Annotated in this window: 52 protein-coding genes, 1 pseudogene and 1 riboswitch (2 of these 54 only partly in view); of the genes and pseudogenes, 30 read left to right on the forward strand and 23 right to left on the reverse strand. The window is 65.6% G+C overall.

Features of this window, described 5'->3' with window-relative positions; translation table 11 throughout:
* Window positions 1-1,013, reverse strand: partial view of an EAL domain-containing protein gene (locus A9J21_RS25150; protein ID WP_066740402.1) — the 5' portion only. It extends 820 nt beyond the left edge of the window; 1,013 of the gene's 1,833 nt are visible here — the first part of the coding sequence; it begins with the start codon at window positions 1,011-1,013; its stop codon lies off the left edge, out of view.
* A gap of 307 nt (window positions 1,014-1,320) precedes the next feature.
* On the opposite strand from A9J21_RS25150, the gene A9J21_RS25155 reads away from it, so the two are divergent.
* From A9J21_RS25155 to A9J21_RS25165, 3 genes are all read left to right on the forward strand, one after another.
* Complete coding sequence (locus tag A9J21_RS25155; RefSeq protein ID WP_066740537.1) at window positions 1,321-2,925, forward strand: methyl-accepting chemotaxis protein; 1,605 nt, start codon at window positions 1,321-1,323, stop codon at window positions 2,923-2,925.
* 206 nt (window positions 2,926-3,131) lie between these two features.
* Window positions 3,132-3,332, forward strand: coding sequence for a hypothetical protein (locus tag A9J21_RS25160; protein ID WP_066740404.1), 201 nt, complete (start codon window positions 3,132-3,134; stop codon window positions 3,330-3,332).
* Between the two features lie 433 nt (window positions 3,333-3,765).
* A complete protein-coding gene (locus A9J21_RS25165; protein WP_066740406.1) occupies window positions 3,766-4,416 on the forward strand; it encodes an HAD domain-containing protein in 651 nt (216 codons plus the stop codon).
* A gap of 119 nt (window positions 4,417-4,535) precedes the next feature.
* On the opposite strand, the gene A9J21_RS25170 is transcribed toward A9J21_RS25165, so the two are convergent.
* Window positions 4,536-5,081 (reverse strand): carboxymuconolactone decarboxylase family protein, encoded by a 546-nt coding sequence (locus A9J21_RS25170; protein ID WP_066740539.1) that lies wholly within the window; start codon window positions 5,079-5,081, stop codon window positions 4,536-4,538.
* Between A9J21_RS25170 and A9J21_RS25175 the strand changes: the two genes are divergently transcribed.
* On the forward strand, window positions 5,080-6,093 hold the full coding sequence (locus A9J21_RS25175) for an AraC family transcriptional regulator (RefSeq protein ID WP_231907037.1): 1,014 nt from the start codon (window positions 5,080-5,082) through the stop codon (window positions 6,091-6,093). The genes A9J21_RS25170 and A9J21_RS25175 overlap by 2 nt on opposite strands.
* Here A9J21_RS25175 and A9J21_RS25180 read toward each other — a convergent pair.
* The 4 genes from A9J21_RS25180 to A9J21_RS25195 form a co-directional block, all read right to left on the reverse strand.
* Window positions 6,090-8,189 (reverse strand): TonB-dependent siderophore receptor, encoded by a 2,100-nt coding sequence (locus A9J21_RS25180; protein ID WP_231907038.1) that lies wholly within the window; start codon window positions 8,187-8,189, stop codon window positions 6,090-6,092. The genes A9J21_RS25175 and A9J21_RS25180 overlap by 4 nt on opposite strands.
* Window positions 8,190-8,449: 260 nt before the next feature.
* Window positions 8,450-8,845 carry a DUF3325 domain-containing protein gene (locus tag A9J21_RS25185; protein WP_231907039.1) on the reverse strand — a complete coding sequence of 132 codons (396 nt, stop codon included), beginning with the start codon at window positions 8,843-8,845 and terminating at the stop codon, window positions 8,450-8,452.
* Window positions 8,842-10,488, reverse strand: coding sequence for a PepSY domain-containing protein (locus A9J21_RS25190; RefSeq protein ID WP_066740411.1), 1,647 nt, complete (start codon window positions 10,486-10,488; stop codon window positions 8,842-8,844). The genes A9J21_RS25185 and A9J21_RS25190 overlap by 4 nt, the downstream gene beginning before the upstream one ends.
* Entirely contained in the window at window positions 10,488-10,787 is a 300-nt protein-coding gene (locus A9J21_RS25195) for a DUF3649 domain-containing protein (protein ID WP_066740413.1), read from the reverse strand. Before A9J21_RS25195 ends, A9J21_RS25190 begins: the two co-directional genes overlap by 1 nt.
* A gap of 310 nt (window positions 10,788-11,097) precedes the next feature.
* Between A9J21_RS25195 and A9J21_RS25200 the strand changes: the two genes are divergently transcribed.
* Both A9J21_RS25200 and A9J21_RS25205 read left to right on the forward strand, forming a co-directional pair.
* Complete coding sequence (locus A9J21_RS25200; protein WP_082926597.1) at window positions 11,098-12,699, forward strand: class I adenylate-forming enzyme family protein; 1,602 nt, start codon at window positions 11,098-11,100, stop codon at window positions 12,697-12,699.
* Window positions 12,700-12,707: 8 nt separating this feature from the next.
* Window positions 12,708-13,547, forward strand: a complete 840-nt coding sequence (locus tag A9J21_RS25205) for an IclR family transcriptional regulator (RefSeq protein WP_156546148.1) — start codon at window positions 12,708-12,710, stop codon at window positions 13,545-13,547.
* A gap of 47 nt (window positions 13,548-13,594) precedes the next feature.
* Here the strand turns inward: A9J21_RS25205 and A9J21_RS25210 are convergent, their stop codons facing one another.
* On the reverse strand, window positions 13,595-14,089 hold the full coding sequence (locus A9J21_RS25210; RefSeq protein WP_066740417.1) for an MgtC/SapB family protein: 495 nt from the start codon (window positions 14,087-14,089) through the stop codon (window positions 13,595-13,597).
* Window positions 14,090-14,181: 92 nt separating this feature from the next.
* On the opposite strand from A9J21_RS25210, the gene A9J21_RS25215 reads away from it, so the two are divergent.
* The 3 genes from A9J21_RS25215 to A9J21_RS25225 all read left to right on the forward strand — a co-directional run bounded on the left by A9J21_RS25215 (window position 14,182) and on the right by A9J21_RS25225 (window position 15,424).
* Complete coding sequence (locus A9J21_RS25215; protein ID WP_066740419.1) at window positions 14,182-14,550, forward strand: 5-carboxymethyl-2-hydroxymuconate Delta-isomerase; 369 nt, start codon at window positions 14,182-14,184, stop codon at window positions 14,548-14,550.
* A 117-nt stretch (window positions 14,551-14,667) separates the two neighbouring features.
* Entirely contained in the window at window positions 14,668-14,907 is a 240-nt protein-coding gene (locus tag A9J21_RS25220; RefSeq protein WP_066740421.1) for a DUF2789 domain-containing protein, read from the forward strand.
* A gap of 151 nt (window positions 14,908-15,058) precedes the next feature.
* Complete coding sequence (locus tag A9J21_RS25225; protein WP_066740423.1) at window positions 15,059-15,424, forward strand: hypothetical protein; 366 nt, start codon at window positions 15,059-15,061, stop codon at window positions 15,422-15,424.
* A 136-nt stretch (window positions 15,425-15,560) separates the two neighbouring features.
* Here A9J21_RS25225 and garD read toward each other — a convergent pair whose 3' ends face one another.
* Entirely contained in the window at window positions 15,561-17,150 is a 1,590-nt protein-coding gene (gene garD, locus A9J21_RS25230) for a galactarate dehydratase (protein ID WP_066740425.1), read from the reverse strand.
* A 16-nt stretch (window positions 17,151-17,166) separates the two neighbouring features.
* The gene (locus tag A9J21_RS25235) at window positions 17,167-18,534 is read right to left on the reverse strand and encodes an MFS transporter (RefSeq protein ID WP_066740427.1); all 1,368 of its coding nucleotides are present in this window, start codon (window positions 18,532-18,534) and stop codon (window positions 17,167-17,169) included.
* Window positions 18,535-18,989: 455 nt separating this feature from the next.
* Here A9J21_RS25235 and kdgD point away from each other — a divergent pair, with 455 nt between their 5' ends.
* The 3 genes from kdgD (at window position 18,990) to A9J21_RS25250 (ending at window position 22,254) form a co-directional block, all read left to right on the forward strand.
* The gene (gene kdgD / locus A9J21_RS25240) at window positions 18,990-19,904 is read left to right on the forward strand and encodes a 5-dehydro-4-deoxyglucarate dehydratase (RefSeq protein WP_066740429.1); all 915 of its coding nucleotides are present in this window, start codon (window positions 18,990-18,992) and stop codon (window positions 19,902-19,904) included.
* Between the two features lie 149 nt (window positions 19,905-20,053).
* A complete protein-coding gene (locus A9J21_RS25245) occupies window positions 20,054-20,857 on the forward strand; it encodes an enoyl-CoA hydratase (RefSeq protein ID WP_066740431.1) in 804 nt (267 codons plus the stop codon).
* A gap of 404 nt (window positions 20,858-21,261) precedes the next feature.
* Complete coding sequence (locus A9J21_RS25250; protein WP_066740432.1) at window positions 21,262-22,254, forward strand: isopenicillin N synthase family oxygenase; 993 nt, start codon at window positions 21,262-21,264, stop codon at window positions 22,252-22,254.
* A gap of 127 nt (window positions 22,255-22,381) precedes the next feature.
* On the opposite strand, the gene A9J21_RS25255 is transcribed toward A9J21_RS25250, so the two are convergent.
* Both A9J21_RS25255 and A9J21_RS25260 read right to left on the reverse strand, forming a co-directional pair.
* Entirely contained in the window at window positions 22,382-22,843 is a 462-nt protein-coding gene (locus A9J21_RS25255; RefSeq protein ID WP_066740433.1) for an HU family DNA-binding protein, read from the reverse strand.
* 273 nt (window positions 22,844-23,116) lie between these two features.
* Entirely contained in the window at window positions 23,117-23,614 is a 498-nt protein-coding gene (locus tag A9J21_RS25260) for a DUF962 domain-containing protein (RefSeq protein WP_066740434.1), read from the reverse strand.
* Window positions 23,615-23,829: 215 nt separating this feature from the next.
* On the opposite strand from A9J21_RS25260, the gene A9J21_RS25265 reads away from it, so the two are divergent.
* The 3 genes from A9J21_RS25265 (at window position 23,830) to A9J21_RS25275 (ending at window position 27,501) form a co-directional block, all read left to right on the forward strand.
* On the forward strand, window positions 23,830-24,732 hold the full coding sequence (locus A9J21_RS25265) for an arylamine N-acetyltransferase (protein WP_066740436.1): 903 nt from the start codon (window positions 23,830-23,832) through the stop codon (window positions 24,730-24,732).
* 213 nt (window positions 24,733-24,945) lie between these two features.
* Window positions 24,946-25,710 carry an SDR family oxidoreductase gene (locus A9J21_RS25270; protein ID WP_066740437.1) on the forward strand — a complete coding sequence of 255 codons (765 nt, stop codon included), beginning with the start codon at window positions 24,946-24,948 and terminating at the stop codon, window positions 25,708-25,710.
* Between the two features lie 24 nt (window positions 25,711-25,734).
* Window positions 25,735-27,501 carry a class I adenylate-forming enzyme family protein gene (locus A9J21_RS25275; protein ID WP_066740439.1) on the forward strand — a complete coding sequence of 589 codons (1,767 nt, stop codon included), beginning with the start codon at window positions 25,735-25,737 and terminating at the stop codon, window positions 27,499-27,501.
* Window positions 27,502-27,541: 40 nt separating this feature from the next.
* Here A9J21_RS25275 and A9J21_RS25280 read toward each other — a convergent pair whose 3' ends face one another.
* From A9J21_RS25280 to A9J21_RS25290, 3 genes are all read right to left on the reverse strand, one after another.
* A complete protein-coding gene (locus A9J21_RS25280) occupies window positions 27,542-28,003 on the reverse strand; it encodes a CreA family protein (RefSeq protein WP_066740441.1) in 462 nt (153 codons plus the stop codon).
* 23 nt (window positions 28,004-28,026) lie between these two features.
* Window positions 28,027-28,515 carry an acyl-CoA thioesterase gene (locus A9J21_RS25285; protein WP_066740443.1) on the reverse strand — a complete coding sequence of 163 codons (489 nt, stop codon included), beginning with the start codon at window positions 28,513-28,515 and terminating at the stop codon, window positions 28,027-28,029.
* A 180-nt stretch (window positions 28,516-28,695) separates the two neighbouring features.
* Window positions 28,696-28,977 (reverse strand): HU family DNA-binding protein, encoded by a 282-nt coding sequence (locus A9J21_RS25290; protein WP_008651272.1) that lies wholly within the window; start codon window positions 28,975-28,977, stop codon window positions 28,696-28,698.
* 561 nt (window positions 28,978-29,538) lie between these two features.
* Between A9J21_RS25290 and A9J21_RS25295 the strand changes: the two genes are divergently transcribed.
* Together A9J21_RS25295 and A9J21_RS25300 are read left to right on the forward strand one after the other, a co-directional pair.
* Complete coding sequence (locus tag A9J21_RS25295; RefSeq protein ID WP_066740445.1) at window positions 29,539-30,741, forward strand: ammonium transporter; 1,203 nt, start codon at window positions 29,539-29,541, stop codon at window positions 30,739-30,741.
* Window positions 30,742-30,974: 233 nt separating this feature from the next.
* Window positions 30,975-31,835, forward strand: a complete 861-nt coding sequence (locus A9J21_RS25300) for a mechanosensitive ion channel family protein (protein WP_066740545.1) — start codon at window positions 30,975-30,977, stop codon at window positions 31,833-31,835.
* Window positions 31,836-31,853: 18 nt separating this feature from the next.
* Here A9J21_RS25300 and A9J21_RS25305 read toward each other — a convergent pair whose 3' ends face one another.
* Window positions 31,854-33,068 carry a Bcr/CflA family multidrug efflux MFS transporter gene (locus A9J21_RS25305; protein ID WP_066740447.1) on the reverse strand — a complete coding sequence of 405 codons (1,215 nt, stop codon included), beginning with the start codon at window positions 33,066-33,068 and terminating at the stop codon, window positions 31,854-31,856.
* A gap of 261 nt (window positions 33,069-33,329) precedes the next feature.
* On the opposite strand from A9J21_RS25305, the gene A9J21_RS25310 reads away from it, so the two are divergent.
* A complete protein-coding gene (locus tag A9J21_RS25310; RefSeq protein WP_066740449.1) occupies window positions 33,330-33,911 on the forward strand; it encodes a hypothetical protein in 582 nt (193 codons plus the stop codon).
* A 74-nt stretch (window positions 33,912-33,985) separates the two neighbouring features.
* On the opposite strand, the gene mdoH is transcribed toward A9J21_RS25310, so the two are convergent.
* Both mdoH and A9J21_RS25320 read right to left on the reverse strand, forming a co-directional pair.
* On the reverse strand, window positions 33,986-36,592 hold the full coding sequence (gene mdoH / locus A9J21_RS25315; RefSeq protein WP_082926598.1) for a glucans biosynthesis glucosyltransferase MdoH: 2,607 nt from the start codon (window positions 36,590-36,592) through the stop codon (window positions 33,986-33,988).
* Window positions 36,565-38,079 carry a glucan biosynthesis protein G gene (locus A9J21_RS25320; protein WP_156546154.1) on the reverse strand — a complete coding sequence of 505 codons (1,515 nt, stop codon included), beginning with the start codon at window positions 38,077-38,079 and terminating at the stop codon, window positions 36,565-36,567. The genes mdoH and A9J21_RS25320 overlap by 28 nt, the downstream gene beginning before the upstream one ends.
* A gap of 561 nt (window positions 38,080-38,640) precedes the next feature.
* Here A9J21_RS25320 and A9J21_RS25325 point away from each other — a divergent pair.
* Window positions 38,641-39,042 carry an RT0821/Lpp0805 family surface protein gene (locus A9J21_RS25325; protein WP_066740455.1) on the forward strand — a complete coding sequence of 134 codons (402 nt, stop codon included), beginning with the start codon at window positions 38,641-38,643 and terminating at the stop codon, window positions 39,040-39,042.
* Between the two features lie 46 nt (window positions 39,043-39,088).
* Here the strand turns inward: A9J21_RS25325 and A9J21_RS25330 are convergent, their stop codons facing one another.
* From A9J21_RS25330 to A9J21_RS25340, 3 genes are all read right to left on the reverse strand, one after another.
* Window positions 39,089-39,658, reverse strand: coding sequence for a surface-adhesin E family protein (locus tag A9J21_RS25330; protein WP_066740459.1), 570 nt, complete (start codon window positions 39,656-39,658; stop codon window positions 39,089-39,091).
* A gap of 172 nt (window positions 39,659-39,830) precedes the next feature.
* Window positions 39,831-40,517: a 3,4-dihydroxy-2-butanone-4-phosphate synthase gene (gene ribB, locus A9J21_RS25335; protein WP_066740463.1), complete on the reverse strand. Its 687-nt coding sequence runs from the start codon at window positions 40,515-40,517 to the stop codon at window positions 39,831-39,833.
* A gap of 128 nt (window positions 40,518-40,645) precedes the next feature.
* Window positions 40,646-40,808, reverse strand: a riboswitch (FMN riboswitch).
* Between the two features lie 108 nt (window positions 40,809-40,916).
* Complete coding sequence (locus tag A9J21_RS25340) at window positions 40,917-41,789, reverse strand: helix-turn-helix domain-containing protein (RefSeq protein WP_066740465.1); 873 nt, start codon at window positions 41,787-41,789, stop codon at window positions 40,917-40,919.
* A 191-nt stretch (window positions 41,790-41,980) separates the two neighbouring features.
* On the opposite strand from A9J21_RS25340, the gene A9J21_RS25345 reads away from it, so the two are divergent.
* The 5 genes from A9J21_RS25345 (at window position 41,981) to A9J21_RS25365 (ending at window position 46,073) form a co-directional block, all read left to right on the forward strand.
* Window positions 41,981-42,280, forward strand: a complete 300-nt coding sequence (locus A9J21_RS25345; protein ID WP_066740549.1) for a type II toxin-antitoxin system RelE/ParE family toxin — start codon at window positions 41,981-41,983, stop codon at window positions 42,278-42,280.
* Window positions 42,277-42,624, forward strand: coding sequence for a HigA family addiction module antitoxin (locus A9J21_RS25350; protein ID WP_066740466.1), 348 nt, complete (start codon window positions 42,277-42,279; stop codon window positions 42,622-42,624). The genes A9J21_RS25345 and A9J21_RS25350 overlap by 4 nt, the downstream gene beginning before the upstream one ends.
* Before the next feature lie 110 nt (window positions 42,625-42,734).
* Entirely contained in the window at window positions 42,735-44,048 is a 1,314-nt protein-coding gene (locus A9J21_RS25355) for a hemolysin family protein (RefSeq protein ID WP_066740468.1), read from the forward strand.
* A gap of 434 nt (window positions 44,049-44,482) precedes the next feature.
* Complete coding sequence (locus tag A9J21_RS25360; protein WP_066740469.1) at window positions 44,483-45,814, forward strand: GGDEF domain-containing protein; 1,332 nt, start codon at window positions 44,483-44,485, stop codon at window positions 45,812-45,814.
* Window positions 45,815-45,941: 127 nt separating this feature from the next.
* Window positions 45,942-46,073, forward strand: coding sequence for an entericidin A/B family lipoprotein (locus tag A9J21_RS25365; RefSeq protein ID WP_066740471.1), 132 nt, complete (start codon window positions 45,942-45,944; stop codon window positions 46,071-46,073).
* A gap of 126 nt (window positions 46,074-46,199) precedes the next feature.
* Here the strand turns inward: A9J21_RS25365 and A9J21_RS25370 are convergent, their stop codons facing one another.
* The 3 genes from A9J21_RS25370 to A9J21_RS25380 are packed head-to-tail and all read right to left on the reverse strand — an operon-like array spanning window position 46,200 to window position 49,121.
* On the reverse strand, window positions 46,200-46,841 hold the full coding sequence (locus A9J21_RS25370; RefSeq protein WP_066740473.1) for a bifunctional 4-hydroxy-2-oxoglutarate aldolase/2-dehydro-3-deoxy-phosphogluconate aldolase: 642 nt from the start codon (window positions 46,839-46,841) through the stop codon (window positions 46,200-46,202).
* 58 nt (window positions 46,842-46,899) lie between these two features.
* On the reverse strand, window positions 46,900-47,835 hold the full coding sequence (locus A9J21_RS25375) for a sugar kinase (protein WP_066740475.1): 936 nt from the start codon (window positions 47,833-47,835) through the stop codon (window positions 46,900-46,902).
* Between the two features lie 17 nt (window positions 47,836-47,852).
* A complete protein-coding gene (locus tag A9J21_RS25380) occupies window positions 47,853-49,121 on the reverse strand; it encodes an amino acid deaminase (RefSeq protein WP_066740477.1) in 1,269 nt (422 codons plus the stop codon).
* A 124-nt stretch (window positions 49,122-49,245) separates the two neighbouring features.
* Between A9J21_RS25380 and A9J21_RS25385 the strand changes: the two genes are divergently transcribed.
* The 6 genes and pseudogenes from A9J21_RS25385 to A9J21_RS25410 form a co-directional block, all read left to right on the forward strand.
* Entirely contained in the window at window positions 49,246-50,151 is a 906-nt protein-coding gene (locus A9J21_RS25385; RefSeq protein ID WP_066740479.1) for a MurR/RpiR family transcriptional regulator, read from the forward strand.
* A 2-nt stretch (window positions 50,152-50,153) separates the two neighbouring features.
* Window positions 50,154-51,623: an amidohydrolase family protein gene (locus A9J21_RS25390; RefSeq protein WP_066740481.1), complete on the forward strand. Its 1,470-nt coding sequence runs from the start codon at window positions 50,154-50,156 to the stop codon at window positions 51,621-51,623.
* A 44-nt stretch (window positions 51,624-51,667) separates the two neighbouring features.
* A complete protein-coding gene (locus A9J21_RS25395) occupies window positions 51,668-52,060 on the forward strand; it encodes a RidA family protein (protein ID WP_066740484.1) in 393 nt (130 codons plus the stop codon).
* A 157-nt stretch (window positions 52,061-52,217) separates the two neighbouring features.
* Window positions 52,218-53,573, forward strand: a complete 1,356-nt coding sequence (locus A9J21_RS25400; protein ID WP_066740486.1) for a GntP family permease — start codon at window positions 52,218-52,220, stop codon at window positions 53,571-53,573.
* A 145-nt stretch (window positions 53,574-53,718) separates the two neighbouring features.
* The gene (locus A9J21_RS25405) at window positions 53,719-54,900 is read left to right on the forward strand and encodes an ABC transporter substrate-binding protein (protein WP_066740488.1); all 1,182 of its coding nucleotides are present in this window, start codon (window positions 53,719-53,721) and stop codon (window positions 54,898-54,900) included.
* Window positions 54,901-55,063: 163 nt separating this feature from the next.
* Window positions 55,064-55,113 (forward strand): annotated as a pseudogene (locus A9J21_RS25410) (PQQ-dependent sugar dehydrogenase); its annotated part runs 370 nt beyond the window's last position; the annotation flags it as partial.

Here is a 55,113-nt window from a genome sequence, read left to right on the forward strand (position 1 = left end):
CGATCCAGCAGCGTCTGCCGGTTGATCAGGCCGATCGGCCGCCGTTTGCCGTCGACCACGGCCATCGCGTGCAGATCGCTCTGCTCGTGAAACCGCGCCAGCACGTCGTTGTTCGATGTCTCGGCATTGACGGCGGGCATCGGGCGCAGCAGCTTGCCCGCCGTCGTGCCCGACCAGCCCGTTCGCAGCGTTTCCGGAAATACGGCAATCTGCCGCGATGCCAGCAGTGAACGCACCTCTGGCGCGATCTCGCCGGGCGGGTTGGCGGCCGGCCGCCCCAGGAAGTAGCCCTGCCCCGCGGCCACGCCCAGATCCCTGACCAGCGCCAGTTCCTCGGCGGTCTCGATGCCCTCGGCAATCACCCGGCCACCCAACGCATGCATCAGGCCAAGAATCGCGCGCAGCACCTCCAGCCTGCGGGAACTGGCGTGGATGCCACGCACCAGCGACTTGTCGATCTTGATGAACTGCGGCGTCAGTTCGGCCAGGCGGTCCAGATTGGCATGGCCGGTACCAAAGTCGTCGAGCGCGTACTGTACGCCCAGTTCCGTGAGCACCCCCACCACATGCGCAAAGCTGGCGGCATCGCCCACCGCCGTCTGTTCCGTGACCTCGATGACCACGCGCGACGGCGCGATGCGGGCCCCGGGGCCCTGCGCGCCGTCCAGCCCCAGCAGCGCCGCCATGGCGCGGCCGCGATGATCAAGCAGATGGCGCAGCGTCAGCGGACTGAAGTTCAGGAACAGCTTGCCGGACAGGTCCAGGGCCGCCCAGGACGCCAGCGCGGTACGCGCCGCCGTCATTTCCAGCCCGATCGTGGTGCCCGTCTCCTGAGCCATGCGGAACAGCGCATCGGGGGATGCGTGCATCGAGCCGGCAGGCCCGCGAATCAGCGCTTCGTAGCCAAGGATCTCACCGCTTGCCAGCGTCACGATAGGCTGAAACACCGCGTGCAGCGGTGGGGGTCTTGCGGCCTCGCGGGCCGCAGCCAGATCGGGGGCAACGGTAAACATGAAACGGATTCGGACGTATGGCAGGCCACCTGCTTGTTGACGGCCGGCCACAAGCAAACTTGAGCACGACGTTGCAATTCAGGCACATATGCAGCGCGCGCCATTGCATGACAGTCATATGTCACCCGTATGACAAAGTCGCCACATGCGTTTTGTCACGCAGCCGTCACAAACTTGCCCGACGATCACGCCGCACCGCAACAAGACCGGCCCCGCGACGGATAGCAAGGTTGCCGACGCCGAGAGGCCGGAGTGCGGCAGTGCAAGGGTCATCGTATGGCGGGGCATCGCCCCGAAGGAGTTCGTAGTGTTGCAAGCCATCAAGCTGGGATTGCCGGGACGGCGCGGCCAATCCGCATGGCAAGGACTGGCGAAGTTGCCCCTGGTCGTGCGTCTGTCGGCGGCGTTCGTCCTGATCTACGCGTTCGGCGCAATTGTCGGGCTCACCGGGATCTTCAATCTCATCGACCTCAAGCGCGACACCGACAGGCTGTACCAGCGCGACATGCGCGGCGCCATTGCCGCCGAACGCGCGCAGGCGTCGCTGGCCATGCTGGGCCGCGCGCAACTGGCCCTCACGCTCGCCACCAGTTCCGCTGAACGGGACACGGCCGCCAACGACATCGCACAGGCTTCGCAACAGCTCGACGCAGCGGTCGATGGCGTCCGCCAGGCCGCCCCTGCGCAGGCCCGTGCATTGCTCGCCGAGCGTGCGGCAGCCGGCGATCTGATGACGAAGTATGTCGACCTGATTCGCAAGCAGCCGCTCGACTCGCTGCAGTTCGATGCGTCCGTTTCGATCGACGGTCACTTTCTCGGCGAACAGCTACAGAAGCTTGGCGCGCTGGTGGAGACCACGCGTACGATGCTGGCACAGCAGGCTGCCGACACGGTAGCGGGCGTAGCGTCGGCGCAGGTTGCCGCGCAAACGGTGATGAGCGCGATGCTGGTAGCCAGCCTGGCTGCGGCCGGATTGCTGGCCTGGATCGCCGCGCGCAGCCTGACGCGCGAACTCGGTGGCGAGCCGCGTGACGCGGCGGCCATCGCCACACGCATTGCTGGCGGCGACCTGACCGCGCGCATTGCCTTGCGCGAGCGCGATGAAGGCAGCCTGCTGTGCAGCCTGGCGGGCATGCGCGACCAGCTGGCCGGCGTGCTGGCGCGAATCCAGCAGTGCGCGCACGAGATTTCAACTGCCAGCGACGGCATTGCGCGCGGCAACCAGGAACTGGCGACCCGCACCGGCATGCAGGCCTCCGCGCTGGGCGAGGCCACGGCAAATGTCTCGCGGCTGACCACGCTGGTCCGGCAGGCCCACGCGCAGGCACAGGAATCGAGCGACATGGCGAGCCGCGCGCGCGAAGCCACCGGCGCCGGCATGGCTGCCGTGCGCGACATGAGCGGTGCGATGGCCAACGTCCACGCCCAATCGCGCAACATCTCGGAGATTGTCTCCGTCATCGAGAGCATCGCCTTCCAGACCAATATCCTTGCGCTCAATGCCGCCGTGGAAGCGGCCCGCGCTGGCGAAGCCGGTCGCGGCTTTGCCGTGGTGGCGCAGGAAGTGCGGGCCCTGGCCCAGCGCAGCGCCACGGCTGCCCGCGAGATCGGCGGCATCATCGGCGACGCCGCCAACGAGATGGCACGGGGCGCGGACCTGAGCGGCCGTGTTGAATCGGCCATGTCAGGTATTGACGCCGCAGTGCAGCACAGCCATACGCTGGCCGCCGAACTGCGCATGCTGGCCGACGAGCAGGCCAGCGGCATCCGCACCGTAGGCGACGCCCTGAGCCGCCTGGAACAGACCAGCGCCGACAACGCCAAGCTGGTCGATGTAGTCAGCGATCAGGCGGCGCGGCTCGACAGCCAGGCCGCCGCGCTGGAAACCGACGTCGCGCGCTTCCAGTTCTGAACCGCTACCGCACCGCCGCAAACATTGGTCTGTGAACCGCGAATCGGGCATCCGGCCTTCCGGATGCCCGCGCCCGCTTCAGCTTCGTTCCGCACCGCCGTAATTCAAGAAGATCCGATTCGCCGAAAAGCTTTTCGCCGCCAGTATCGCGATACGCCGGTAGGACATCGATCAACGCTGAGGCGGACAGAGAACGGAGAACACACATGCTACGCAAGGCAGTGCATGACGATGCGTCGTTCCACGAGGATTTCGAGGCAGCCGGACGCGACTGGGCGCCCCGGCTCAAGCCCTGTGGCACCTGCCACGCGTGCGAGAAGGAGGTCGGCCAGGCAGACCTGTTCTGCAGCATCACCTGCCAATACGCCTTCGAGCATTTCGAAATGCGTTTATTGCGCAAGGAATAACCACTGCAGACAATTGCAGACAACTGCGGCGACAACCGCACCGACATACGCACGGAAAAACACGAGGGTCCGGCAGGCTCCAAACGCCCTGCCGCCGATGATTCGGGCCCTGCGGCGGTTCCCGTCGCGGCCCTCGCCTGCTTTGTGTCAAAGCGACGAACATTTCCTTTCAAATTCCTGTCAACCACCCTCGCCTACCGCCCGTTGAGGCGTGCATTACGGCGATATCCGCAACGCGGAGCAGGCCGGAAATCAAGGCCTGGCGCGGCAGGTGTGTCCGCGAGAAACACTTGGACTTACGCAGTAACCGGCATTAACGAGTCACGCGTAAAAGTTACACAACTGTTGCACTTACGCACACTTTGTGTCGACTTTCCCACGCGAAAGCCGGATACGCTTGATTCATCCCATCACCGATTGACCACGAGAAATCATGACTGAACGCCTCATCATGCTGGACGTACCCGGCGTCCTGTATTCGGACCGCTCCGCTGCCCGCCTGGGCGGTACGCCAAACACGGGGACCCTGCGTGACGTCAGGTTTTTCGATCCCATCGCGCTGGGCTTCCTGCGCCGCCTGTTCGGTATCGCCGGCGCCCGCGTGGTGGTTTCCGATGCATGGCGCCGCGGCACGCCGGCAGCCATCTTCCAGCAGCTCGACCTGCAGGTGGAAGGCATGACGCCGCCCGTGGCGGGCGGCCACGGCGCGGAGATCGACGCCTGGTTCGGCCAGCACGCGGCCCCGGGCGCCTGGGTCATCCTGTCGACTGCCCCGGCATCGTCGTTCACGGAAGCGCAACGCGCTCGCCTGGTAAAGGTGGATCCGGCCGAAGGCCTGACCGTGGACAACTTCCGTCAGGCGCTGGATATCCTTGGCGTGGCCTGCCCGTCGACCGTGACGCCCGATTCGCGCGTGGAGCCGGGCCTGAAAGCCAAGCTGCGCCACCTGCAACGCCTGGCCCGTGACGAACCCGAGCGCTTCATGCCGGCACCGGCCGCTGCCGAAGCCCGCGAACAGGCGATGGCCGTTGCCGTCGCCAGCCTGACTGGCAAGCACCTGGAAACTGCCGCCATTCACGCCTGATCCACGAGTGATCCCGCGCATCGCCGTAAATATCGCGGCGTGATGCAATAAGGAAGGCCGCCAGTCATGGCGGCCTTTTTCATGCACCCTCCGTCACGGGCGCCACGAAGCGCGCCACGTCAGCGCGCGGTAAGCTTCACCGCCGGGAAATCCACGGGCACGGCAAATGCCACGTTGATGTAGTTGGTGAACAGGTTCAGCGCCACGTGGGCAACGATCTCGACGATTTCTCCATCGTTGAAGCCCGCTTCACGCAGACCTGCCACGTCGGCACCGGACACCTGGCCGCGCGCTTCCACCAGCTTCAGCGCAAACGCCAGCGCCGCCGCTGTTTTGGGATCGTCGGCGTGCCCCGACTGCGCGGCCGCCATCTCGGCAGCCGACGCGCCAGCCTTGCGGCCCAGCGCCGTATGCGCGGCCAGGCAATAGTCGCAGCGATTGCGGTCGGCCACCGCCACGGCGATCTGCTCGCCAAGCTTTGCCGGAATGACGCCAGCGCCAAGCGCGCCAAACGCGGCCCACATCGACTGCAGCGCCGCCGGCGAATTCGACACGGCGCGGAACATCTGGGGCACACCGCCAAAAGCGGCCTGGATCTGAGCCAGTGCGGCCTGGCTGCCAGTCGGGGCGGCCTGGGGTTCGGGTACGGAAATACGTGCGGTCATGATGGAATCTCCTGTCGACATGATCGAGAAAGTGATCGAAATCAGGACGTCGCCGTCCATGGGTTTCACTATGGTCGCGCAGGGCGTACGATGGGATACCATCCGTCCCGCAAACGTACCAATTCATCCCGCCTTGACCGCAGCCCATCCCCCGCTCACCGTTGATCGCCTGTCCGCATTGCTTGAGCGGTTCCGGATCCAGGCGCACCTGTTCCATACCGGCCCGCTATGCGGGGTTTCGCGTTTTGACGAGCCCCATCGCGGCTTCCTGCACGTGATGCGCGAAGGCAGCATGACGGTCACGCATCAGGCCAGGGGCCTGCCGCGCCGGCTGGAGATCAACGAGCCATCGCTGCTGTTCTATCCGCGTCCCGCGATCCACACCTTCCACAATCCGCCGGCGGAAGGATCGCAGTTTTCCTGCGCCACGCTGGAATTCGCCGGCGGCGCCAGGAATCCGCTGGCACGCGCCCTGCCTCCGTTGATCGTGCTGCCGCTGGCGGACGTGCCGGGGCTGGCGCCGGCGCTTGCGCTGCTGTTTGCCGAAACCGAGCGCGTGCGATGCGGTCAGCGCCTGCTGGCGGATCGGCTATTCGAAGTGGTGGTGATCCAGCTGTTGCGCTGGATGCTCGATCATCCCCGGGAGGTCGGGGTCCAGCCCGGACTTATCACGGGGCTATCCGATCCGCGGCTGGCGCGGGTGCTGGTGGCCCTGCACGAAGCACCGGGAGACAACTGGAATCTGGAAAGGATGGCGGCTTGCGCGGGCATGTCGCGCAGCGCCTTCGCGGCGGCGTTCCGCGATATTGTCGGCCAGCCCCCGGCCGACTACCTGACGGACTGGCGCATCAGCCTGGCCCAGGCGCGGTTGCGCGACGGCGCACAGCTCAAGCTGCTGGCCGACGAACTGGGCTATGCCAATCCGTCGGCCTTGTCGCGGGTGTTCCTGGCCAGGGTGGGCCAGTCTCCGCGCGACTGGTTGCGCGCGGAGAAGATGGCAGCAGCGAATTAATAGTCGACCGTCATCGATACCTTGAACGTACGCGGATTGCCGATATACAGCGTGCTGGCCGACGTCGACACGCCAGCCCAGTAATCCTTGTTCGCCACGTTCTCGACGGCGGCGCGCAGCGTGTAACGCATCTGCGACGCCTTGAAGGTATAGCGCGCCCCCAGGTCGAAGCGGTTCCACGACGGCAGGGCAATCGTGTTGGTGTTGTTCGCGTACTGGCGGCCGGTCTGGATGAAGCGGCCCGATACGGTGGCACCCGCCAGGAACGGCAGGTCGTACTCGCCGCTAAGCGTCATGGTGTAGTTCGGAATGCCAATGCCCTTCTTGCCTTCGGTCTGCGGGTTGCCGGTGTTCAGGTACTTCGAGTCGATATACGACACGCCGCCCAGCAGGCGCACGCCCCGCACCGGTTCGCCAAACACGCTGAACTCCACGCCACGGTTGCGCAGGTCCTGCAGGCCAAACACGTTGCCCTGCATGGTGGTGCCCTGCGGCTGCTCGATCTGGAAGAACGCCAGCGTCGTACCGAACGATCCCGCGTCGTATTTCACGCCGGCCTCGTGCTGCTTCGACTTGACCGGCGCGAAGACCTCGCCACGGTTGACCGCGGTGTTGCCCGCAGTCGGGCCCTGGGCCAGGCCTTCGATGAAGTTGTAGTAGACCGACACGTTCTGCAGCGGCTTGACCACCAGGCCGAACATCGGCGAAGTGGCCGAATCACTATAGGTCGATGTCTGGGCACCCGATGCCGTGGCGTAGCCGCGCACGTTGATCACCTGCTGGCGCACGCCGGCGGTCAGCAGCACGCGATCGTTCAGGAAGCCCAGCGTATCGGACACCGACACGCCATTGAGGTTGGTCCGCTGCGTCACGTACGGATCGGACATATTGCCCGTGGCCGGTGCCGAGGGATAGGCAACGATCGGCGCGTTATAGAGATTGGTTGCAAACGAGCCCGAGAATTCGAAAGCCGTGGCCCTCTTCTGCTCCAGCCCTGACCAGCTCAGGTTGACCGTATGCTTGACCGGGCCGGTCACGAACCGGCCGCGTACGCCGACCTCGCCCGAGAACGTATCCTGCTCGAACGGCACGGTCAGGCGCGTTGCCGTGCCAACGCCGTTGTTGCCGACGCTCGCCCCGCTATAGCTGCCGAACTCGTTGGTGTGATGGCCGCCGAAAGCGGCATAGGCCGTCCAGTCTTTCGTGATGTCGTACTCGGCGCGGATCGTGCCGTAGATGTCTTCCAGCGAAGAATTGGTCCATGGCTGCGCGAAGTTCGTGCTGGCGGACGGCACCGGCGGCAGCGCTGTGCCGCTCAGGGTGACCGTGCTGCGGCCCTGGTAGATGCGTTGCTTCTGGTAGCCGAAATCGGCGTTCACGCGCAGGTTGTCGCCCTGGTAGTCCAGGCCCAGCGTGAACAGGCGCTGCTGGCGGCTTTCGTTGTCGATGGCCGTATCGCCACCGCGCGCCATGGCGTTCACGCGCACGCCGAATTCCTTCTTGTCGCCGAAGCGGCGGCCCACGTCGATATGGCCGCCGGCCTGGCCGTCGCTGGTGTAGTCCAGCGTGCCCTGCGTGATCGGCGCGGCCGTGGCGTACTTGGGCACCAGGTTGATCGAGCCGCCCACGGCGGTGCCTGCGGCCGATACGCCGGTCAGGAAAGCGTTGGCGCCGCGGAACACTTCCACGCGTTCGAGCCCTTCGGTCGACGCCAGCTGGCGCGGCGCAATGCCGTAAAGGCCGTTGTAACCGAGGTCATCCGAGCTGAGCGTGAAGCCACGCACCACGAAGGTTTCGGAAAAGTTGCCGAAGCCCGAACTGACGCGAACAGCCGGATCGTCGGCCAGCACCTGTCCCACCGTGTGTGCCTGCTGGTTCTGGATCTGCTCGGCCGTGTACGACGTGACGCTGAACGGCACGTCCATGAAATCCTGGTTGCCCAGAATGCCGATGCGGCCACCGCGTGCCACCTGGCCGCCCGCATACGGCGCGGGCAGCTGGTCCGGCGAAGCCTCGCCCTTGACGGTCACCGTGGGCAGCGTCTGCTGCGCGGCGGCCGGTGCGGCTTCCTGCGCAAAGGCCAGGGATGGCAGCACCCCGGCGGCAGCCAGCGACGCGGCCAGGAAACTGAGTCGTACAGAACGGCACGAACGGGAAGAACGGGAAAAACGGGCAGCGCGTGCGGTCTGTGCAACGGCGCAAGGTACGGCATAAGACAAGATGACACTCCCTAAAATAAATCGATGACTCCTGCACCGCGTTTCCCACGCGGCGGACAGGCGTGACCCGTGTCCGTGAATGACGGCATCGCTCTGCCGGCGATGCTCATGGGTGTGGCTGGCGGCGCATTGGCGCCCTACGACGGCATGAGCCAGGGCGAAGCCACGGTCGCCGCCATGCCCACGGCGATGGACATCCGCGCCAGCCGCGGCGTGGCATGCGGCGCCCAGGAAAACGCGCCGACCACGGCCAGCGCGCCAAGGGTCAGCAAGCCGGCCCAGTAGACAATGCCAAAGGCCCAGCCTTCGGCCAGTACGCACGCGGCCAGGGCCAGCACCAGGGCAATCGAGCCCTGCCAGCGCAGCCGCGCGACCACGGCCGGTGCCGGTACGCTGCCGCGCCCGAACATGTCGGCGTGGTGGCGATCCATGGCCTGCGCAAGCCACATGAATCCGCCAATTGCGAATCCCAGGCCCGCCACGCAGGCCGGCCCGAGCGGCATCGATGCCGCCGCGTTCATCGGGACAGTCATTGCGACACCTCCCGCGACATCTCGCCCACGCTGGCCACCGCACGCGGTGCGGCCGCCTTGCGCGGCGCGGCGCCACGCTTGCCAAGCATCCTGGCCGCCGCACCCAGGCCGATGCCGAGCACCAGCACGGTCAGGTCAAAACCCGCGACCACGACAGGCCCATGGAACAGCGTCACGCCAAGATGGGTGGAGGTGGTCAGCGCGTTCAGCACGGGCAGCCCGGCGAACAGCGTCGCGGCCACCCACAACTGCACGCGCCACATGGCCCGCGTGGGGCGCCATTGCGCCAGCAGCGCGGCCACGGCCCAGGCGCCGAAGAATGCCTGGATCTCGGTGGCCTGACGTTGCGCCAGATCGACCGGCAGCAAACGATTGGCCCAGAAATACGCGCCGAACGCGATCGGCAGGCCCGCAATCACGCCCAGGTTGAGCGCCTCGACCAGCCGGAGGCCAAATGGCGTGCGCCCCGTCGCGGCAATGCGTTTGGCATGGCTCTGCCGCGTCTTGACCGCCCACAGCAACGCGCCGGTCGCCACCATCAGGCAACCGGCAAGGCCGGACGCGAAGAACAGCGCGCGCAGCAGTGGCGGCGCGAAGTGCGCCACATGCAGGCCCAGCATCGTCCAGCGCGTGGCGCTGGCCGGCGCCACCTCATCGCCCAGCGTTGTCTTCCACTCACCGGTGGGACCCTCGAAGACCACCGTGGGGGTGGCCGTGCGGAACTGGCGGCCCTCCTCGCGTGCCACGGCAACGGTGGCATTGGCCTTGTTGGGCGCCTCCACGGTCAGGCGGCGCGGTGCGGCGCCATGCCAGTGCGCCGACGCCTGCGCCAGCATCGGCCCGATCGGCGCCAGCGGCGCGGTCTCGGTGGTCGGCTTCACGCGCGGCGCGCGGGCCGCCAGTTCGGCATTGAACGCCTGCTCGTTGCCCTTGTACACGGCCTGGATGCCCCACGGCATGTACATGAACAGCAGCGTCACCAGCCCCGTGTAGGTGATCATCAGGTGGAACGGCAGCGCCAGCACGGCCACGGCGTTGTGCGCGTCCAGCCATGAGCGCTGTCCCTTGCGGGCGCGGAACGTGAAGAAGTCCGCGAAGATGCGCCGGTGCGTGATAACGCCGCTGATGATCGCCACCAGCATGAACATCGAGCAGAAGCCAACGATCCAGCGCGCCCAGATCGCGGGCATGTAGTGCAGGTCGAAGTGGAGCCGGTACAGGAATTCGCCGCCGCGCGTCTGGCGTGCGCCGGGAATCGGTTCGCCGGATGCCGCGTCGAGCGTGCGGCTTTCCAGCCGTGCGCGATTGGGCTTGCCAGCGTCCTCGGGCGTGGCCGGACGCAGCCAGAACATCGAGATGGTGGGATTGCGGTCGTCCGGCAGCGTGATAAACCAGCGCTCGGCAGCGGGTGCCTCGCGCTGCAGGTAGGCAAAGGCACGCTGGGCGGCATCGGCAGGCGGCACTTTCTGGTTCAGCGAAGCGTGGAGCTCCGGCTTCATCCAGATGGTGATCTCGTCCTTGAAATAGCTGGCGGTACCGCCGCAGAACACCAGGAACAGCACCCAGCACACCAGCAGGCCCGACCACGTATGCAGCCACGCCATCGACTGGCGCAGCCCCTGGCCGTTCTTGAGTTCGGCCATCAGGCGCTCCGCAGGGCCAGCCAGCCAACGGCCAGCACGGCGGCGGGCACGGCCAGGCCGATCCATGCGCGCCAGGCCGTATCGGCGGCAAATACCCAGATCACGGCCAGCGCAAACCACAGGAAAGACAGCAGCGTCGACGTGATGACCGCTTCGATCCGCGCCATGCCGGCCCAGTGCGCGAGCACCAGCGCCAGGCATCCCGTCGCCAATGCGGCAACGGCGTAACCGCCCAGGATGGCGGCCACTGCCCGCGAGGCAATCGCCATGCGATAGCCGATCGGAACGCCCTGCTTCATGTTTGTACTATGCCGGAAAAAATGTAACGCACATGATAAGCGTTCTCATCTTCATTGTCTTTAAAGACGTACGACAAGCCATGTTTCTGGCACAAGACATTGGCATACATGTCGCAAACGCGACAAATCCGGGCCCCTGAGCGCAGCCCCGTCCGGCCGATATTCGCACAGAGATTTCCTTCTTAATTCTGCATTGCAGAACCATCGTTCCACCGTGCGGTTGACACTCGTCGGAAAACGATGGGACGATGACTCACATCGAATACCGGCGATCCAAGAGTTCAACGCCGGAGCCTTACCCGGAGACATCATGCGCAGTACCGCTGCACCGGCCACCCGTTCAGGGGCCGAACCCGCCTTGGCGCCGTCCGGCGCAAACACGCCCGAATCCACCACCTCCTTCGAACCCGCATTCGCCCGACTGCACCAGACCATGGCGCCCTGGGTAGCCAGCGAGCCAGACCGGATCGCGGTGATGGATGCGCACCGGGCCCTGCGCTACACGGAACTCGACGTGGCCGTTCGCGAAACAGCGACGACGCTGTCTGAACTGGGGGTGCGCGGCGGCGACCGCGTGGTGCTGGTGACCGAAAACAGCGTGGGCTGCGCGGTGCTGCTGCTGGCGCTGAGCGCCATCGATGCCTGGTCGGTGCCGGTCAACGCGCGGCTGTCGCAGCGCGAGATTGCCAACATCGTCGAGCACGCCGGTGCGCGCGTGACGCTGTATCTGGACAACGATTTCCCCGAAGCGCGCGAGCATGGGCTGGCGCGCGGCGCGCAGTGGGCCGACTGGACCCACGTGGGCAAGCTGCTGGTCAGCGCCATCGACGAAAGCGTGACGCCCGAACCCGTGGCAGCCGACCCGCGCCAGCAGGTGGCGGCGATGATCTACACGACGGGCACCACCGGCGCATCGAAGGCCGTGATGCTGACGCACGCCAACCTGATGTTCATCGGCCATTCCAACCGCATGCAGTCGCGCGTGAAGCCGGGCGACCGCGTCTACGGCGTGCTGCCGATCTCGCATGTGTACGGCCTGTCGGTGCTGCTGGTGGGCCCGGTGTCCAACGGCGCCACGGTGTTCTACGAACCGCGTTTCCGCCCCGACAAGCTCGTGCGCACGCTGATCGACGATCAACTGACGGTGCTGCACGGCGTGCCGGCCATGTACGCCAAGATCATCGAATGGGGCCGCGCGAACAACCAGTCGCTGCGCACGCCGTCGCTGCGCATGGCGCAGTCGGGCGGCGCGCCGCTGACCGCATCGCTGAAGGCCGCGTTCGAAGACGCGTTCGGTATCGTGCTGAACAATGGCTATGGCATGACCGAGACGTCGCCAACGGTCTGCCAGACGCGCGTGGAACAGCCACGCAGCGACTGCTCGGTGGGTCCGGCCGTGCCTGACGTGGAAATCCGCCTGGGCAATCCGCTGCCCGATGGCAGTGGCGAACTGCTGGTGCGCGGGCCCAACGTGATGAAGGGCTACTACCGGCGCCCCGACCTGACCGCGCAGACCATCGACACCGATGGCTGGCTGCATACCGGCGATCTGGCGCGCATCGATGCCGACGGCGCCGTGTCGATCGTCGGCCGGTCAAAGGAAATCATCATCCATTCGGGCTTCAACGTGTACCCGGAGGAAGTGGAGCAGTCGCTCAATGCCTTCCCGGCGGTGCTGCAGTCGGCCGTGGTTGGGCGCGCGGTGGAAGGCAACGAGGAAGTGATCGCGTTTGTGGAAGTCCGCGGCGGCATGACGCTGGACGAAGCCGCACTGCGGGCCTTCCTGCGCGAGCAGCTGTCGCCCTACAAGATTCCCGCCGAAATCCGCACGGTGTCGCAGCTGCCTGCCGCACCGTCTGGCAAGATCCTCAAGGCCCGCCTGCGCGAGCAGCTGGCGGCCGGCAACGTGTGAGCAGCCTCATGGAAGATACCCTGACCGACCTCGTGGACGCCCCGGACACCGGCACGGCGCCGGCACGAAAGGACAATCGCAAGGAAGACCGCCATTTCGTCACCGCGCTGGCGCGTGGGCTCGACGTGCTGGCCTGCTTCCGCGCGTTCGACGCCGAACTCGGCAATGCCGAACTGGCGCAGCGTTGCGGCCTGCCCAAGTCGACCATTTCGCGGTTGACCCACACGCTGACCGAACTCGGCTACCTGCAGGCACTGACCGACCCCGTGCGCTATCGCCTGGGCAGCTCGGCACTGGCACTGGCGCCTGCCGGGCAGGAAGGCGCCGACGTGCTGTCGGTGGCCAAGCCATTCATGCGCGAGCTGGCCGAATTGTCGCAGGGCGTGGCGTCGCTGATCGTGCGCGACCGCGGCCGCATGCTGATCTACGAAAACTGCCAGTCCGAGAGCTACCTGACGCTGCGGGTGCCGGTGGGCAGCCGGGTTTCGGGCCTGACCACCGCGGCGGGCCGCGCGTATCTGCTGGCCCTGTCGCCCGCCGAACAGCGCCAGGCACTGACCGCATTCCGCGCCGACGACAAGGTCAGCGCCACGCAGGCCGAAGGCATCCTGTCGATCTGCCGCGACGAACAGCGCCGGCTGGGCTGCACGACATCGTTCGGAGAATGGCTGCCCGATATCAACTCGATTGCGCTGGCGTTCCGTCCGGGCTCGTCGCTGCCGCCGATGACGCTGAGCTGCAGCGGCCCCAACGCCCTGGTGCCGCCCGCCCACCTGCTGGAAAAGGTCCGGCCGCTGCTGCAGCAGCACATCCGGGGCATCGAGGCGGCGCTGGGCGTGGCCGCCTGACGCCTGAATACCTGAAAGGCCAAAACGACGGCATTGCCGCCGCGCGTTCAGCGTGACGGCGGGTCGCCGTCGTCATCACGCTGTTCCGGCGGCAGCTTCCTGGTCAGCCTGCCGTCGAAGCGTGCGTGCAGGCTGTTCTCCAGCCTGCCGCCGAGCCGCAGCAACAGCATGCCCAGCGTGAGCGCCATCACCACGATCGCGTAATAGCCGGCACCCGATGCCGCGCCCAGGATGGCCGCCAGCCAGATGCCCGCCGCCGTGGTCAGCCCCTGCGGCCGGTCATGTACGCCGTGCCGGGCAATCACGCCTACGCCCAGGAAACCCACCCCGGTCAGCAGACCCTGCAGCACGCGCGACATGGCATCGGCCGGGTGCCCGTTGAGTGTCACCACGCAGACGGCCGTGGCGGCGCCCAACGCCACCAGCCCCAGCGTGCGCATGCCGGCCGCCTTGCCGTGCAGGTTGCGGTCCAGGCCGATGATGGCGCCCGCGGCAAGCCCGCCCGACAGGCGCCAGAAGAGTTCCAGGGAGAATTGGTCCATGTCGGCTAGCTTAGCGCGTGACGCGTCGACATGACAGCCGGGATTGCCGTACGATGCGAGTTCACCCGCCCTCGTCCCACGGAACCGTTTCCATGCCCCATCTGATTGTTGAAATCACCGAAAACACGCGCCTGACCTGCTCTCCCGAGGAATTGCTGGACGAAGCGAATGCCGCGTTGCTGTCGAGCGGCCAGTTCCAGGAGCCCGACATCAAGTCGCGCTGCGTCACGCTGTCGACGTTCCGCCAGGGCACGGAACCAGCCGATCGCGCCTTCGTCCATGCCACGCTGCAGATCCTGGACGGCCGCGAACAGGCCGTGCGCAAGCAATTGGGCGAACTGGTGGTGAATGCGATTTCGGAAATGGTGCGTCCAGGCGCGCCGGGGCAGACCGTGCAGGTCACGGTAAACGTCGTGGAAATGGAGCGGGCGACGTTCTCGAAACAGATTATCGGGGGCTGAATATCCGGCGCGATTGCCGGTTGAAGTGGGGATGGCCGATGTCACGCACGCCGATCCTGACCTAAGCTGAAACCTCTGGCAGGCCACGCCGGCCGCCGGTCACCGAGAGACATCGCCATGGACACCCCCTTCCACCAGTTTTCCGACCTCTTCGCACAGCTTGGCCTGCCGTCCGACGAGGCCAGCATCCGGGCCTTTATCGGCAAGCATTCGCCGCTTCCGGAAAATGTCGATCTCTGGGACGCACCCTTCTGGACGCCCGCACAGGCCACGCTGCTGCGCGACGAGATCGTCGAGGATGCCGACTGGGCCGAGGCCGTCGACCAGCTCAACCTGGCCCTGCGCGCGCCCGCCTGAGCCGTGCCGCGCGCGAGCGGCACGTAGAGCCTTGGTCCGATGGACGGGAGCGCGGGATCGGCGCTACCATGGGCTCATCCACCATCCAGGTGATTGCGACCTGCCACCCGCCGCCTTGCGGCGGGCGTGCCAGTACGCCACGGAGATATCCATGCTGCTGCGCCGTCAAGCAAGCCAACTCGCATTGCTCGCCGTGTTGTTCGCCGGCCTGACGCCCGCATTCCACGGGCATGCGCAGACGCCGCAGGCGTCGCCAGGCGACGCCGCCATCAACGACGCCATTTCCGACGCGGTACGTCAGGGCTCGATCCGCTTCCAGCCCACCCCGTCGCACCCCCCGACACTCGAAGAACAATGCGACCAGCTGGCCCTGCAGATCGGCGAAACCCCGAACCGCACCTACCGGCCGTCGACCGCGCCGGTTGAAAACAGCCAGGGCAACGAGGTCTCGACGGTCCAGCGCGACCGCACCCGGCGGCAGCTGCAGAAGGTCTATCAGGAAAAATGCATGCAGTAGCGGACCATTGATCCGCTACTGCCAGGCAGGGCAGCCCTTGGTGACTGGAAGCACGCAGGAAAGCGCCTTATTACACACTTCCGTCATCGGCAGCTAGCTGACTGCTGCTGCTGCCCAGGCCGCCCGCTCTGACTGCTCAGGTCACCGGGGCCGGATTGAACAGCGCCAGCGAGTTGTGCAGGCCGTGGTGCTCCGCCCAGGTCTTCTTGCGGCCGCTGGCGACGTCGATCATCAGGCGGAACAGTTCCCAACCCACATCCTCGATGGTGGCCTCGCCCGTGGCGATACGGCCGGCATTGACGTCCATCAAGTCGTGCCAGCGGCGCGCCAGGTCGCTGCGCGTAGCCACCTTGATCACCGGCACTTCGGCCAGGCCATAAGGCGTGCCCCGGCCCGTGGTGAACACGTGCAGGTTCATGCCGGCGGCCAGCTGCAGCGTGCCGCAGATAAAGTCGCTGGCCGGCGTGGCGGCGTAGATCAGGCCCTTGGTCTTGACCTTGTCGCCGGGCGACACCACGCCAGAGATCGGCGCGCTGCCCGATTTCACGATCGAACCCATGGCCTTTTCGACGATATTCGACAGCCCGCCCTTCTTGTTGCCCGGCGTGGTGTTGGCGCTGCGGTCCACGCGGCCACGGTCCAGGTATTTGTCGTACCAGTCCATCTCGCGGATCATCGCCTCGGCCACTTCCGGCGTGGCGGCGCGCGAGGTCAGCTGGTCGATGCCGTCGCGGACTTCGGTCACTTCCGAGAACATTACCGTGGCGCCGGCACGCACCAGCAGGTCCGTGGCAAAGCCGACAGCCGGGTTGGCCGTGACGCCCGAGAACGCATCGCTGCCGCCGCACTGCACGCCCACCACCAGTTCGGAGACAGGCACCGTCTCGCGCTTGCGGGCATTGAGCGCCTCCAGGTGCGGAATCGCCATCTGCACGATCGAATCGATCATCGACCCAAAGCCCACGTGCTTGTCGTCCTGCAGGCAGACCACGCCCACCTGCACCTCGCCGGCACCGGTCTGGATCGGGATCGTGCCCGGCGGCATCAGGCGCTCGGGCTGCAGCTTCTCGCAGCCCAGGCTCACCATCATGGCTGTTCCGCCAAAATTCGGGTTCAGCGCGATATTGCGCAGCGTGCGGATCGGCACCACGGCGTCGGGCGCATCGATCGCCACGCCGCAGCCGTAGGTGTGTTCCAGCCCGATCACGTCATCGACGTTCGGATACTTCGGCAGCAGTTCGGCCTTGATGCGCTTGACCGCGTGGTCCACCACGCCCGCCACGCACTGCACGGTCTGGGTGATCGCCAGGATGTTGCGGGTACCCACCGAGCCGTCCGGATTGCGGAAGCCTTCGAACGTGTAGCCTTCCAGCGGCGGCAGCGGCTCGGGCAGGCGCGTGCCGATCGGCAGGTCGGTCAGGCCGGGCGCCACGGGCATCTCGATCACGCGCTCGTTGACCCAGCTGCCGCGCGGCAGATCCTGCAGCGCATAGCCGATGGTCACGTTGTAGCGCGTCACCGCGTCGCCCTTCTTCAGGTCGACCAGTGCCACCTTGTGGCCCTGTGGCACGCGTTCCACCAGGGTCAGGCCGCACGGAAACACCGTGCCGGCGGGCAGGCCGCCGTCATTGGCGACGATCGCCACGTTGTCATTGGCGTGGATGCGGATGTACAGCGGCGGACGTTGCTCCGCGGCCTGGGCGTTCTGTACCGACAGGTCCGACATGGTGGGGATTCCTTCTTTATTGGGGGTGCTTCAGTTCGACGCGGCGAATGTCCTTGACGATCACCAGGTAGCTCAGCACGGTCACCAGGGCGTTGATGCCCACGAAGACCAGCGCGCCGTTGAACGAGCCCGTGGCGCTCAGGATATAGCCGATCACGATCGGCGTCACGATGCCCGCGATATTGCCAAACGTGTTGAAAATGCTGCCGGCCAGGCCAATCACTTCCTTGGGCGCCGTATCGGCCACCACGGCCCAGCCCAGCGCGCCGATGCCCTTGCCGAAGAACGCCAGCGCCATGATGCCCACGACCAGCCATTCGGCATCGACGTAGTTGCAGGCAATCATCGATACCGACAGCAGCATGCCCGCGACGATCGGCACCTTGCGGGCCAGCGTCAGCGAATGGCCGCGGCGCAGCAGTGTGTCGGAAATCACGCCGCCCAGCACGCCGCCCAGGAAGCCGCAGATTGCCGGCAGCGAGGCCACGAAACCGGCCTTCAGGATCGACATGCCGCGCGCCTGCACCAGGTACACCGGGAACCACGTCAGGAAGAAGTACGTCAGCACGTTGATGCAGTACTGGCCCAGGTAGACACCGGCCAGCATGCGGTTGGTCAGCAGTTGCCGGGCGTAGAACCAGCCGGCCGGACTGGCCGCCTTGCCACCCTTCTTCGCTTCATCGCCTTCGCCCATGTGGATCAGGCCACCGCCCTGCGAGATATGGTCCAGTTCGGCCTGGTTCACGCCGGTGTGGGTGGCCGGGCTGCGCATGACCTTGAGCCAGACCAGCGCCAGCAGCATGCCCATGATGCCCATCCACAGGTACACGTGGTGCCAGCCCCAGCTATGGACGATCCACGCCATCAGCGGCGTGAACACCACGGCGGCAAAGTACTGTGCCGCGTTGAAGATGGCCGACGCGGTGCCGCGCTCGGCGGTCGGGAACCAGCTCGCCACCACCTTGGCATTGGCCGGGAAAGCTGGCGATTCCGCCAGGCCCACGGCAAAGCGCAGCGCAAACAGCACGGTGATGGCCTGGCCGATCGTGGCAAAGACGCCAATCCAGCCTTGCAGCAGCGTGAAGAACGACCATAGGAAAATACTGAAGGCATAGATGCGGCGCGCACCGAAACGGTCGAGCAGCCAGCCGCCCGGAATCTGCGCCATCACGTAGGCCCAGCTGAAGGCCGAGAAGATATAGCCCATCTGCACGGCCGAGAAGCCAAACTCCTCGCGCATGGCGGGGCCAGTGATGGACAGCGTGGCACGATCGGCGTAATTGATCGTGGTCACGATAAAGATCAGGGCAAGGATCCAGTAGCGGACGTTGGTGCGGCGGGCACCGGATTCGGCGGCCGCGCTGGAAGTGGGTGTTGCGTTCATCTGGGTCTCCTCACAGCCGGTGGATCTGGATGCGGGAATGCGTCTGGACCGGCTTGTGATATGTCGTCGTACGACCAGAATTATAGAGACGGGGTTCCTTCCGCCGCAGTGCGCGTTTACCCTGACCTGGTGCATTTAGCTGCGTTGCAGTGCATCGGCCGATGTCGCGCGAGATGGCTGTCTTTCAATTGGCTTGCGGCTTTGCGGGGAATCATGCGGTGCCCGCCGCTCTGCCGCGGCAGGCCATGAAACTGCCCCGGCGGCCCCTTCGCCACCCGTTTATCTGCCCTTTGCACAGGGGTTTTCCCTTGGTTTCATCCATACCGCTTGCATGGTCAAGTTGTTAGTTGTACGATGACTTATCTCGCAGCATTCACAACGATGGACCAAGGTACCAACCGGCCTTGATCCACACCTAAACCACCATTCGCCATGTGGCGATCAGGAAGAGCGACATGACTACACCGCAAGAACTGAAGCAGATTATCTCGGAAGGCCTGCTCTCGTTCCCCGTTACCGATTTCGACGCACAGGGCAACTTCCGCGCCGACACCTATATCGAGCGCCTGGAATGGCTGGCGCCGTACGGTGCCTCGGCCCTGTTCGCAGCGGGCGGCACCGGTGAGTTCTTCTCGCTGACGCAACAGGACTACTCGAACGTGATCCGCACCGCGGTGGAAACCTGCCGTGGCAAGGTGCCCATCCTGGCCGGCGCCGGCGGCCCGACCCGCGTGGCGATCGAGTACGCCAAGGAAGCCGAGCGCCTGGGCGCCCACGGCATCCTGCTGATGCCGCACTACCTGACCGAAGCCAGCGAAGACGGCATTGCCAACCACATCGAAGAGGTCTGCAAGGCAACCAAGTGTGGCGTGATCGTCTACAACCGCGCCAATTCGCGTATCGGTGCCGATCTGCTGGCCAAGGTCGTGGACAAGTGCCCGAACCTGATCGGTTTCAAGGACGGCGTGGGTGACATCGAGGCCATGGTGCGCGTGCGCCGCAAGCTGGGCGACCGCCTGGCCTACCTGGGTGGCCTGCCCACCGCCGAAGTCTACGCCGCTGCCTACAAGGCGCTGGGCGTGCCCGTGTACTCGTCGGCGGTGTTCAACTTCATCCCGAAGACCGCGATGGACTTCTACCGTGCCGTGGCCGCCGACGACCACGCCACCATCGGCCGCCTGATCGACGACTTCTTCCTGCCGTACCTGGACATCCGCAACCGCAAGCATGGCTACGCCGTGTCGATCGTGAAGGCCGGCGCCAAGCTGGTGGGTCACGACGCAGGCCCGGTGCGCGCACCGCTGACCGACCTGACGGAAGAAGAAGTGGCACAGCTGGACGCCCTGATCAAGAAACTGGGTTCGCAGTAAGTCATACCGTATTGAGTTGAAGCGTTGAGAGCCGACACTAGTCGGCTCTTTTTTTGTCCGTCCCCCGCATCCGTATTCACCCTGATTCCGCACCCACGTCCGCCGAAACGCGCGATCATTGCCGCATCGACCGATGACGGAGGCCCGACATGGCAGCGCAGTCAGACGACAAGGCAACCGAGCCGCTGGTGCTGCACGACAGCAGCGATGGCGTGGTGACGCTGCGGCTGAACCGCCCGCAGCAGTTCAACGCCCTTTCCGAAGCCATGCTGGCCGCGTTGCACGGTGCGCTGCAGGGCATTGCCGTCGATGACAGCGTGCGTTGCGTGATCCTGGCCGCCGAAGGCAAGGCGTTCTGCGCCGGCCACGATCTGCGGGAAATGCGCGGCCAGCCAGACCTTTCCTACTACCAGACCCTGTTCGCCCAGTGCAGCGTGGTGATGCAGGCCATCCAGGCGCTGCCGGTGCCGGTCATTGCACGCGTCCATGGCATTGCCACCGCCGCCGGTTGCCAGCTGGTGGCAAGTTGCGACCTGGCGATAGCGTCCACGCGGGCGCAATTTGCGGTGTCGGGCATCAATGTCGGACTGTTCTGCTCCACGCCATCGGTGGCGCTGTCGCGCAACGTGTCGACGAAGCGGGCTTTTGACCTGCTGGTGACGGGCCGCTTTATCGACGCCGAAACGGCAGCCGACTGGGGCCTGATCAACGAAGCCGTGCCCGAGGACGATCTCGATGCCGCCATCGCGCGCAAGGTGGCGCTGATCCGCGCGAAGAGCCCGACGGCCGTACGGTATGGCAAGGCCATGTTCTACCGCCAGCAGCCGATGCCGCTGGCCGACGCCTACGCGTACGCAGGCGACGTCATGGCCCGCAACATGATGGAAGAGGATGCCGGCGAAGGCATCGACGCATTCCTGCAGAAGCGCGCACCGCACTGGAAGCAGCGATAACCGGCGGCCACGGACACCCTGCTGCCCCTACCCTGCCCCCTACCCTGCCCCCTGCCCTGGGCGCCCTGCCACGCCCGCCACTTCGCTTGACGGCTTGCACCATCCCCGCCCCGGCACCTGCCCGCACGCACCACAACCGACCCCGGCATGCGCCGTGACGGTGAAAAATACCCATAATTCGTCCAATTTTCGTTGGCCCGAAACCTGCGATGGTTGTGGTCGAAGAGTAGAAGCGTTCAACCGCCTGTTCCCTGACCGACCTATCGGCGCAGGCAGGCGGCAGGAAATTGCTCTTGATGTCCGCGCCGCCGCGGAACTCGAGAGCCAGAGATTTCCTGTTTTCCCAGGCATCCAGCGTTCCCGGTCGGCCGGACCCGTTCAACTTTTCCTGAACCCGGAACGACATGACCGAAACCACCCTCTCCCTGCACGAACTGGCGCGCGAGTCGCGCATGGGCGCCCATGGCACCGAGACCGATGCGCGCGAGATCCGCCGCATCGACCTGTCGGATTTTGACCAACGCAAATCCGAGATTGCCGACCAACTCTGGCAGGCTGGCGTCGAAATCGGCTTCTTCCAACTGGAAAACCACGGCATCGACCTGACAGCCGTGCGTGAAGCGTTTGCCATGACCGAACAGTTCTTCGCGCTGCCTGACACGGTCAAGGGCCAGTATCCGCTGGAGAAAGCCAACAACGCGGGCTGGGAAACGCGCGCGCAGGTGCGGCCATCCACCGGCACGCCCGACCAGAAGGAGTCGTACCAGATCACGCGCCCGCATATGGCAACGCTCTGGCCCACCGACGCCGAACTGCCCGGCTTCAAGGCCACGATGCTTGCATTCGAACGGCAATGCTGGGATGTCGGCATGAAGGTGTTGTCGTGCTTTGCCGACAAGCTCGGATTCGACGCGGACTTCTTCGCGCGCGCGCACGACCCCGCTGCCCCCGACTACCAGAGCACACTGCGCCTGCTGCACTACTACGCGATTCCTCCCGAGGCGCAGGACAAGCTCGATCTCTGGCGTGCCGGCGCGCATACCGATTTCGACTGCCTGACGCTGCTGTTCCAGCGCCAGGGTCAGGGCGGCCTGCAGGTATGCCCGGGCAAGGAGATGGAAGCCCAGGCATGGACGCCGATTCCGCCGGACGAGGACGTCATCACCTGCAACATCGGCGACATGCTGATGCGCTGGAGCGATGACCGCCTGCCGTCGAACTTCCACCGCGTACGCAACCCGCTGCCGGGCGAGTACATGGGGCCGCGCTACAGCCTGGCGTTCTTCTGCCAGGCCAACCGCAATGCCATGATCGAAGGGCCGGCGAAGCAGCATCCGGCCATCACGGCGGGGGATTTCCTGCGTCAGCGCGTGGCGGCGAACTTCAAGGCGTATTGATGCCCGGGCGCCAGCCAGGCGCCCGAAAATCAAAAAACCCCGTGCTCTTGCGAGACACGGGGTCTTAAGCCGCCCGGCACCTGCACTGGGCAGGCATCGGGCTGGCGACTACCAAAGGGATCGGCTATCAGGCCGCAGCGTCCTTCAGCTTCTTCAGCGGACGGACCTTGACCTTGACGCTGGCCGGCTTGGCCGGGAACCAACGCTCTTCACCCGTGAACGGGTCCTTGCCGAAGCGCTTCTTCTTGGCCGGCACTTGCTGTGCGGTCACCTTCAGCAGGCCCGGCAGCGTGAATTCGCCAGCGCCCTTCTTGTTCAGCGCGCTAACGATGGTGTTTTCGAGGTGAGCCAGCACCGTCTTCACGGCCTTGGCTTCGAGCTGGGTTTGTGCCACCAGGTGAGCGACCAGGCTCGACTTGTTGAAGGTGTCCTTCAGCGGCTTCACGGCCGGAGCAGCAGCGGGAGCAGCCTTCTTGGCCGGAGCGGCGGCCTTCTTTGCGGCAGCCTTCACGGGTGCCTTGGTTGCTGCGGCCTTCTTGGCAGCAGGCTTGGTTGCAGTCTTCGCGGTCGGTTTCGCTTTGGTCGCCATGTCGATATACGAGAGTTGAAGATTGATGTCCCGGCCCCTTGCATCCACCGCAGCATAGCGCTTGGCATCGCATGCGAATCGTGCTGGCCGGCACGCACTGAATCATAGCGGAAACAACCAGAAGTAAAGGGGTTTTCTCACATGCGACAGGTCAAACCAAGTGAAAACCCCGGGTTTTGTCGCTGGTTTGCGTCAGCAAACACGCTGCGGAGCACTACGTCCCCCCACTTTCGCGTGTGACAGACGCCGCGAATGCAGAAAAGTTTCCGCGAATCAGTGCGCGTGCGCAGCCATGGCGTCGCGCGTTTCGCGCGCCAGGCCCAGCGCAAAAGCGGTTTCGGCCACCAGGAACAGCGGCCCCACCAGCAGGCCGACAAGGTCGTCGACGAAGGCCGGCTTGCGTCCCTCGAAGTAGTGACCGACGAACTGGATGACCCAGCCCGCCACGAACAGGCCAATGCCCGTCGTCAGCCACGCCATGGTGGAAAGCGCGGCAATCCACGCACCCGCCCACACGAAAACCGCAAGGATTGCAGCCATCGCCACGCCAAAACCGAACGACAGCCGCAGGTAGAACAGGCACGCCAGCACGTAGACCACGATGGCCGGCGTCACGAACAGCGCGCCGTCGCCGAGCGGCATAACGGGCCTGCCCAGCAGCGCGGTCACCGCCAGCACGATCATCGGAATGCCGACGAAATGGGTGCCGACGTTACGACTGTCTCGGTGGTAGGCTGCGTAGCTGGACAGATGATCGATCAGGGTTTTCACGGGGCGTCTCCTCTTATCTGGCTGGTTTTCAGGCGCTTCTGGCCGCGCTGGTTCACGCCGTGGCGGCGCGCCGGCACCGTCGGCGCCCACGCCCGTCAGACCACGTTGCGCGTCGGGTTTTGATGTGGATTTATATTAGTGACGCGCCGCGTGCTCCGGAAGAGGGACTACCCGCCGTTCGAGCCGCCCTACTAATTCCTGAAGCCCCCCTCGATATGCGCCCCGTAGACGAGATTCCCGCCCTCACGATCGACCAGCGCGATGCCTGGCTCGGACGGATCGGCATCGACACCGCCCCGCCGCCCACACTGGACACGCTGAACACCCTGATTGCCGCCCACCTGCGGCATATCCCGTTCGAGAACCTGACACCACTGGTAGGCCGGCGCGTGCAGATCGATCTGCCAGCGGTATTCGACAAGCTCGTCGCCCAGCGGCGCGGCGGCTACTGTTTCGAGATGAACACGCTGTTCTGCGCAGGCCTCAAGGCACTGGGATTCGCGGTGACGCCACTGGCCGCCCGCGTGCGCTGGAACGTGCCCGACGCGCGTCCCACCGGGCTGTCGCACATGCTGCTGCGCGTGGAAGTGGCGCACGAAAGCCATGTGGCGGACGTCGGCTTTGGTGGCCCTACACCGGATCGCGCGCTGGCGCTGTCACTGCCGGCAGATGCCGCATCGCCCTACCGGCTGCTGCCCTCCCCGGCCGCCGCAGCGGGCACGAGCTTCCATGCCTATGACCTGGCCGTCCGCAATCCGGATGCGGGGGCCAGCAGGAATGCTGACGATGCAGACGATTGGCGCGTGCTGTACCGCTTCGACCTGACGCCGCAGCCGCAGATCGACTACGTGGCGCGCAACTGGTACGTGTCGACACATCCCGACAGCCACTTCACGCAGATGCTGATCGCCGCCCGTACGGACGCCGACGGCACGCGACTGTCGCTTGGCAACGGCAGCCTGACCGAGCGCATGCCCGACGGCACGGTGCGCAAGACCGAACTGGCGACGGCCAGCGACGTTATCGACGTGCTGGCGAACCGCTTCGGCATCCGTATCGACGACGACCTGCGCGCGGCGCTGGCCGCACGGTTGCCGGCCGTGCTGGCGGCACGCTAGCGTGTGCGCACGCCGGCCCGCCCGCACCCAGGGGGTTCCGCGCTGCGGCACGGTTCATGCATCGCGTGAATTGCCCGCAGAAAGTTTGCTGATATCTGCCCTGCCGTGCGGGTCGGGCTGTGGACTGAGGGGGGACGCCTGCCCATAATGTCCCGGCCCATTCACGATTCAGGCGGCGGCCACGACCGCTGCCTTTCCATATCAGGAGACACCATGTCATTGTTCGATCTGTCGGGCAAGGTTGCCATCATCACCGGGTCCTCGCGCGGCATTGGCCGGGCCATTGCGGAGCAAATGGCCGTCCAGGGCGCCAAGGTCGTCATCTCTTCGCGCAAGACCGAGGCCTGCCAGGAAGTGGCCGATGCCATCAATGCGCAACACGGCGCCGGCACCGCGCTGGCCGTGGCGGCCAATATCTCGTCGAAGGAAGCGCTGCAGAACCTGGTCGACGAAACCAACCGCACCTTCGGCAAGGTGGATATCCTGGTCTGCAACGCCGCCTCGAACCCCTACTACGGGCCGATGAGCGGCGTGTCGGACGACCAGTTCCGCAAGGTGCTGGACAACAACGTGATCTCGAACCACTGGCTGATCCAGATGGTGGCGCCGCAGATGATCGAGCGCAAGGAAGGCTCGATCATCATCGTGTCGTCGATTGGCGGCCTGCGCGGATCGCCCACCATCGGCGTCTACAACGTGTCGAAGGCGGCCGATTTCCAGCTGGCGCGCAACCTGGCCGTGGAGTTCGGGCCGCACAATGTACGCGTGAACTGCATCGCCCCGGGCCTGATCAAGACCGATTTCGCCAAGGCGCTGTGGGACGATCCGGTACGCTACAAGCAGTCCACCGAGAACGCGCCGCTGCGCCGCATCGGCGAGCCGGTGGAAATCGCCGGCGCGGCGTGTTTCCTGGCGTCGGCGGCCAGCACGTTCATGACCGGCCAGGCCATGGTGGTGGACGGGGGCGTCACGATCTGATCTGATTTGCGCGGGAGGCAACGCATGTCGCAACATCCGCAACATCCGCAGCAACCCTCGCAGGCCGGCCCGCATTGGCCGGTCATGTCGATTGCCGAGGCGCACGCCCGGCTGACGGCGTCCGGCGCGCCGTTCGAAACCGGGACGCGAGTGATCCGGGGCATTCCCACCACGGTCTGGAAGAACGCGCCGCCCACGCTGCGCGACCTGTTCCTGGTTGCCGCGGCGTGGGGCGAGAAGACGTTCGTGGTCTACGAGGAAGAACGCGTCAGCTATCGCGCGTTTGCCCTGGCGGCCACCGCGCTCGCGCACCAGCTGGTGCGCGACGGCGTGCGCAAGGGCGACCGCGTGGCCGTAGCCATGCGCAACCTGCCCGAGTGGCCCGTGGCCTTCTATGCCGGGCTGCTGACCGGCGCCATCGTCACGCCGCTTAACGCGTGGTGGACCGGCCCGGAACTTGAATACGGGCTGTCGGATTCAGGCAGCCGCATCGCCATCGTCGACCACGAGCGGCTCGACCGCATCCTGGAACACCTGCCCAACTGCCCTGCGCTGGAACGCATCTACGTGTCCCGCGTGCCGGCCGGCACCACGTTCGACGACGCGCGCATCGTGCCGCTGGCCTCGGTGATCGGCGAGTCCGACGCCTGGCCGACGCTGCCGTCGCAGTCGCTGCCGCTGGTGCCGCTCGACCCCGAAGACGACGCCACGATCTTCTACACGTCGGGCACCACGGGCAAACCCAAGGGTGCCGTCGGCACCCACCGCAATGCCTGCTCGGTGGCGGTCTGTGCGCAGTTCAGCCCGCTGCGCAACCTGCTGCGGCGCGGCGAGCCGGTGCCGGAGGCAAATCCCGATGCCCCGCAGAAGGCCGCGCTGCTGGCCGTGCCGTTCTTCCACGTCACGGGCTGCATGTCGGTGCTGAACGGCGCGCTGGCAAGCGGAGGCAAGATCGTGCTGATGTATCGCTGGGACACCCTGCGCGCGATGGAACTGATCGAGCGCGAACGCTGCACTTCGGCTGGCGGCGTGCCCACCATCGCGTGGCAGATCATCGAGCATCCAAGGCGCGACGAATTCGACCTGTCGTCGCTGGAAAACGTCCACTACGGCGGTGCGCCGGCGTCGCCCGAGCTGGTCCGCCGCATCAAGGAAGCGTTTCCGAACGCTGCGCCGGGCATCGGCTGGGGCATGACGGAAACATCCGCCACCTTTACGAGCCACAGCGCCGACGAGTACATCCACCGGCCGGATGCCAGCGGGCCAACGCTGCCCATCGGCGAAATGAAGATCGACGACGGCTTCGGCAATGCCCTGCCGACGGGCGAGATCGGCGAACTGATGGTGCGCGGCGCCAACGTCGTACGCGGCTACTGGAACAAGCCCGAGGCCACGGCCAAGACCTTTGTCGACGGATGGCTGCACACCGGCGACGTGGCGCGGCTGGACGAGGAAGGCTTCCTCTATATCGTCGACCGCATGAAGGACATGCTGATCCGCGGCGGCGAGAACATCTACTGCATCGAGGTGGAAAGCGCGCTGTATGCGCATCCGGCCGTCATGGATGCGGCGGTTGTCGGCATTGCGCACCGCACGCTGGGCGAGGAACCGGGGGCCGTGGTGAGCCTGAAGCCGGGCGCACAGGCCACCGAAGCCGAGCTGCAGGATTTCGTGCGCCAGCAGCTGGCCGCGTTCAAGGTGCCGGTGCGGATCATCGTCCGCGACGACATGCTGCCCCGCAACCCGAACGGCAAGATCCTGAAGTCGAACCTGCGCAAGCTGTTCGAATAGGAAGGCGCGGCGTCGCGAGACTGGCGACGCCGCGAGGCCCTTACTTCACCGGAATCGGCGTCCCGGCAGGCACCGGGACGGCCGTCACCGCGTTCTGCGGGCTGCCGCTGACAATCCTGTCCGAATAGGTCAGGTAGACCAGCGTATTGCGCTTGCGATCAACCGCGCGCACCACGTGCAGCGTCTTGAACAGGATCGACATGCGCTCCGAGAACACGTCCTCCTGCGCCTTGAGCGGCCCCTTGAACGCGATCGTACCCACCTGGCGGCAGGCAATCGACGCCTCGGGCGGGTCCTCGGCCATGCCGAACGTGCCCTTGATGCCGCCGGTGCGGGCGCGCGACACGTAGCACGTCACGCCGTCGACCTGCGGATCGTCGTAAGCCTCGATCACGACCTTGTCCGACCCCGTCACGCGGAAATTCGTAGAAACGCTACCGATTTCCTCGGCATGGGCGGCGGCCAGCAGCGTGGCCAGGCCACAGGCCAGCCCGACTGCCATGAAAATGCGCAACGGCCTGGGCGTCATTCGGTCGTCGCCCCCTTGATCTCGTCGTGGCGGCGCTCCATTTCCTGGCGCAGCGCGCGGCGCTGCCTGGCGGCTTCGAAACGTTGGCGCTCCACCTCGTCGCGTGGCTGCAGCGGCGGCACCTCGGCCGGCGTGCCGTTGTCGTCCACGGCCACCATCGTGAAATAGCAGCTGTTGGTATGGCGAACCACCTTGCTGCGGATGTTCTCGGTCACCACCTTGATGCCGATTTCCATCGAGCTGCGGCCCGTGAAGTTCACCGCTGCCAGGAACGTCACCAGTTCCCCGACATGGATCGGCTGGCGGAACACCACCTGGTCGACCGACAGCGTCACGACATACCGCCCGGCATAGCGGCTCGCGCAGGCGTAGGCCACCATATCCAGGTACTTGAGGATCGTGCCGCCGTGGACATTGCCGGAGAAATTGGCCATGTCCGGCGTCATCAGCACGGTCATGGACAGCTGGTGGGACAAATCATTCATCGCAGAAAATCCAGAAATCGAGCCTGAGGCGCGGGCAGTGTAACCCGGTGCGCCGCGTCATGGCATACCGGACGGCGCGTTTTTCCGCTGCCAGGCACCAGACAGTCTGAATAATCCGAGGGACAAAATAGAAAAGCGGCCCTGCAGGCCGCTTTCTGTACTTCCTGGAACGCGATGCGCTTACTTCTTCTTGTTCACGGCGTCCTTGAAACCTTGGCCGGCCGAGAACTTCACCGTCTTGGCGGCCGGGATCTTGATCGTTTCGCCGGTGCGCGGATTGCGACCGGTACGTGCAGCACGCTTGCCCGAGCTGAAGCTGCCAAAACCCACCAGCGTGACCGAGTCACCCTTCGCGACTGCCTTCTTGATACTGTCCAGCGCAGCGTTCAGCGCGCGCTCGGCGGCGGCGTTGCTGAGTTCTGCTTCCGCGGCGATGGCCGATACCAGTTCACCTTTATTCATGGCTGATTTCCCTTGTTTGGTCGTCGTCACCGGACTTTTCCCAAGTGGCAAAAGTCCGATCGGCGCAGTCTAATCTGCCCTTTGCGGCTTGAGCAATCCCCAGTGGCACCGATGCAACGAAAACTGCCGGAAATCGTTCCCTGACAAGACTTAGCGGGGTTTTTACCCCTCTGTTTTCCGAATCGGCACATCACATTTCGGAGACTGGACGTATCGGACGACGCACTTTGTGAAACCGACAGAAAGTTGCCGTTTGTCCACCGGAATGCGCAATTTATACCCCGGTTTGCCACCGCCCCGGTAACAGGCAACCCGCCCGATTCCGGTGCATGAACGCGTCATGCACCATTCACGTTCCATTCCGCCCTGCGGCGCGCGTCATTTTGGCGCATCCATGCCCCAGGATCGACCCGTCGCGCTTCCGCGACGGCCCGATTTCCGGATGCAGTCATCGCCAGTTGTGTGCGTAACGCCCTGATTTGGCGCTGCAATCCCTGTTTTGCGGCCAAAACTGGAACGCTAATTGCTTATCCGTGCTCCCATTTTGAGCATGAGGTAACGATGGACAACCTGAAGACAGGCACGGATGCCTTGTTCATCCTGCTGGGCGCGATCATGGTGCTGGCAATGCACGCCGGGTTCGCCTTTCTGGAACTTGGCACGGTTCGCAAGAAGAATCAGGTCAATGCACTGGTAAAGATTCTGGTCGATTTCGCGGTGTCGACGCTCGCCTACTTCTTCATCGGCTACACGATTGCCTACGGGGTGCAGTTCTTTGCCGGCGCCGAGACGCTGGCCGAGAAAAATGGTCACGAACTGGTTAAGTTCTTCTTCCTGGCAACGTTCGCCGCGGCCATCCCGGCGATTATCTCGGGCGGCATTGCGGAGCGTTCGCGGTTCAACCCGCAGCTGATGGCAACTTTCGTGCTGGTGGGCTTTGTCTATCCGTTCTTCGAGGGCATCGTCTGGAATAACCGCCTGGGCGTGCAGGACTGGCTGGCCTCGGTGACCGGGGCGCCGTTCCACGACTTCGCCGGTTCGGTGGTGGTGCATGCCGTGGGTGGCTGGATCGCCCTGCCCGCCGTGCTGCTGCTGGGGGCGCGCCGTGGCCGTTACCAGAAGGATGGCCGCATCAGCGCGCATCCGCCGTCGAACATCCCGTTCCTGGCGCTGGGCGCCTGGGTGCTGGCAGTGGGCTGGTTCGGCTTCAATGTGATGAGCGCGCAGACCATCGACAAGATCAGCGGCCTGGTGGCCATCAACTCGCTGATGGCGATGGTCGGCGGCACGCTGGCGGCATGGGCGGCCGGCCGCAACGACCCGGGTTTCTCGTACAACGGCCCGCTGGCCGGGCTGGTGGCGGTCTGTGCCGGGTCCGACATCATGCATCCGCTGGGCGCGCTGGTAACCGGCGTCGTGGCTGGCTTGCTGTTCGTTCATATGTTCACGCTGGCCCAGAACAAATGGCATATCGACGATGTGCTGGGTGTCTGGCCGCTGCACGGCCTCTGCGGTGCCTGGGGCGGCATTGCCGCGGGCATTTTCGGCAGCCACCTGCTGGGTGGTATGGGCGGCGTGTCGCTGGTGTCCCAGGTGGCCGGCACGCTGATGGGTATCGTGGTCGCGCTGATCGGTGGCACGGTGGTCTACGGCACGCTGAAGAAGCTGGTGGGCATCCGCCTGGACCCGGAAGAGGAATTCAACGGCGCGGACCTGACGCTGCACCGGATCTCGGCCACGCCGGAGCGTGAAACGAACTGGTAACCCACGGATTTGTAAAGCATTGCGTGAAAAAACGGCCGGGGCATTTACCCGGCCGTTTTTACTTGGCGCGCAAAAAAGATTGACTTGAACTTTCGCCGGCGGGCGCCCAATAATGCCCTTGCCGTTTCCGTAAACGCCGACACAGGCGTGCCTTGTGATCCTGACATTATCGACAGCACCCTCCGTTTTGCTGTCCCCGGTTTTTCCTGCCCATAAATCACAGGAGCATGTTCATGGATACCAATTCGCTGCAAAGCATCCGCGACGTCATTTACAGCTATGCCACCATATTCGGCGTGAAAATCCTGGCCGCGCTGGCATTCTGGGTAGTGGGCCGCTGGCTGATCCATTTCGTGGTGCGCCTGGTGCAGAACTCGCTGTCCAAGCAAAGCGTCGACCCCACCCTGCTGCGCTATGTCGGATCGATTGTCACCGTCACACTGAATGTGGTGCTGGTGATCGGCATCCTCGGCTATTTCGGCATCCAGACCACCACGTTCGCGGCGCTGATCGCCGCGGCCGGCGTAGCCATCGGGATGGCCTGGTCCGGGCTGATGTCGAACTTCGCCGCCGGCGCCTTCCTGGTCGTCCTGCGTCCGTTCAAGGTGGGCGATTTCGTGACCGTGGGCGGCGTGACCGGTACGGTGCGCGAGATTGGTCTTTTTGCGACGTCACTCGACACCCCGGACAACGTCCTGACCGTCATCGGCAACAACAAGATCTTCAGCGACACGATCCAGAATTTCACGGCCAATCCGTTCCGGCGCGTGGAACTGAAGGCGCAACTGGCCGGCACCACCGACGCGACGGCAGCCATCGCGCTGCTCAAGGAAAAACTGGCCGCCATCCCGAACGTGCTGGCCGACCCGCCGGTCGACGTCGAGATCCTGGAATTCACGCTGGTGGGCCCGGTGCTGGCGGTACGTCCGTACTGCCATAACGACAATTACTGGCAGGTGTATTTCGATACCAACCGCACCATCCGCGACAGCTTCGGCGCGGCCGGATTCGCCGCCCCGATGCCCGCACAGATGGTGGTCATGCAGAATGCACCGGCCGTGCCGTTGACCCAGCCGGCCAACCAGGCCGCCTGAGCCGGCAAGCGGCAGCGATCAGCCGGGCTGGCGCATGCCGGCCCGCCCATACAGACGCAGCAGCACGGCGCCGCTGCCGCAGACCGCCATCACCACGGCCAGCGGCAGCGCCGTACCGTCGTGCCAGACGCTGACCGCCGCACCGGCCAGCGTGCCGAAGCCGAACTGGAGCGTGCCCATCAAGGCCGACGCCGTGCCGGCGCGATGGCTCTGATGCGCCAGCGCCAGTGCCGACGCATTGGGCGTGATGCAGCCCAGCCCGGCCAGGAATACGAAGAAGCAGCACAGCAGCACCGGCAGCGAGGCCAAGCCCAGCAGCGTGGCGGCTGCCAGCGTCAGGCCCGCCACGCATGGCGCGATCAGCGCGACGCGTAGCACATCGTCCAGCGCCCGGGCGCGCACCAGCTTCGCGTTGACCTGCGACATCGCGATCAGGCCAAATGCGTTGGCCCCGAAAACAAAGCCGTAGTGGGAGGGATCGATGCCATGCAGTTCGATCAGCACGAACGGCGAGCCTGCGATATAGGCGAACATGCCCCCCTGCACGCACCCGGCGGACAGCGAATAGCCCAGGAATTCACGGTCGCGCAACAGCTCCCAGTAACCGCGCAGCACGGTACCGGGATGCAGCGTGCGGCGGCGTTGCGGGTCCAGCGATTCCTCCATCCGCGTATGGATCAGCCACAGCAGCAGCACGGCCGCGCCGCAGTGGATCCAGAAGATCGCGCGCCAGCCCGTGGCCGCCAGCACCGCGCCGCCGATCAGCGGCGCCAGGATCGGCGCCAGGCCCATCACCAGCATCAGCGACGAAAAGGCCCGCGCGGACTCGCGCGCCTCGAGCCGGTCGCGAATCACCGCACGCGAAACCACCAGCCCGGTGCAGCCACCCAGCGCCTGCAGGAAACGCCAGACCATCAGCGACTCCACGCTAGACGCCAGCGCGCAACCAGCGGCGGCCACGCCATAGATCGTCAGGCCCGCATAGAGCGGCGCCTTGCGGCCGAACCGGTCGCTGACCGGCCCGTAGAACGCCTGTCCGATGGCCAACCCCACCAGGAACGTACCCAGCGTCAGCTGTACCCTGCCGATATCGGTATGCAGATCGGCCGCCAGCGCCGGAAAGCTGGGCAGGTACATGTCAATGGAAAGCGGTGCGATGGCGGTGAGCGACGCGCAGATCAGCAGCCAGAGCGGAAAGCGCGCGTCGGTGCGCGCGCTTGTGGAGGACGTCATGAAAGGGTTCCGGTAGGACAAGCCGCAATTGTTGCATAGCGTGCAAGCGCTTGGCGGAGCGGGCGTCAAGTCACCAGAAGTACCGTGGAAAATCTGCCGCAAACCGGCTGCCGGTGCGGCACCACGGGTGGCGCTGCTTTCACGTGTGGCGGGGTGGAGGGTACAATGCCTGCCTGTCGGGACGGATGTACCCCAGACCACGCAGTCAGACGCATCGCGGGAGACGGATCACGGGACCCGTCCCCGGCAACGTTATCCTGCATGACCATACGACATACGCCGTTTATTGCTTCGCTGAGCCTGGTTGCACTGGCAGCCTTGCCGCCGTTGCCCGCATGGGCAGCGCCTGGCAGGCCGCCCGCCATGGCACCGGCATCGTCGTCCGCGCCCGTGGCGGTCGACGAAGCCGAGGCCCTGTCACGCATGCTCAAGGGCGCGGCCACCGGACAGAACACCGGTGCGGCCGGCGTCCCCGAACTGCTGCGCAGTACCAATCGCCCGGACAGTGTGCTGGCGCGCGCCTGCCGCCAGCTCAACGATATCCTGCCCATCGAGATCGATGGCGAGACGCGCCTGCGCCGCTGCCAGTCGATACCGGGCAAGCACGTGCTGTTTCAGCTGGAACTGACCAACTACCGCGGCCCGATGCTTGACCTGGCCAGCTTCGAGGTGAACTACGCCGCGCCGCTCCAGCGCAACATCTGCGCCAACCGCGACGTGGAAATCCTGACCAAGCTCGGCGTCAGCATGATGTTCCGCTACATGACGCGCAACGACCGCGGCGAGCGCCGCGTGGGCGACGTCTATATCAACGCACCGATCTGCGTATCTGCGCTGCGCTGAAACGCATCCGTTTGAAACGGGCAATGAAAACGGCAGGCCTTGAGCCTGCCGTTTTCATTGCGGGTACCGTCAGTTCATGCCGCCCGTGGCCGCAAGGGCAGCACGTTCGGCGCGCGGCGCAGCAGCACCCGCGTTTCCTTCCACGCGGCGTCCGCCAGCGGCGATCCCCAGACCAGTTCGTGCAGCTTCGACAATGCGAACGGGTCGCCCAGCAGCACATGCTTCTGCGCCGGCGACAACGAACCCGGGCCATGGGTCAGCGCGTGCTGCACCAGCGATGCATGCTGCAGCCTGGCCGGCTCCGGCTGTACCGTGCGCGGCGTGGCCGTGGCGCACATCAGCGCGTTGGTCACGGGATCGACCACGGCATCGACGAAGCGCGGCGTTTCCTGGGCGCTTTCCACATGCTGCTGCGTTTCGACGATCTCGCGCGGCACGTAGGTTTCCTCGGGGATCATGAACAAACCGGCACGGCGCGCGGCGCGGCCCAGCGACACACGCGACAGCATTACCGACAGCGGAATCGACATCGCCAGCGAGCCCACGATCGGCAGCAGCCACCAGATGAAGCCCGGGCTCAGCCAGTACACGCCCGCACCCCATACCAGGCCCAGCACCGTGTGCCACCCGTGGCGGCGGAAGGCTTCGCCCCACGTGGTCTCGGCGTCCTCGCGCGGGGGCGACTTCCAAGAAATGCCCCAGCCGCTGTATGCCGCGATCACGAACTTCGTATGGAACAGCATGCGCGTCGGGGCCAGCAGCGCCGAGAGCGCCATTTCGATCAGCATGCTCAGGAACAGGCGCACCACGCCCCCGTACTGCTTCGCGTCCTTGAGCAGCAGGATCACGCTTGCCAGCTTCGGCAGGAACAGCAGCGTGGCGGTGGCGGAGAACAGCATCAGCGCCTTTTCCGGATGCCATTCGGGCCAGGTCGGAAACAGCTGGTACGGCTTGGTGAAGTACTCGGGCGGCACCAGCGCGTGCTTGGCCAGCGCGGCCGTGGACAGCAGCAGGAACAGGAACCACAGCGGCGCCGACACGTAGGCCATGATGCCGGTCAGGAACACGGCCCGGTGCACGGCATGGAAGCCCTGCTTCATCCACAGCCTGAAGTTCATCAGGTTGCCCTGGCACCAGCGGCGGTCGCGCTTGACCTCGTCCAGCAGGTTCGGCGGCAGTTCCTCGAACGAGCCCGGCAGGTCGTAGGCAATCCACACGCCCCACCCTGCCCGCCGCATCATCGCGGCCTCGACAAAGTCGTGCGACAGGATTTCGCCGGACAGCGGCCCCTTGCCTGGCAGCGGCGCCAGCCCGCAGTGTTCCATGAACGGCTTGATGCGGATGATGGCGTTGTGGCCCCAGTAATGCGACTCGCCAAGCTGCCAGTAATGCAATCCCGCCGTAAACAGCGGACCATAGACGCGCGTGGAAAACTGCTGCACCCGCGCATACAGCGTGTCGCGGCCCACGGCCAGCGGCGCGGTCTGGATGATGCCCGCGCCCGGGTTGGCTTCCATCAGGCGAGCCAGCGTCGCCAGGCAGTCGCCGCTCATCACGCTGTCGGCGTCCAGCACGATCATGTAGCGGTACTTGCTGCCCCAGCGGCGGCAAAAGTCGGCCACATTGCCGGTCTTGCGCTTCACGCGGTGGCGGCGCCAGCGATAGAAAATGCGGCCAAAACCGCCCACGGCACGGCACAGCTCGATCCACGCATCGTGCTCGGCGGTGCGCAGGTCAGGATTGCCGCTATCGGACAGCACGAAGAAATCGAAGTGTTGCAGCTCGCCCGCGCGTTCCAGCGATTCGTACGTGGCACGCAGGCCCGCGAAGACGCGCGTCACGTCTTCGTTGCAGATCGGCATGATGATTGCCGTCCGCGCAGACGGGTCGAGCGGCGCATCGCTGGCCGCGCTGCGCGAGATCAGGTGCTTGTCGCCCCCCTTGAACAGCACCAGGAAGCCCATCATCGCCGTCCAGAAACCCGCCGAGACCCACGAGAACAGGATCGCGAACAGCGTCAGGATAGCCACTTCGAGCGGATCGGCGCCGTGGTACGGCAGCACGCGCGACATGAAGTACGTGGCCATGATGGTCTGCCCGACCACCAGCGCCAGCAGGAACCAGCGGCGGTGCGAGCCGGCCGGGTGCCACTTGCCTTCGGCGTCGGGGCCGTCGTGCAGGGTGTCCCAGGTCTCGGGCACGGGCGGGCGGCCCAGCATCCGGCGCCAGGCGTTGCGGATGCCGCCCCAGACGATATGCGGCGGCCATTGGCGCGGCACCATCGAGGCGCGCTCGGGGTCCGGCCCCGTATTCACGCGCACGGTGCCGTCGTCGTTTCGCTGCAGCAGCGGTTCGCCGTCCACCTGCGGGTTGCCATAGGCCATCGCAAAGCGACGACCCACCGATGCGTAGGTTGCCCCACCCGGGGCGCTGCCGTCATTCAAATCGGAAGCTTCCTTGTCCTTCGGATCGCGACCGGCCAGACGCGTCTGCAATTCAATCATGGCCGACGGCACTTCGATACCCTCGGCCGGCACGCTGGACATCAGCGATTTCGGGGTATCGGCCAGCAGTTCGCTACGCAGTTCGGGCGAAGCCGGCAGGCGGTCGACATAGCGCTCGCATGCTGCCGCCGCCTGGGCCGGGCGCTGCTTTAGCCTGGGGGTAAGATGTAGCTCCATGTCTCGGATTGGGTTGTATTGCCGTTGCGAAGATAGCCGCGCAACTCAACCGGCTTGTTCTCGTCCTTGCGTCGCAAGAACATCGTCATGCGCCAGCCACCCGTGGCCTCGTTGCGCTGGACGGTTGTCTTCAGCAGTTCGCCGTTGGCGTCTGCCGATACCACCGGGTCCAGGCGTGCCTCCTCGGGCAGCTTCTTGAACGCGGGGCCTTCGAAATCCACCACCAGCGAGAAACTGGTGTCGTCCTGCTTGCGCGTCAGGCCCTGCCCGCGGCGCGTCTGCGTGACCCACGACAGCGGCGGCAGGTTTTCGCCATCCTTCTGCCACTTCAGCCGGTACTCGTAGTCGAACGCCTGCTTCGGCTTGGGCGGGTTATCCGGCACCCAGAACGCCACGATGTTGTCGTTGGTCTCGTCCGGCGTCGGAATCTGCACCAGCTCCACGCGGCCCGAACCCCAGTTGCCCTTGGGCTCGACCCAGCCGCTCGGACGGCGCTCGTACCAGGAACCGATCTCCTGGTAGTTGTCGAAATTGCGGTCGCGCTGCATCAGGCCGTAGCCCTGCGGATTGTTCGCGGCGAACGACGTCACCAGCAGGCGCTTGGGATTGACCAGCGGACGCCAGATCCATTCGCCGGTGCCAAGCTGCACCGACAGGCCGTCGGAGTCATGCACCTCGGGGCGGAAATCGGTGGTGGGCGATGGCTGGTTCTCGCCAAACAGGTACATGCTGGTCAGCGGCGCCAGGCCAAGCTTGGTCACGTGCTCACGCAGGAACAGGCGCGACTTGACCTCCATCACCGTCTCGTTGCCGGGCTTGATGATGAAGCGGTAGGCGCCGCTCATGCGGCGCGAGTCCATCAGCGCATAGATCGTCAGCTGCTTGTCGTTGGCCGACGGCCGCTCGATCCAGAATTCGGTAAAGCGCGGAAATTCCTCGCCCGAGTTCAGCGCCGTATCGACTGCCAGGCCGCGGGCCGACAAGCCATACCACTGGTCCTTGCCCAGCGCGCGGAAGTAGCTGGCCCCCAGGAACGACGCCAGTTCGTCCTTGCGCTTGCCCTGGTTCAGCGGATACATCAGCCGGAAACCGGCAAATCCCAGCCCCTTGAGCTTGGCGGGGTCCACCTTGTGCGGCCCGTAGTTGAACGCTGCCGGGTCGAAGCGGAATTCACGTACGCTGTTGTTGACCACCTCGTTGATCCGCACGGGCTGGTCGAACACCATGCCCTCATGGAAAAAAGAGATCTCGAACGGCAGCCGGGCCCCGCGCCAGGCAAAGCGCTCGGGCTTGTATTCGATCTCGCGATAGCGGTCGTACGTCAGCTCTTTCAGCTCGCGCGGCAGTTCCTGCGCCTTGGGCGGCTTGTACGGCGACGCCGACAGCTGGCGCGCGCGCGCCGCCACGGTTTCGAAATCGAATGCGTGGGCGGTCAGGGCCAGCACGGCCAGCATGCCGCCGCCAATCCAGCGCCCCAGCCCTGACATCCTGCCGGCTAAGCGGCGCGCGGGCGCGGCGGTCGGGCGTTGGACAGGGCGGAACGACGTCGGATATGCGGACATGAAGGCCGTAGACAGGGTTGGCAGGGAAGCAGGCGGCCGGACGAAGCGACCGCACCGGAATACGTCAGGAAACTTCAACGAGTGGCTACAGCAAAAGACGGACCAGCGTGCGGCGCATCAGACGCGGCAATAGTACGCAGGCCCGATACAGTCGGGATGCGCGCAACGTACGCTTGTCGGGATTGTTGCAATGCGATGCGAAACCTTAACAATTCGAGCCTTAAAAGTCACGTTTCGTCACCGCAACCTTTGCAACAAAATGTCTCGCCTGTGGGCTGGAAGGCGCCTCGCGCGTGCGCTCAAAGGCTGAAGTCAAGCATAGATCATGCGCGGGAAGGCGCCATGAAGGGGCGCTGATGTCCGGGGGGTGGACCATCAATCGGGCAGATGCATGCGCGATTGTGCATTGAGATGCACCGAATCCGGGGCACGGCGCTTACAATCGCCCCGTTCACCCACCGGTTTTTTCAGCCACGAGGAATCGACATGCACGTACGGCGCCTAACCCGTCCGGCCCTGGCCGCCAGCCTGGGCTGCGCCCTGCTCCTGGGCACCACGCAACCCGCGTTCGCGTATTTCCAGACCTATCTGTCCGGCAGCATCATCGGCACGCTGACCAAGAAGGAAGCGGCCTCGCTGCAGCAATCCGTTGGCAAGGCGCTCAATGAAACGGAGGATAACCAGGCCGTGGAATGGCACTACCCGGCCGAAAACCGCCGCCAGGCCGTCGATGGAACGATCACCCCGATCGCCACGAAGACCGACCAGGGTCAGAAGTGCCGCCGGCTCAAGTCTGATCTCAAGCGTGGCAGCGCCACCGAGGCCTGGTCGGGCTGGTTCTGCAAGCAGTCGAACGGCACGTGGAAGGCGCGGCACGTCGAAGACTGAAGCCGCGGCACCGTAGCAATGCGGCCGCTGCCCGGCAGCGGCCTGCTCAATGGCAGAGGCGCGTCACCAGTTCGCCGGCCAGGGTACCGGACACCGCCTGTTGCGGCATGCCGGCCTGCGGGCCACGGATCGTATAGAGCGAGTCGCCACGGGCGTAGCGCTTGGGATATAGCGTCTGCTCGATCACCGCGTACATCGACGTGGCACAGTTGAGCACCATCCGCTTCAGCGACGACCGGATCGTGTCGCCGCTGGCGGTCTTGATCACTCCTGGCGGCGCATTGTGCACCAGCACCACGCCCACCTCGGGCCCGCGCCGGCGAATCGACGTCTGGTCCAGATAGGAAATCACGCCATTGGCGCCCATTAGCGGCAGCCAACGCTGGGGGTCAGGCGCACCCGGATCGGGCGACGCCACCTGCGTACACCCTTCGCGCGGCGAACCGCGGAAGATGGTGCCGCCATTGGGCCCCTGGCACTGGTAGAGACCGCTTGCCGCGGCGGCACGTGCGGGAGGATTGCTGAAGGACGGCGCGCCGTTGGACTCGGCCTGCGCCGCCACACTGAAACACGCGCCGGCGAGCAGGGCCGTGCGTGCGAGCATGCGGAAAAACATCGGGGGGTACCCTCGTAAGGACGGGAAGAAGCCCCGGATTTTCGCACAGCCCGCGGCCCACGCGACAACTCGCGACGAACGAAGTGGCCGGAATACGCCTCCCACGCGTCATTCCTGCGCGATATTCGCGCGTCGTTTGCGCAGGATCAGTCCACCCTTATCGCTGCGATGATCAGCCTTGCTGCTCGCGCCACGCCACCAGGTCGGCGATGGTCAGCACCGGCAACTGGTACATCTGCGCAAAGGCCAGCGCCTCGGGCCGACGCGCCATCGTGCCGTCCGGATTCATCAGTTCGCACAGTACCGCCGCCGGCGACAGGCCGGCCATGCGGGCCAGTTCCACCGAGCCTTCGGTGTGGCCACGTCGCTGCAACACGCCGCCGTCCACGGCCACCAGGGGAAACACATGCCCCGGGCTGACCACCGCATCGGTGCCGGCATCATCGGCAATGGCGGCGCGGATGGTCGTGATGCGATCGGCCGCGCTGACGCCGGTGGTCACGCCCTCGCGCGCCTCGATGGACACCGTGAAGGCCGTGCCGTACTGGCTGCGATTGTTTTCGACCATCGGACGCAGACCGAGCTGGCGCACCTTGCCGGCGGTCAGGCACAGGCAGACGATGCCGCTGCATTCGCGGATCATCATCGCCATGTTGGCGTTGGTCAGGCGTTCGGCGGCCAGGATCAGGTCGGCCTCGTTCTCGCGGTCGTCGTCGTCGAGCAGCACGACGGGACGCCCTTCGCGCATGGCGTCCAGCGCCTGGGCGATGCGCTCCGCAAGCGGGCGCGGGTCGGCTTCGGCCGTGGCAAGATCGCCAGCGGCCAGGTCGGAAAGATGGCTTTGGTTGAGAGTCAGCATTGGTGAAACGCTCCGTGCAATGAAGTTTCCATGGGCGTTTCAGGGGAACGATCAGCGCAACCGCGCACAACGCTCCGCCCGCGCGCACGGGCAATGCCGTTCGCGCGTGGGAATGCCATGCGGATTCCGCCCATCTTCTTTCATCCGGACTATGACCGTCGGCCCTGGCCTCTCACCAGGTCTGCTGACCCCGCACGGGAATGCGGGCGCTCGCGGGCTCGTGGCAACCCTGCCTTTCGACAGTGACCACATACCGCCGGTGGGGACTTTCACCCCGCCCTGAAGACGTAACGATGCCGCCGCAGCCTGCATGCCACGACGGCGGGGCGATGTTAGCACGACTGTGCTTTTTTGGCCGAACTGCTACCTGGAAAGAGTTTCCCAGTAGCAATGCACCGGCTACGACGACTTCACCGCAGTGGCCGCCATCGCCTCGAACAGTTCGCGGGTCGCGTCGTCTGCGGGATAGAAGCACTCGATCCGCAGTTCCTGCAGCGTGACGTCCTGCGGGTTGCCGAGCGTGGTCAGCGTGGAAAACAGCGACGCGCGGAAGCGCCCGGCGTGCACCACCACTGGCAATACCGGCGGCAACGGCCCCTCGGCGGGATCGTCCTCCACCAGCAGCACGCCGCCGGGACCCACCATGTCCGGATGCCATTCGGCTATGCGGCGAAAGATCTCACGTGCGGTCTGGTCGTGTGCCTGCACCTGCAACGCCTGTGAGACGCGACGCAGCAGATAGCGGCCCACCTGGCGCGCATTCTCCAGCACCGGCCACAACCCGTTGGGATCGAACACCGCCAGCATCAGGTTCAGGCGCCCGCCCTGGCCGTCCAGCACCGCCGGCTGGCGCTTGCCCAGCAGTTGCGCCAGCATGCGCCGGTACGCGTCGTTGGCATCGACCAGATGCCAGAAGCGGTCCAGCACCACCGCCGGATACGGCTCCTGCTTGGACAGGATCAGCGAAATCGCGTGACGCACCATCTGCATGGTCGGCGCGCCCAGCGTGTTCTCGCTGTAGGCCGGGGCATAGCCGCTTGCCAGCAGCAGCCGGTTGCGCTGGCGCAGCGGCACGCCAAGCCGGTCGGCCAGCGCCAGCACCATCTCGCGGCTGGGCCGGGCGCGACCCGATTCGAGAAAGCTGATATGGCGCTGTGACACCCCGGCCGCCAGCGACAGCGCCAGTTGGCTGTAGCCGCGCTTGCCGCGCCAGTAGCGCAGGAGTCCGGGAAAGTCGAGAGCGGCTTCGGAGCCAGGCGTGAGCGTTTCCATGCAACGCATTACAGCACATGGCCGGATGCTGTACGACTACCTGCCAGGTAATCGCCGTCATTCACGCCCGTGCCGGATCGGGCCCAGATTAGACCCATAAAGCCGGCGTCTTTCAGATTCGTCGCATTTCGCTGGCGCGCGGCGCCCCCTAGCATGTCCGCTTTCCCTCTATCTCGATGCGGGCCAACCACATGATCTGTTCCCTTGCCGACAAGTCCACGGCCGCGCTGTTCTGCGGCCATCACGTGCATACCCTGCCCCCGGCCATCCAGTCCGGCGCCATGCGCAAGCTGGCAATGCTGGACGCCGCAGTGTCGCCACCGGACCTGGCCGCCGCCCCGGCCAACGAACTGGAACCGATGCGCGGGCGGCGGCGCGGCCAGTGGCGGGTGCGCATCGAGGGCGACTGGCATCTGTGCTTCCGCTTCCTCAATGGCGAAGCCTGGGATGTGGAGGTTGCGCAATGCCCCGCGGACGAGGAGCAAGCATGAGCCTCAGGCGAGACGACCTGCCCCGGACGGATTTCAGCAGCCATGTCACTGGCGAGCCGGCGCCGCCCATCCCGCCTGGCGATATCCTGCTGCACGAGTTCATGGTGCCCAATGCGCTGTCCGCCGGCGCCCTTGCCGTGGCGCTGCGCGTGCCGGTGACACGTATCGAAGGCATCCTCTGGCGCGAACGCGCCATTTCGCCCGAAACCGCATTGCGGCTGGCCCGCTTTTTCTGCACGTCGGCGGAGTTCTGGGTCCGGCTCGAAGCCAACTACGCGCTGCGGGTGGCCCGGGCCTATGCAGGCGCGGCGATCGACCGGGACGTCGAGCCGATCACGGCATGAATCCTGCACACCCATTTGGGTGATGTTCGCGCCACAGCAGCGATGCGGCGTCACATGCGGATGGTATGCTTTGACTTTTCAATTCCCGCGCGCACAGGGCGCGCACCCTGATGGAAATAGCCATACTGCTGGCGCTGATCTTGCTGAACGGCTTGTTCGCCATGTCCGAAATCGCGCTGGTGACAGCCCGCAAGGCCCGTTTGCAACGCCAGATCGAGGACGGGGACCGTGGCGCCATTGCGGCGGTCAAGCTGGGCGAGGACCCGACCCGCTTCCTGTCCACGGTGCAGATCGGCATCACGTCGATTGGCGTGCTTAACGGCGTGGTCGGCGAATCGACGCTGGCATCGCCGCTCGCCGTATGGCTGCAAGGCTTCGGCATATCGTCCACCACGGCGGGCTACATGGCGACTGCCATCGTCGTGGCGGGCCTGACCTATTTCTCGATCGTGCTCGGCGAACTGGTGCCGAAGCGCCTGGGCCAGATGGCACCCGAAACCATCGCCCGCCTGGCCGCGCGCCCGATCTCGTTCCTGGCCGTCGCCTCCACGCCGTTCGTCAAGCTGCTGTCCGGCTCCACGCAGCTGGTGCTGCGCATGCTGGGCGTGAAGTCCGATCGTGGCCCCGCCGTGACCGAGGAAGAAATCCACGCGCTGCTGGTGGAAGGCTCCGAAGCGGGCGTGATCGAACGCCACGAGCACACGATGGTGCGTAACGTGTTCCGGCTGGACGACCGCCAGCTGGCTTCGTTGATGGTGCCCCGTGGCGATGTGGTCTATCTCGACGTCGAGTCGACCGAGGAAGAAAACCTGCGCCGCATCGAGGAGTCGGACCATTCGCGCTTCCCCGTGGTGCGCGGTGGCATGCATGACATCCTTGGCGTGGTCAGCGCGCGTCAGCTGCTGGCCCGCCGCCTGCGCGGCGAGAAGGCCGACCTGACCGCAGTGCTGCAGGCCGCGGTGTTCGTGCCGGAAAGCGTGACCGGCATGGAACTGCTGGAGAACTTCCGCTCCTCTGGCGGCCAGATCGCGTTCGTGATCGACGAGTATGGCGAAGTCCTGGGCCTGGTCACGCTGCAGGACCTGATCGAGGCAATCACCGGCGAGTTCAAGACCGAAACGGCCGGCGAGGAATGGGCCATCCAGCGCGAGGATGGATCATGGCTGCTCGATGGCCTGATCCCGATCCCGGAACTCAAGGACCGCACGGGTCTGCGCGCGGTACCGGAGGAAGACAAGGAGCGCTATCACACGCTGTCGGGCATGCTGCTGCTGTTGCTGGGCCGCCTGCCGCAAACGGCCGATACGGTCCAGTGGGAAGACTGGAAGTTCGAGATCATCGACATGGATGGCAAGCGCATCGACAAGGTGCTGGCCTCGCGGGTGCCGCCGGAAGATGGTCCGGAATCCGACACCACGGGTTGAGATCCGCAGGCAGTGTGAAACAACAACGGGCGCACACCATGCGCCCGTTTTTCTTTGGTGCAACGGCAGATCGCGGCTGGAATCAGGGCTGATTTGCGTGCGCGCCCTTTATCGTCAATCGCCCTGGATGGTCAAGATAACAAACGTGGCGACAATGCAGAGCGTTGTTTGAAATCAAAACGCGTGCGACGCACGCGCCACGTCGACATCGTCGTTCTCCGAAATTGTCTTCGCTGCCGTATGATCTGATTTATGCGGTCGGACAACTAAGTAGTACTACCGAGATGACTGGTCGCATCGTTATCAAAATAATAAATAGCATGCGCGCGATCGAAAGCGGAAAGCGCGCCATTTTTACGCATGAACGGGAATGCAGTCCGGAGTATCGCGGGCGGCCAATGCACAAATGAACTCGCTGCCAGCACGGGTAATTGATGGATCCTGACACCAAAGACACGCCGTCTCCAGGCGTCGGTGGCAGTGGGTCACCTGCCGACACACCAGCCATCCAGCCGGTTGCCTTCCTGGCCGCGCTGGAAGAACATCGCGCGCATTTCAGTCCGGCCCATCTGCTGGCCGTGCTGGTGATCCGGCTCGACCGCTTTGCGCACGCCTGTGAAAACATCGGGCCGAAGCGCGCGCACGAACTGCGTGCCCAGGTCAAATTCCGCGTCACCGCAGTCGCCAGCATGCCGGTGGCCATGCAGTGGCTGGGGCCGGCCGACCTCGGGGTGGCCTGCGTGCTGCCCGACGGCGCCGAAAACGCCCAAGCGTTGAGCCAGGCCATGGCCGCCGAACTCGGCAGGCCTTTCCAGGTTGGCGGCTTCGAGGCCTTCCTGTCATGCAGTATTGGCAGCGCCGTCGATGGACACGATACGGGCACCGAACGGCTGCTGCAGCAGGCTTTCGACGCCATGCTGCAGATCAACCGGCGAGGCGGCGCAGGCATCGGCACGGCCAGCCGGCCTGCCACGCCGCGCATGGCAACCCTGCTCGCGGCGTTGCCCAGCGCGATCGAGCGCAGCGAACTGAGCCTGCAGTTGCAGCCCCGTGCGTCGCTGACCACGTCCGCGATCACCGCTTACACGGTGCGCCTGCGATGGCAGCACCCGCTGCTCGGGCGCGTGGCGCCACAAGACTTCCTGCCCGCCGCAGACGCACTCGGGCTGATGAATGTGATCGGCGGCTGGACGCTGCAGCAACTGCTGCAGTTATTGCGTGATACCGCCGCGCTTGGCCCCATGCAATTCACACTGCTGGCGACCAGCTCGCAACTGCAGGCCGACGACTCGATCGGCATGCTGCGCCGGGCCATCGACTCCAATCAGATCAGGCCCGGACAGATCTGCGTAGAGGTGCCGGTCGATATCGTTCCTGATTCCGGCGAGGCCACGGACAAGGCCCGGCGCTTGCGCGATGGCGGTGTGCGCATCGCCCTGGCTGACTTTACCGATTCGGAAGCCAGCCTGCGGGCGTTGGCGCGGGTGCAGCCGGACATGGTCACGCTTGACGCGCGCCATCTCGGGCATGCGAGCCAGAGGCCGGACATGGCAGCCAGCCTGCGCCGCGCGTGCGAATGGGCCAAGGCACGTGGTGTGGCGGTCTGCGCCAAGGGCGTGGAAACACAGGCACAACTGGACGTGGTGCGCAGCTGGGGGTGCGACACCATGCAGGGCTTCCTGCTGGCACAGCCGTTTCCGGCACCGTGGCTGATGCAGACCCACGCCGCCATCACGGAACGCGCACGCCTGCTGCTCAAGACCTGAGCCCGCTGCAACGCCGCTGTCTGTCAGACATTTTCGTAATTACAAATTGGCACACATCCTGCATCGACGGAGACCGGGGCGACGTTAAAATGTGCCCACTTCTTACTATCCCTGAAAGGAGCCTCTGATGAAAAAAGGATGGATCTGGTGCGTACTGGTTGCCACGCTGCTCGCAGGCTGCAATACGATGTCCGGCCTGGGTCAGGATGTCCAGAAGGGCGGACAGAAGCTTGAAAACTCCGCCGAGAAATCGAAGTAATTCCGTCATCGCCGATACCTGACGATGCGAACAAGGGCGCCAGTGGCGCCCTTGTTGCTTTGAAGCGTTCTCTCGCGTCATGGTGCCGGCGTTGTAATTATTACCGCCAGCACGACCATGCCGCGTTCAGGGCTTGCGCAATTGCGCAGCCTCTTCCGCAAGCTTGCGAATGCGCCCCCAGTCCTTCGCCGCCACGGCGTCCTTCGGCACCACCCACGAACCGCCAACGCACACCACATTGGGCAGCGCCAGATAGGTAGGCGCCTTGGCGAGGTCGATGCCGCCGGTCGGGCAGAATTTCAGTTGCGACAGCGGGCCATGCAGCGACTTCAGCATCGGCACGCCCCCGGCAGCCTCCGCCGGGAAGAACTTCAGGAACGAAAAGCCGCATTCCAGCGCGAACATCGCTTCGCTGGCCGTGGCAACGCCGGGCAGCAGCGAGATGCCGGCGCCCTGCGCGCCATCGGCAAGTTTCTGCGTGAGCCCCGGCGACACGGCGAACTGCGCCCCGACATCACGCACCGCACGCAATTGCTCGATGGTCAGCACCGTACCGGCGCCCACCACGGCCTGCGGCAGCGCGCGGGCCACGGCTTCCATCGCCTGCAGCGCCACGGGCGTGCGCAGCGTGATTTCCAGCATCGGCAGGCCGCCCTCGACCAGGGCTTCGCTGATGCGCAGCGCGTCGTCCACCGAGTGGTATTCGAGCACCGGAATCACCGGCACGTTGGTCAGGCGTTCGATCAGCGGAGAAGGTTGGATTTGCATGACAGTATTCACAATGTTCATTGTCCTGAGCCGTCAGACCCGGTGAGACCGGGCCGGTTCAGGCGATGACCGAAACGCCGCGCTCCAGGCGGGCCAGCACGGTTTCGGCCGTGGGGATGGGCGCCACCGCGCCGTAGCCGGTGGTCGACAGGGCCGCCGCCACATTGGCGTAGCGCGCCGCCTCGAACGGATCGGCGCCGGCGGCCAGGCGCGCCACGAAACTGCCGCCGAAGCAGTCGCCCGCGCCCGTGGCATCGAGCGGCCGCACCGGATACGGCGCCACCAGCGTGCGCGCGTCGCGCGTCGCCACATAGCTGCCCTCCTCGCCCAGCTTCAGCGCCACCACGCTCACGCCGCATTCAAGCAGATGGTCGACGATCGCATCGCGGTCGTCCAGGCCGGTCAGCACGGTGATGTCGTCCCAGCTCGGCAGGCAGATATCGGTCAGCGAGAACGCCTCGCGCATGATGCCGCGCGCCCGCGCCAGCGACCACAGGCGCAGCCGCAGATTGGTGTCCAGCGACACCTGCACGCCGGCCTTGCGGGCATGCTCCATTGCCGCCAGGCCCGCATCGCAGGCCGACGTGCTGATTGCCAGGCTGATGCCGGACAGATGCAGGTAGCGCGCCTGCGCGATGGCCGCCAGCGGCAGCTGTTCGTGGTGATACCGGCTGGCCGCCGACCCTTCGCGCAGGTAGTCGAAGCGGTGGCCGTGATTGTCGTGGGAAACGAAATAGACCCCGGTGGGAGCCGCGGCATTGATGCTCACGTGGCGCGTGTCCACGCGCTCGTGCGTCCACAGGGCCAGCAACCGTTCGCCAAAGCTGTCGGCGCCCACCGCGCTGATGAAACCGGTGCTCGCGCCCTGACGTGCGGCCGCAATCGCAAAGTTGGAGGTGTCGCCGCCAAAACCCTGCAGGTAGCGGGCCGGATCGTCGGGCTGCTGGTTGAACTCCACCAGCGGTTCGCCGTAGGCAAGGATGTCGATACTCATGAACGCGCGCCTCTCTTTCAGAAGAACGTCTGCACGATGTCGATAACGCGCAACTGCCCATCCAGCACGGGGATGTGGCGCCACTTGTCAAACGTCAGGCAAGGATGCGAGATATCAAAGGCAATCATATCGCCGACACGAATGTCGTCGCCAGCATCGATTTCCAGGTACGCGTGCTGGTCCATCATGCCGGTCACCGTCCATCCGGCCGGCACCGCCACGGGCGCCGCGCTGCCCGGACGATAGATCTGCGCCGGGATCGGCATGCCGGCATCGAAGGCGGCATCGCGCTTGCCCATGCCGATGATCGCGCGCCGGGGCTCGGGAATCGACTGTACATAGGCCCACAGCTGCAGCGCGGGCAGCAGGCCCTCGCGCATCTTCTGCGCCACTGGATTGCTGGCAAGGATACGCTCCTGCGCCGCCCGGTAGACGCCCACATCGTGGGTCAGGTAGCAGCCGGGACGCAGCACGATGTCGATTGGCGCGCCAATATCGGTCCGGGCAAATTCCTCGGCCACCACGTCGTACCACGCCGAGCCTGCCCCCGACATCACCACGGGACTCCGGCCGAAGCGGCCGGCGGCGGCCAGTTCGCGCGTGACGGCCACGGTGCGCTGCAGGAAGCGCCGGATATCGGCCTCCTGCTGCAGCACCCCTTCATAGATCTCGACGCCAGCCAGCGTCAGCGCGTCGGGCCAGCGCGACAGCGCTTCCAGCACCCCGGCCTGTTGCGCGGCGTCGCGCACGCCAGTCCGGCCGCCTTCCACGCCCAGTTCCAGCAGCACCTGCAGCGTCTGCCCGCGCGCCTGGAAGAACGCGCCAAGTTGATCGACCAGCGCGGCCGAATCCACCAGCGTGAAGAACTCGAAGCCGGGATCGCGCAGCAGATCGGCCACGATTTCCATATTGCGGCGTCCCACCAGCTGGTTGGCCATCAGCACGCGCCTTACGCCGTGCGCGGCGGCCGCAGCGGTCTGCTGTGCCGTAGCCAGCGTGATACCCCACGCCCCCTCCGCCAGTTGCCGGGCGAACAGCTTCGGCGCCATCGTTGTCTTGCCATGCGGCGCCAGCTGCACACCGTATGCACCCATGAACTTCCGCATCCACTGCAGGTTGTGGACGAGCTTGTCCTCATACAGTACGGCGGCCGGCAGGCTCAGTTCCTCGCGCAGCAGATGCCAGCCCGGCTGGCCGGCCTCGGCGGGCGCCAGCGGGGCGTCCAGACGGCCTAGCGCCTTGTTCAGCGGATCGATCATGCCGGTCTGGTACTTTGTTTCACGCATGGCTGACATCACCCTGTCAAAATTCGATTGACGTAATCATAGCCTTGAAATTACGATATTTCATCCTTGTTATAAAGTAACACGCTGTGCCGGGCGAGTGCCCGCCAGCTTCCGCCGCCCACCCATGACCGCATCGTTCGACATCCTGACCCGCATCGCCGAGCGCGGCCCGTCGCTGCGGCTTGCCGAGCAAAAGGTGGCGCAAGTGATTCTTGAGGATCTTGCCGGCGCAGCGGCCACCAGCATCAACGAACTGGCGCGCAAGGCAGCCGTCAGCGAGGCCAGCGTGACGCGCTTTGCCAAGGCCATTGGCTGCCGCGACGTGCGCGACCTGAAGCTGCGGCTGGCCCAGGCCACGGCGGTGGGCACGCGCTTCCTGCAGCCCGCCCCCACCGTTGCCGATGACGCCTCGCCGGCCACGCTGGCCGAGCGCATCCACGCCGACGTGCTCACGACGCTGGAAGTCAACCGCAAGCTGATCGATCCCGAACGGATTGCCGAGGCCGCGCGGCTGTTGCTCGATGCACGCATGGTCTACGCTTTCGGCATGGGTGGCGGCTCCACGTTCATGGCCGACGAGGCGCGCTACCGGCTGGCGCGGCTGGGCCAGCCCGTGGCGACCTACCACGACGCGCTGCTGCAGAAGATGGTGGCGGCGACGTTGTCGCGAGACGACGTGGTGCTGGCATTTTCCGCCAGCGGCAACGTGCCCGAGATGCTTGTCAGCTGCGATATCGCGCGCGAGTACGGCGCGCGGCTGATTGCCGTGACCGCGCTGGGTTCGCCGCTGGCGGCCCGCGCCGACGTGCTGTTGCCCGTGCGGACGCTGGAAACCGATTTCATCTTCAAGCCGTCGGCGTCGCGCTACGCGATGTTGCTGGTGGTGGACGTGCTGGCGACCCAGTGCGCGATGCTCCAGCAGGAGCAGAGCAAGGAAAAGCTGCGCCGGCTGAAATACGTGCTCGACGCCCATCGCGGCGTCAGCCATGACAGCGACGGGCCAGACAGCCGCCAGCCGCTGGGAGACTGACCATGCCACACCTGTTCGATACCCTGATTCGCTGCGTCATGCTGCTGGACGGCTCGGGCGGCGCGGCGCGCATGGCCGATATCGGCATCCGCGACGGGCGCATCGCGCGCATCGACGAAGCCGGCACCATCGACCCGGACACGGCGTCGCATGTGGTGGAGGGCCACGGCCTGGTGCTGTCGCCCGGCTTCATCGACGTGCATACGCACGACGACACCAATGTCGTGCGCGATCCGGCCATGACGCCGAAGATTTCCCAGGGCGTGACCACCGTCATCGTCGGCAACTGCGGCATCAGCGCCGCGCCCGTGACGCTGGCCGGCGACCCGCCCGACCCGATGAACCTGCTCGGCCGCGCCGACGCGTTCCGCTACCCCGATTTCAAGACCTACGTCGATGCCGTCAACGCGGCCCAGCCGTCGGTCAACGTGGCCGCCCTGGTGGGCCACACGGCGCTGCGCAGCAACCATATGGACCGTTTCGACCGCGCCGCCACGGCCGCCGAAATCGGGGCCATGCGCGCGCAGCTTGAAGACGCGCTGGCGCACGGTGCGCTGGGCCTGTCCACCGGGCTGGCCTATGCCAACGCGTTCAGCGCCCCGACCGAAGAAGTCCTGGCGCTGGCCGAACCGCTGGCGAATGCGGGCGCCCTGTACGCCACGCACCTGCGCAGCGAATTCGCCGAGATTCTCGATGCGATGGACGAGGCGTACCGCATCGGCCGCCATGCGCGCGTGCCGGTCGTGATCTCGCACCTGAAATGCGCGGGCGTGCCGAACTGGGGACGCAGCGCCGAGGTGCTGCAATCGCTGGAGGCCGCGCAGCGCTGGCAGCCGGTGGGCTGCGACTGCTACCCGTACACCGCCAGTTCGTCGACGCTGGACCTGAAGCAGGTCACCAGCGATTTCGATATCCAGGTGACCTGGTCCGAGTCCCATCCCCAGATGGGCGGCCGCCTGCTGGCCGATATCGCCACGGAATGGCAGGTGGACCTGACCGAAGCCGCGCGCCGCCTGCAGCCGGCCGGCGCCGTCTACCACTGCATGGAAGACGCCGACGTGGACCGCATCCTGAGCCATCCGGCCACTGTGGTCGGTTCCGACGGCCTGCCCAACGATCCCCTGCCCCACCCGCGCCTGTGGGGCGCCTTTCCGCGTGTGCTGGGCCACTACGCCCGCGACCGCGAACTGTTTCCGCTGGCCGTGGCCGTCAACAAGATGACCGGCCTGTCCGCCGGGCGCTTCGGCCTGAAGGACCGCGGCTTCGTGCGCGAAGGCTACTGGGCCGACCTGGTGCTGTTCGATTCAGCCACCATTCGCGACGCCGCCAGCTTCACCGATCCGATGCAGCCAGCCGAAGGCATCGCGGCGGTCTGGGTCAATGGCGAGCTGACCTGGCAGCACCGCGCAGCCACCGGCGTGCGCGCCGGCCGCTTCCTGCCGCGTGATCCGCGCCCGGCCGACCAGCGCTGAGCCCCACCCGGCACAACCCCATACCAAGCACAACAGGAGTTCCCATGGATATCAAACGATTCGGCGTCGAAGGCGGCACGGGCCAGGGCGGCTCGCACATGCCGTTCGCGCGCGCAGTGCAGGCCGACGGCTGGCTCTACGTGTCGGGCCAGGTGCCGATGGTCGACGGCGAAGTGGTCGAGGGCAATATCGTCACGCAGACTCACCAGGCCATCAGGAACGTGCTGGCCATCCTGGCCGAGGCCGGTTACGGCCCCGAGCACGTGGTGCGCTGCGGCGTCTGGCTGGACGATGCGCGCGACTTCCCGTCGTTCAACAAGATCTTCAAGGAATACTTCGGCGCCAATCCCCCCGCGCGTGCCTGTGTGCAGTCGAGCATGGTGGTGGACTGCAAGGTCGAGGTGGACTGCATCGCCTACAGGAAAACCGCGGCCTGAGCCGCATCCCACGCCCGCCGCCACCGGTGAGCCAACCGATGGCGGGCGGGCCTTGCCAACCAGCCGCTACGTACCGGAGACCCCGGGCCAGGCGGCATTTTCATAGCGGAAGCGGACACCGTCCAACCGGACGGCCGCCGCAACAAGGAGACGAGACATGGGTGCCGTTACCGGAACCACGCTCTTGATTTATGCGCTGATCGCCGTGATCGCGCTGGTGATTCTGATCGCCAAGTTCAAACTGAACCCGTTCATCACGCTGGTGGTGGTATCGGTGGCCCTGGGCTTTGCCGTGGGCATGCCGATGGGTGACATCGTCAAGTCGTTCGAAGCCGGCGTCGGCGGCACGCTGGGCCATATCGCGCTGGTGATCGGGCTTGGCACCATGCTGGGCAAGATGATGGCCGAATCGGGCGGCGCCGAGCGCATTGCCCTGACGCTTATCAATTTCTTCGGCGAGAAGAACGTGCATTGGGCCATGGTGGTCATCGCGTTCATCGTCGGCCTGCCGGTGTTCTTCGAAGTGGGCTTCGTGCTGCTGATCCCGATCGCGTTCAACGTCGCCAAGCGCACGAACACGTCGATGATCCTGGTCGGCATCCCGATGGTCTGCGGCCTGTCCGTGGTCCACGGCCTGATCCCGCCGCACCCGGCCGCGCTGCTGGCCGTGCAGGCCTATGGCGCCGACATGGGCCGCACCATCCTGTACGCGCTGATCGTCGGCGTGCCCACCGCCATCATCGCCGGCCCGCTGTTTGCCAAGCTGATCGACAAGCACGTGAAGCTGCCCGCCGTGAACCCGTTGGCCGAGCAGCTGACCGAGGAAGCCTCGTCGGCCAAGGGCAACCTGCCGGGCTTCGGCATCACGGTGCTGACCATCCTGCTGCCGGTATTCCTGATGCTGATCGGCAGCTGGGCCGACCTGATCGCCACGCCGAAGACGTTTGCCAACGACTTCCTCAAACTGATCGGCAACTCGGTGATGGCCCTGCTGATCGCCACGCTGTTCAGCTTCTACACGTTTGGCAAGGCACGCGGTTTCACGCGCGACATGATCCTGAAGTTCACCAACGAGTGCGTGGCCCCCACGGCCATCATCACGCTGGTGGTGGGCGCCGGCGGCGGCTTTGGCCGCGTCCTGCGCGACTCGGGCATCTCGACGGCCATCGTCGACGTCGCCACGCACGCCCATGTGTCGGTGCTGGTGCTGGGCTGGCTTGTCGCCGTGATGATCCGTATCGCCACGGGCTCCGCCACGGTTGCCATGACCACGGCGGCCGGCATCGTGGCGCCGATCGCGGCCAGCGTGCCCGGCACGCGCCCGGAACTGCTGGTGCTGACCACCGGCGCCGGTTCGCTGATCCTGTCGCACGTGAACGACGGCGGCTTCTGGCTGGTCAAGGAGTACTTCAACATGACCGTGGCCCAGACCTTCAAGACCTGGTCGGTGGCCGAAACGCTCATCTCGGTGGTGGCACTGCTGTTCACGCTGGCGCTGGCAACGGTGGTCTAAGCCGGTCCTGCCTCCCTCTTCCGCCCCTGGGAGAGGGGGCAACCGAGAGCCAACCGAGGGCAAACCCGATTGCCCGGCGGCCCTCGCCCCTCCTACACTCCCTGATCGATGCAGCCGTCCGATGCTGCACTTTCGGGAGACCTCCATGACGTTCAGTCCGCTGCGGCGCGCCATGATGGCGTGCGGCGCCCTTGCCGTCCTCGCGCATTCCCCGCTGTCCCACGCTGCCGAACCGGTAAGGATCGGCCTGATCGCGCCGTTCTCGGGCAGCTTTGCCGACTATGGCAAACAGATGGAAGGCGGGATCAAGGCCTGGCAGAAGCTGAACGGCGACACCGTGGCGGGACGCAAGGTCCAGATCATCGTCAAGGACACCACGGGCCCGGCACCCGACGTAGCCAAGCGGCTGGCGCAGGAACTGGTGGTGCGCGACAAGGTGGACATCCTGGCCGGCTTCGGCCTGACACCCGAGGCGCTGGCCGTGGCACCCATCGCCGAGCAGGCCAGAAAGCCCATGGTGATCTTCAACGCGGCCTCGTCGATCATTACCACCAAGTCGAACTACATCGCCCGGGTGTCGATGACGCTGCCGCAGATTTCCGCACCCATGGCAACGTGGGCGGTGCGCAACAACATCAGGAAGGTGGTGACGCTGGTGGCCGACTACGCGCCGGGCATCGACGCCGAGACCGCGTTCAAGACCAATTTCCTGGGCGGCGGCGGCCAGATCGTGGAATCGATCCGCGTGCCGCTGCGCAACCCCGAATTCGCGCCATTCATCCAGCGCATCAAAGACGCCCGTCCAGAAGCGGTGTTTCTGTTCCTGCCGGCCGGCGAACAGGGCGTGGCGTTCATGAAGGGCTTCCGCGAGCGCGGGCTGGGCGACGCCGGCATCCGCGTGATCGCCACAGGCGACCTGACCGACGACCACGTGCTGCCCGCCATGGGCGACGCCACGCTTGGCGTCATCACGTCGTTCCACTATTCCGCAGCGCACGATTCGAAGGAAAACAAGGCCTTCCTGAAGGCCTTTGCCGATGCCAACCCGGGCGCCGGCCGCCCGAACTTCATGGCCGTGGCGGCCTACGACGGCATGGCCGCCATCTACGACGCGCTGAAGAAGACCGGCGGCGGCACCGACGGCGACAAGTTCCTGGCGGCCCTGAAGGGCATGAAGATCCAGAGCCCGCGCGGCGCGATCACGATCGACCCGGCCACGCGCGACGTGGTCCAGACCGTCTATATCCGCAAGGTGGAAAAGGTGGGCGGCGAACTCTACAACGTCGAATTCGACAAGTTCGAGGGGGTCAAGGACTCGGGCAAGTAGGCGGGCGGCACGGGCCGGGGGCGGCCGCCGGCCAGGGCAACGGCTGAGCTCTTCATCGGGATGTCTCCGGAGTTCTTGTCATGTGGCGGCGCAGGCAGGCGCCGCCAGACAAGGTTAGGTCACCTTTCCGGACAAGGGAATTGCACAATCCTGACTTCGCGATGAAAGATTCGGCTTCCCCTGGTATGGCGGCGGCAAGGTGCGCACCGTGGA

Source organism: Cupriavidus sp. D384 (assembly GCF_001652915.1).
In the GTDB taxonomy this organism is placed as follows: Bacteria; Pseudomonadota; Gammaproteobacteria; order Burkholderiales; family Burkholderiaceae; genus Cupriavidus.

Excerpts from the sequence above, each read along its gene's own strand:
- A9J21_RS25185 (WP_231907039.1), bottom strand. The coding sequence starts at position 8,845 with ATGACTGTCCCGATGAACGCGGCGGCATCGATGCCGCTCGGGCCGGCC.
- A9J21_RS25360 (WP_066740469.1), top strand. The coding sequence starts at position 44,483 with ATGGATCCTGACACCAAAGACACGCCGTCTCCAGGCGTCGGTGGCAGT.
- A9J21_RS25395 (WP_066740484.1), top strand. The coding sequence starts at position 51,668 with ATGGATATCAAACGATTCGGCGTCGAAGGCGGCACGGGCCAGGGCGGC.
- A9J21_RS25290 (WP_008651272.1), bottom strand. The coding sequence starts at position 28,977 with ATGAATAAAGGTGAACTGGTATCGGCCATCGCCGCGGAAGCAGAACTC.
- A9J21_RS25235 (WP_066740427.1), bottom strand. The coding sequence starts at position 18,534 with ATGAACGCAACACCCACTTCCAGCGCGGCCGCCGAATCCGGTGCCCGC.
- A9J21_RS25265 (WP_066740436.1), top strand. The coding sequence starts at position 23,830 with ATGCGCCCCGTAGACGAGATTCCCGCCCTCACGATCGACCAGCGCGAT.
- A9J21_RS25390 (WP_066740481.1), top strand. The coding sequence starts at position 50,154 with ATGCCACACCTGTTCGATACCCTGATTCGCTGCGTCATGCTGCTGGAC.
- A9J21_RS25300 (WP_066740545.1), top strand. The coding sequence starts at position 30,975 with ATGGATACCAATTCGCTGCAAAGCATCCGCGACGTCATTTACAGCTAT.
- A9J21_RS25270 (WP_066740437.1), top strand. The coding sequence starts at position 24,946 with ATGTCATTGTTCGATCTGTCGGGCAAGGTTGCCATCATCACCGGGTCC.
- A9J21_RS25225 (WP_066740423.1), top strand. The coding sequence starts at position 15,059 with ATGCTGCTGCGCCGTCAAGCAAGCCAACTCGCATTGCTCGCCGTGTTG.
- A9J21_RS25340 (WP_066740465.1), bottom strand. The coding sequence starts at position 41,789 with ATGGAAACGCTCACGCCTGGCTCCGAAGCCGCTCTCGACTTTCCCGGA.
- A9J21_RS25375 (WP_066740475.1), bottom strand. The coding sequence starts at position 47,835 with ATGAGTATCGACATCCTTGCCTACGGCGAACCGCTGGTGGAGTTCAAC.
- A9J21_RS25310 (WP_066740449.1), top strand. The coding sequence starts at position 33,330 with ATGACCATACGACATACGCCGTTTATTGCTTCGCTGAGCCTGGTTGCA.
- A9J21_RS25220 (WP_066740421.1), top strand. The coding sequence starts at position 14,668 with ATGGACACCCCCTTCCACCAGTTTTCCGACCTCTTCGCACAGCTTGGC.
- A9J21_RS25365 (WP_066740471.1), top strand. The coding sequence starts at position 45,942 with ATGAAAAAAGGATGGATCTGGTGCGTACTGGTTGCCACGCTGCTCGCA.
- A9J21_RS25355 (WP_066740468.1), top strand. The coding sequence starts at position 42,735 with ATGGAAATAGCCATACTGCTGGCGCTGATCTTGCTGAACGGCTTGTTC.
- A9J21_RS25380 (WP_066740477.1), bottom strand. The coding sequence starts at position 49,121 with ATGCGTGAAACAAAGTACCAGACCGGCATGATCGATCCGCTGAACAAG.
- A9J21_RS25160 (WP_066740404.1), top strand. The coding sequence starts at position 3,132 with ATGCTACGCAAGGCAGTGCATGACGATGCGTCGTTCCACGAGGATTTC.
- A9J21_RS25320 (WP_156546154.1), bottom strand. The coding sequence starts at position 38,079 with ATGTCAGGGCTGGGGCGCTGGATTGGCGGCGGCATGCTGGCCGTGCTG.
- A9J21_RS25205 (WP_156546148.1), top strand. The coding sequence starts at position 12,708 with ATGGAAGATACCCTGACCGACCTCGTGGACGCCCCGGACACCGGCACG.
- A9J21_RS25165 (WP_066740406.1), top strand. The coding sequence starts at position 3,766 with ATGACTGAACGCCTCATCATGCTGGACGTACCCGGCGTCCTGTATTCG.
- A9J21_RS25345 (WP_066740549.1), top strand. The coding sequence starts at position 41,981 with ATGATCTGTTCCCTTGCCGACAAGTCCACGGCCGCGCTGTTCTGCGGC.
- ribB (WP_066740463.1), bottom strand. The coding sequence starts at position 40,517 with ATGCTGACTCTCAACCAAAGCCATCTTTCCGACCTGGCCGCTGGCGAT.
- A9J21_RS25325 (WP_066740455.1), top strand. The coding sequence starts at position 38,641 with ATGCACGTACGGCGCCTAACCCGTCCGGCCCTGGCCGCCAGCCTGGGC.
- A9J21_RS25245 (WP_066740431.1), top strand. The coding sequence starts at position 20,054 with ATGGCAGCGCAGTCAGACGACAAGGCAACCGAGCCGCTGGTGCTGCAC.
- A9J21_RS25385 (WP_066740479.1), top strand. The coding sequence starts at position 49,246 with ATGACCGCATCGTTCGACATCCTGACCCGCATCGCCGAGCGCGGCCCG.
- A9J21_RS25175 (WP_231907037.1), top strand. The coding sequence starts at position 5,080 with ATGATGGAATCTCCTGTCGACATGATCGAGAAAGTGATCGAAATCAGG.
- A9J21_RS25400 (WP_066740486.1), top strand. The coding sequence starts at position 52,218 with ATGGGTGCCGTTACCGGAACCACGCTCTTGATTTATGCGCTGATCGCC.
- A9J21_RS25285 (WP_066740443.1), bottom strand. The coding sequence starts at position 28,515 with ATGAATGATTTGTCCCACCAGCTGTCCATGACCGTGCTGATGACGCCG.
- A9J21_RS25305 (WP_066740447.1), bottom strand. The coding sequence starts at position 33,068 with ATGACGTCCTCCACAAGCGCGCGCACCGACGCGCGCTTTCCGCTCTGG.
- A9J21_RS25200 (WP_082926597.1), top strand. The coding sequence starts at position 11,098 with ATGCGCAGTACCGCTGCACCGGCCACCCGTTCAGGGGCCGAACCCGCC.
- A9J21_RS25190 (WP_066740411.1), bottom strand. The coding sequence starts at position 10,488 with ATGGCCGAACTCAAGAACGGCCAGGGGCTGCGCCAGTCGATGGCGTGG.
- A9J21_RS25350 (WP_066740466.1), top strand. The coding sequence starts at position 42,277 with ATGAGCCTCAGGCGAGACGACCTGCCCCGGACGGATTTCAGCAGCCAT.
- A9J21_RS25295 (WP_066740445.1), top strand. The coding sequence starts at position 29,539 with ATGGACAACCTGAAGACAGGCACGGATGCCTTGTTCATCCTGCTGGGC.
- A9J21_RS25330 (WP_066740459.1), bottom strand. The coding sequence starts at position 39,658 with ATGTTTTTCCGCATGCTCGCACGCACGGCCCTGCTCGCCGGCGCGTGT.
- garD (WP_066740425.1), bottom strand. The coding sequence starts at position 17,150 with ATGTCGGACCTGTCGGTACAGAACGCCCAGGCCGCGGAGCAACGTCCG.
- A9J21_RS25370 (WP_066740473.1), bottom strand. The coding sequence starts at position 46,841 with ATGCAAATCCAACCTTCTCCGCTGATCGAACGCCTGACCAACGTGCCG.
- mdoH (WP_082926598.1), bottom strand. The coding sequence starts at position 36,592 with ATGGAGCTACATCTTACCCCCAGGCTAAAGCAGCGCCCGGCCCAGGCG.
- kdgD (WP_066740429.1), top strand. The coding sequence starts at position 18,990 with ATGACTACACCGCAAGAACTGAAGCAGATTATCTCGGAAGGCCTGCTC.
- A9J21_RS25170 (WP_066740539.1), bottom strand. The coding sequence starts at position 5,081 with ATGACCGCACGTATTTCCGTACCCGAACCCCAGGCCGCCCCGACTGGC.
- A9J21_RS25195 (WP_066740413.1), bottom strand. The coding sequence starts at position 10,787 with ATGAAGCAGGGCGTTCCGATCGGCTATCGCATGGCGATTGCCTCGCGG.
- A9J21_RS25405 (WP_066740488.1), top strand. The coding sequence starts at position 53,719 with ATGACGTTCAGTCCGCTGCGGCGCGCCATGATGGCGTGCGGCGCCCTT.
- A9J21_RS25280 (WP_066740441.1), bottom strand. The coding sequence starts at position 28,003 with ATGGCAGTCGGGCTGGCCTGTGGCCTGGCCACGCTGCTGGCCGCCGCC.
- A9J21_RS25215 (WP_066740419.1), top strand. The coding sequence starts at position 14,182 with ATGCCCCATCTGATTGTTGAAATCACCGAAAACACGCGCCTGACCTGC.
- A9J21_RS25210 (WP_066740417.1), bottom strand. The coding sequence starts at position 14,089 with ATGGACCAATTCTCCCTGGAACTCTTCTGGCGCCTGTCGGGCGGGCTT.
- A9J21_RS25255 (WP_066740433.1), bottom strand. The coding sequence starts at position 22,843 with ATGGCGACCAAAGCGAAACCGACCGCGAAGACTGCAACCAAGCCTGCT.
- A9J21_RS25250 (WP_066740432.1), top strand. The coding sequence starts at position 21,262 with ATGACCGAAACCACCCTCTCCCTGCACGAACTGGCGCGCGAGTCGCGC.
- A9J21_RS25275 (WP_066740439.1), top strand. The coding sequence starts at position 25,735 with ATGTCGCAACATCCGCAACATCCGCAGCAACCCTCGCAGGCCGGCCCG.